Origin of the sequence: Glutamicibacter sp. NPDC127525 (genome assembly GCF_042672105.1) — a bacterium.
Lineage (GTDB): Bacteria > Actinomycetota > Actinomycetes > Actinomycetales > Micrococcaceae > Glutamicibacter.
Genome location: NZ_JBHXVN010000001.1, coordinates 458,562 through 516,232, shown reverse-complemented (window position 1 = coordinate 516,232; position 57,671 = coordinate 458,562). Strand labels below are relative to the sequence as shown.

Sequence of the window (57,671 nt, the reverse complement as noted above, 5' to 3'; positions counted from 1 at the left end):
GATACCCAAAGATTTGTCCTAGGAGAAAACCATGAACTTCAATCCGGAAGCCGTTAGCGGTCAGATGCCGTCGGCCCGCTACATCCTGCCACAGTTCGAAGAGCGCACCCCATACGGCTTCAAGCGCCAGGACCCATACGCAAAGCTATTCGAAGATCGCATCATCTTCCTCGGCGCCCAGGTTGATGACGCATCGGCCGATGACGTGATGGCCCAGCTGCTGGTCCTGGAATCCATGGACCCTGAGCGCGACGTCACCCTGTACATCAATTCGCCAGGTGGTTCCTTCACCGCGATGACTGCAATCTACGACACGATTCAGTTCATCCGCCCAGAGGTCCAGACCGTGTGCCTTGGCCAGGCGGCGTCCGCAGCAGCAGTACTGCTCGCAGCTGGTACCCCGGGCAAGCGTTTGGCCCTGCCTAACGCGCGCGTATTGATCCACCAGCCAGCAATGGGTGGCGGCGAACGCGGCACCGCGACTGACCTGCAGATCCAGGCCGAGGAAGTTATGCGCATGCGCAGCTGGCTGGAAGAGACCATTGCCTCCCACTCCGGCCAGGACGTTGAGAAGGTGCGCGGCGACGTGGAGCGTGACTTGTTCATGACTGCTAGCGAAGCCAAGGTGTACGGCATCGTAGACGAGGTATTGACTCCTCGTAAGCTGAACCGTGCTCAGCTGGGAAGCTAGCGCATACTTGGAATAATCCATGATGAATGGCGGTTTACCTAGTTGCTGGTCTGTCCAAAGGCAGACGGCACAACACAGGTAAACCGCCATATTCATCTAATTTGGGGGACTACTAGCCTAGAATTGAGTAAGTCCACAGCTACTCAAGTAAACGGGAGAATGGTGCGATGGGACGCATGGGTGAAGGCTCGGATCTGTTGAAATGCTCTTTCTGCGGGAAGAGCCAGAAGCAGGTTAAGAAGCTAATTGCAGGCCATGGTGTCTACATTTGTACTGAATGCATCGAACTCTGCAACGAAATCATCGCTGAAGAGTTCGCCGAAGAGCAGGTGCACGAAGAGTTCTCCTTGGCTAAGCCACGCGAGATCTTCAACTCGCTGCAGGAATACGTCATCGGCCAGGAGAACGCCAAGCGTGCTCTCTCGGTCGCTGTCTATAACCACTACAAGCGTATCCACGGCAACCAGGACCACGGTCCTGTTGCGGCGCTGACTAACGATGACCCGCTGGATGATGTGGAAGTCTCGAAGTCCAACATCATGCTTATTGGTCCTACCGGATGCGGTAAGACGTACCTGGCGCAGTCGCTGGCGAAGAAGCTGAATGTTCCTTTCGCTGTCGCCGACGCTACAAGCCTGACTGAAGCAGGCTACGTGGGTGAAGATGTGGAAAATATTCTTCTCAAGCTGCTTCAAGCTGCCGACTATGACGTCAAGAAGGCCGAGACCGGCATCATCTATATTGACGAGATCGACAAGATTTCCCGCAAGAGCGAGAACCCTTCGATCACCCGGGACGTTTCCGGTGAAGGCGTCCAGCAGGCGCTTCTGAAGATCCTTGAAGGCACTGTCGCTGCGGTGCCGCCCCAGGGTGGCCGCAAGCACCCTCACCAGGATTTCATTCAGCTCGACACCACCAATATCCTGTTCATCGTTGCTGGCGCCTTTGCCGGACTGGAAGAAATTATTTCTTCACGGGCAGGGCAGAAGGGCATCGGTTTTGGTGCTCCGCTGAAAGCGCTGAAGTCGGAGACCGCTTCCTACTCGGATGTTCGGCCGGAAGACTTGCTCAAGTTCGGCCTGATTCCAGAATTCATTGGTCGCCTGCCGGTGATCACCACGGTGGAGCATCTGGATAAGGACGCGCTAGTGCGCGTACTGACCGAACCAAAGAACGCACTTCTCAAGCAGTACCAGAAGATGTTCCAGATGGATGGCGTGGCTTTGAGCTTCGACCAGTCGGCACTGGAAGCAATCGCAGAACAGGCTATTGCGCGTGAGACCGGCGCGCGTGGTTTGCGGTCGATTCTTGAGGAAACCCTTGGCGGCGTAATGTTCGACCTTCCAAGCCGCGACGATGTTGCCGAGGTGGTCATTACTCGGGCAACCGTCATTGACCGTGAAGATCCCACGTTGCTCTCTCACGCGATGGTGGCCAAGCGCGATATGAAGTCCGCCTAGCCGTATTCAAAAATTCTCTTCGGAAGAAAGTTGGTAGTTCATGGCTGAACGTCAGCAAGTTGATTTTTGGTTCGATCCAATCTGCCCGTTCGCTTGGGCGACGAGCCGCTGGATCAAGGAAGTGGAGAAGGTCCGCGACATCGACGTGAATTGGAACGTCATGAGCCTCTCGATGCTTAACGAAGGCCGCGACCTTCCAGCTGACTACCGCGCCAAGATGGACATCTCATGGGGGCCGGTGCGGGTGGTCACGCGTGCTGCCCAGGAACACGGCGAGGGAGTCAAGGACAGCTTGTACACCGCCATGGGTGAACTGTTCCATTACGAGAAGATCGAAGATCGTGATGAAGTCATCGCCAAGGCGCTGCAGAAGGCGGGATTGGCAGCGGAACTCGCTGAAGCTGCGCATACCGATGCCAACGATGACGTGCTGCGCTCGAGCCACGAGGCAGGCATCAACTTGGTGGGGCAGGATGTAGGCACGCCAATCGTCGCCGTTGATGGCGTTGCTTTCTTCGGTCCGGTCATTACCCGTATTCCGACTGGGGAAGATGCAGGAAAGATGTTTGACGCTGCGGCGCAGCTCGCATCCTTCCCGTACTTCTTCGAAATGAAGCGCACTCGTACCGAAAGCCCGGTTTTCGACTAAGCGGGAATTTTCTGTTCCAAGGACGTTGTCTCATTGCGCGGCAGCGTCCTTGGTTTTTAATCAGTGAAGGCGCTTGGCATGGAGGGCCGGGTGTTCGCCCTCCGGTGCCACTAATCCACGGGACGATTGGCTATCCGCCGACGGAGGAAGGCGCGCCATCAAGGTGCCGATCCGCATGGGCCGGACCAGTATTCTGTGCATCCGCCATTCGTTGCATCGGTGCTTTACCTTCTCGTCGGATCGCGGAGCACGCGGTTCATATTGGCCAGGGACGGTTCCGCAGTCCAATTGGTGCGTCGTTCGAACTTCCGTTTCTTAGGCTCGGATGATGACTCATGAGTCCAGGGCAACAGCGCGCGGTGGGCGGACAGTTCATGCTGCCTTCGCAGAGTGCGCAGGAGCGTCAGCGGATCGCAAGGCAAGTCGTGGAGGTAGGCCGTCGGCATCGGCAACCGGCAATATCGGGTGTCGAATAAGTCCAATTTTAAAGCCTAATTAATGCATATTTTTTCGTACAGGGCAGACAACGCGGAGCCGGGAAAGTATCTGTTACCGAAGCTTCTATTTCATATATTCAGACACGCTGCTCTGGTCTCGCGCGGCAAGGCCGGACTCTGGGCGTGTGATTCGGCTCACTGGTATTTAGGGGCTGGTTTGAAATCACCAGAAATGCACGGGCTCATTCGAAGGGGAGTCGTGGCGCCGGGGAATCGATTGAAAGTATCTGTTTCAAAACTATTTCGCTTCACAACTTGGTGGCCGTTGCAGGTCGGTGACGCGGCGGGCGGAGGAAAATATTCCTGTAGAAAATGCTTGAAGTGTGTGTTTGACTGTTTCCCACGAGTGCAACAGCACCCCCATCGATAGTGGCAAAGAAGCCACTGGACAAGGAGTTAAATCGTGCAGATTCGTTCTCTAATTACGGATTCATCCAAGGGCAAGGGGCGCCGCAAGCTGGCAAGCGCCGCGGTTCTTGCAGGCGCGCTGATGCTCGGCGTGGCACCGATGGCCTCGGCAGCGCCGACGACCACTGGTGGCGACGTAGAGTCAATCACGATCTCGGAACAGAAGGCTGACGCAGCGGTATCCTACTGGACCGCGGATCGGATGAAAGCCGCAAAGAACGCAGATTCACTCGTAGCTGGCAAGTCGGGTTCGGCTGCCAAGGTTGAATCCGGCAAGCCGGCCAAGGTCGCCGGTCATGGCGCGCAGGCGGCAGCCGGAAAGCAGGCCCAAACGAAGGGTGGCAAGACTCGCGCTACCCAGGAAACACCGGTTTCGCACATCGGCAAGGTGTTCTTCACTCTCGGCGGATCAGACTACGTGTGCTCTGGCAACGCTGTCGTCTCCGCCAACGAGTCGACGGTCTCCACCGCTGGCCACTGCCTGAATGAAGGACCCGGTTCATTCGCAACCCGTTGGGTCTTCGTTCCAGCCTATGAAAACGGCAAAGCACCCTACGGTTCCTTCGCAGCGACCGAGCTGGTGGCACCGACTGAATGGTCAAATGGCGGGGACATCACCTATGACACAGGCTTCGCCGTGGTCAGCTCCAGCGGTGGTGCGTCCTTGACTGATGCCGTTGGCGCTTCGGGGGTCGCCTTCAACCAGGCGCGCGGAGAGTACTACACTGCTTACGGCTACCCAGCTGCTTCGCCATTCAACGGCGAGACCTTGCAATCGTGCAGCGGATACTCCAGCGACGATCCGTTTGGCCAGTCCCAGTCTCAGGGCATTCCATGCAACATGACCGGCGGCTCGTCCGGTGGCCCATGGTTCCTGGGGAGCGGATCGAACGGCTACCAGAACTCTGTGAACAGCTTCGGCTACAGCTCGGTGCGCGACACCATGTTCGGACCGTACTGGGGCTCGGTGATCCAGCAGGCATACCAGAGCGCGCAGAACTAAGCACTAATAGCCCAGCAGCTGGACATCGATGGGGATCCAGCTGCTGGCTGCAAGTAGATGGGAAGAGAAGATGGCCGACGGAAATTCGCCAGCTGCCGGGTCAGAAGGCCCGGTCCAGAAGCATCGTCTTGAGTCCAGCGCGGAAGACCAACTGGAACACTTCGCCGGCGAACGTCGACGCGCGGCTCGGCCCATGGAGAAAACCGTCCAGTCTCCACCCGAGACGGATGACCCCGATGCGGGGGAGGAGCAAGGGCAGAAATAGAAAAACCGGTTGCCATCCCGATGACGGGATGGCAACCGGTTTTTCTGGTTCAACTGCTATTCGGTTTCTTCAGCCGGAGCCAATTCAACGTTGGTGACAGTCATTTCACCGTCGGCTTCAACCAGGGTCAGCTCACGGGCGTTCGCCGCGGACTTCAAGTCCTCGAATCCTGCCTTGAGCTGCGCAACCTGAGACGCTGGAGCGTGGATCTCGCCCGAGAGCACTTCGGTACGCTGCTTGACCTTCGCATCGGACTTGGCCTTGCGGATGCCCGAGAGAGCGACGCCAACCAGTGGCAGTACCGCCGGGTCGGAGCCCTCTACTGCAGCGGACAAGTGCCCGGTGCTTGGCCACTGGGTCAGGTGCACCGACCCGGTGCGCCACCAACCCCAAACCTCTTCGGTAGCGAATGGCAGGAATGGCGCGAAGAGCCGCAGCACGGAATCAAGGGTGGTGGCCAGGGTAGCCAGAACCGATGCCTGCTCGGCTTCGCCGTGGCCGCCGTAGGCGCGGTCCTTGACCAATTCGACGTAGTCGTCGGTGAACGACCAGAAGAACGACTCGGTGATATCCAGCGCGCGAGCATAGTCGTAGTTGTCGAAAGCGCGCTGGGCGTCTTCGATAACGGTCGACAGGCGAGCGAGCAGCGAACGATCCAGCCCGTTGGTGACTACCGAAGCGTCATCGGTCAAGACGTTGGCGTCGGTCGCGCCCAAGTTCAGGACGAACTTCGAGGCGTTGAGGATCTTGATGGCCAGGCGGCGGCCGATCTTCATCTGGTTGATTTCATACGCGGTATCGGCACCCAGCTTGGCACTGGCCGCCCAGTAGCGTACAGCATCCGCGCCGAACTTATCCAGGACTTCGTTAGGTACAACCACGTTGCCCTTGGACTTGGACATCTTCTTGCGGTCCGGATCCAGGATCCAGCCCGAAATCGCAGCGTGCTTCCACGGAGCGTTGCCGTGCAGGGAATCTGCGCGAACCGCGGTGGAGAACAGCCAAGTACGGATGATGTCGTGGCCCTGCGGGCGCAGGTCGAAGGGGTAGACCTTCGAGAAGAACTCGTCGTCACGGCCCCAACGGCCAGCGATTTGCGGGGTCAGCGAGCTGGTTGCCCAGGTGTCCAGGACATCGGCATCGCCAATGAAGCCGTTAGCGGAGCCGCGCTGGTCCTCGGTGTAGCCGGTCGGCGCGTCCGCTGCCGGGTCAACCGGAAGCTGGTCGATGGTTGGCAACAGCGGCGCATCGTAGTTCGGTTCGCCGTGCTCGTTGACCTGGTACCACACTGGCACTGGTACGCCGAAGAAGCGCTGGCGGGAAACGAGCCAGTCGCCGTTCAGGCCCGAAACCCAGTTTTCGTAGCGCGAGCGCATGAACGACGGGTGGAAATCAATTTCCTGGCCGCGTGCGATCATCTGGTTGCGGCGTTCTTCATCACGGCCGCCGTTGCGGATGTACCACTGGCGCGAGGTCACGATTTCCAGCGGCTTGTCGCCCTTTTCGAAGAAGTTCACCGGACGGGAAATCTTCTTCGGCTCGCCATCAAGCAGGCCCGCGTCGGAAAGCATCTCGACGACGGTTTCCTTGGCGGAGAACACGGTCTTTGCCGAAATCTGGGCGTACGCTTCCTTGCCGGCCTCGGTGGTGATCCACTCGGGGGTGTCTGCAAGGATGCGGCCGTCGCGTCCAATGATCGGACGGGTTGGCAGCTGCAGTTCGCGCCACCAGGTCACGTCGGTCAAGTCGCCAAACGTGCACACCATGGCAATGCCAGAACCCTTGTCGGCCTGGGCCAATGGGTGCGGGTGGACGGTGACGGGAACTCCGAAGATCGGCGAGGTCACGGTCTTGCCGAACAAGTGCTGGTAGCGCTCGTCATCCGGGTGGGCCACTAGCGCGGCGCAAGCAGCGAGCAGTTCCGGGCGGGTGGTCTCGATGAAGACCTGCTCGCCGTTTTCAGCGTCGAATGCATAACGGTAGTAGGCGCCGGGCATTTCCCGGTCTTCGAGTTCGGCCTGGGCCACTGCGGTACGGAAGGTCACGTCCCACAGGGTTGGAGCTTCAGCCATGTAGGCGTCGCCCTTTGCCAGGTTGTCCAGGAAGGCGCGCTGCGAAGTTGCACGCGAATTGTCGTCGATCGTGCGGTAGGTCATGCGCCAGTCCACCGAAAGGCCCAGGGTGGTGAACAGCTGCTCGAAGACCTTTTCGTCTTCGACCGCCAGCTCTTCACAGATCTCGATGAAGTTCTTGCGGCTGATGACATCCCAGTCGCGCTGGTTCTTCGCAGGCTTTTCCGGTGGACGGTAGCCCTCGATGTAAGGCTTGGTCGGGTCGCAACGGACGCCGAAGTAGTTCTGCACGCGGCGCTCGGTAGGCAAGCCGTTGTCATCCCAACCAAGTGGGTAGAACACGTTCTTGCCGATCATGCGCTGGTAGCGAGCCAACACGTCGGTCTGCGTGTACGAGAACATGTGTCCTACGTGCAGCGAACCCGAAGCGGTTGGCGGGGGAGTGTCGATGGAGTACACGGCTTCGCGAGTCGTGTCCTCATTGAAGTGATAGGTGCCCTCGGTGCGCCACCGGGACGAAAGACGTTCTTCCAAGCCTTCCAAAGCGGGCTTGTCAGGAACGGAAACCGTTGCGGGCGTGTCTGTGCCCAAGTTTTCTTCTGCCATACGTCTATTCTTCCATGTTTTGCCCGGCGCACAGTCATTGTTGCCCATGGCTTGCACCACGCCGCTGTCCAGCCGGGACCAGCTGGATCAAAAGCCTGTGCCGGACCGGCGGCCCTTGGCTCAGCCGTCCTGCCGCGAACGCCGAATCGCCTTGTCGCCCGCACCAGCGGCACGGTGCACCCGGGCATAGCAGCGCCGTCTGGCGTTGGCGCATTCCTGCATGGCTCCGCTTACGCAAGATATTCCCTCCGATTGCATTCCTCCGGCAGCCGCGCCAGCTGCACGTTGCCGCCGCGCAGTAGGCGCAGGCGGGACAGCATCGGCCATGGCCCTGGCGGCACCGCCGACGCTCGCCGCCCTGGATTCCAGGCCCTGGCCCGGAAGAAAATCTTGCCGCATGAAATGTAAGAGAAATTCATGCCTTACCAACTGGTAATGATCTGGTTCTACAGTTGACGTATGACAATTACAGATAAGACTTCTTCCCGTTCGGCCGTTGTTACCGGAGCTTCCAGCGGAATTGGCCAGGCAACAGTCCGTGCGTTGCGCGCACAAGGATGGACCGTCTTCGCAGTAGCCCGCCGGGCCGACCGCTTGGAAAAGCTCGCCGCTGAATGCGGTGCGATCGCGGTGCCAGCAGATGTCAGCGTGCAGGCAGATGTCGACGCACTGGTAGAAACGGTCACCGCGCATGGCGGCGCAGATACGCTGGTCAATTGCGCCGGCGGTGCGCGTGGAACCGAAACCTGGGCCGACGCGGTCGATGAAAACTGGGACTTCATGTGGCAAGCCAATGTCATGGGAACCATGCGCTTGACCCGTGCACTGCTGCCCCAGCTTCGCGAGGCGCGAGGCACCGTCTTGAACGTTACCTCCACCGCCGCACTGGCCAGCTACGAAGGCGGCAGCGGCTACAACGCGGCAAAGGCCGCTGAACGTGCCATGACCCAGGCGCTTCGTCTTGAAGAAGTCGAGAACGGGCTGCGGGTAATCGAGATCCTGCCCGGCCTGGTGCAGACAGAAGAGTTCGCGCTCCGTCGTCTGGGAAGCCAGAGCGCCGCCGACAACGTCTACGCCGGTGTGGAGAGTCCCTTGACCGGTGAAGACGTTGCCGAAGTCATCCGCTATGCGGTCAGCGCCCCGGCCCACGTGAATCTGGATGAAATTGTCATCCGCCCGCAGGCGCAGGCCGCCAACCACAAGCTAGTGCGCAGCGCCAAATAGGCGCCCAACAACATCGGTGAGGATCAATTCATGAGTCAAGCGACCCAGCAGAAGATACATGTTGTCGCAACATCCCACGGCACGGACAACGCCAACGGGCAGCAACTAATCCATGATCTGCGTGCCGACCTGGAACGGCGGAGCGAAGAGCGATTCCCGGTGCAGCTTGTCTGGCACGAAGCCTATGTGGATGTCCAAGAGCCCCGGCTTGAAACGGTTATCGCCGGTTTGCCTGAAGGCGAGCCGGCAGTGGTCTTGCCGCTGCTGGTCTCCGACGGCGTTCATACGACGCACGACATTGCGCAGGCGGTCGCCTCGCGCGCGGGAACCTCCGCCGCCCTGCCATTGGGTCCGCTGCCGGAGCTGGCCCAAGTCCTGGCGCAACGCGCCGCAGGGCACCTGGCCAACGACCCGCTCGTTGTCTTGGCGGCGGCGGGCACGAGATTGGAAGTCGGCCAAAACCAGGTCAAGAATCTCGCCGAGCAGCTCGCTGTCCTATTGGAGCGCGAAGTGCAGGTGGGCTACTGCGCAGGGGCCCAGCCGCGGATCGCTGACGTCGTGGGAAATGCTGCCGCGCGTCCAGTGCTCGTGCTCAGCTCGCTGCTCGCCGACGGATTCTTCCAGCAGAAGCTGGCTAGCACGGGGGCAGGCGTGGTGACAAGCCCCCTGCTTCCTGACGTAATGATTGCTCAATGTTTCCTTGTGCGACTGCAAAAGGCGCTCGAAGAGGAGCTTTTCATGTCTCCAGATGACGAAGTCCTAACTCGTTAGGCAACGCGTAGCCATGTGACACCGGCAGGTTGCCGACCCTCTGGGGGCAGTTCCTACGCTGGTGGACATGACGCAGACAACCACACCAGTTCGCTCCACAAGAGAGGCAAAACCCAACGGCCAATGGAAAATCGACGGCCCTGCCCCGTTGAATGCCAACGAAGAGATGAAGGCCGCCGACAACGGCCTGAACGTGCGCCAGCGCATTGAGGAAATCTACTCGAAGCAGGGCTTCGATTCCATTGAACCCGAGGATCTGCACGGCCGCTTCCGCTGGTGGGGCCTCTACACCCAGCGTGCCCAGGGGATCCCCGGCGGCAAGACGGCGACGCTGAGCCCAGAAGAACTTGAAGACCGCTACTTCATGCTGCGCGTGCGCATCGACGGCGGCGCCCTGACCACCGAGCAGCTGCGCGTCATCGGCCAGATCTCCACCGACTTCGCCCGCGACACCGCCGACCTGACAGATCGCCAGAACGTCCAGCTGCACTGGATCGACGTCGTCGATGTCCCGGAGATCTGGCAGCGGCTGGAAGCCGTCGGCCTGCACACCACCGAGGCCTGCGGCGACGTGCCCCGTGTCATCCTCGGCTCTCCGGTGGCAGGCATCAGCAAGGACGAGATCATCGATCCCAGCCCGGTGATCGCCGAAATTTCCCGCCGCTACATCGGCAAGCCGGAATTCGCGAACCTCCCGCGCAAGTTCAAGACCGCCATCACCGGCCACCCAAGCCAGGATGTCGTCCACGAAATCAACGACATCGCCTTGATCGGCACCGTCCACCCGCAGCTCGGCCCCGGATACGACCTGTGGGTTGGCGGCGGGCTGTCGGCAAACCCCCGCCTGGGCGAACGCCTCGGCGCCTTCGTGACCGAAGAGCAGGCACCGGATGTCTGGGAGGGCGTAGTTTCCATCTTCCGTGACTACGGGTACCGCCGCTTGCGCAACCGCGCACGCCTGAAGTTCCTGCTGGCCGAATGGGGCACGGAAAAAATGCGCCAGGTGCTGCAAGATGAGTACCTGGGCTACGAGCTGCCCGACGGCCCGTTGCCGGAGCAGCCCACCGAAGCAGGAGACCACAGCGGGGTCAACGAGCAGAAGGACGGCAAGTTCTATATCGGATTGACCGCTCCGGCTGGCCGCGTATCCGGTACCGCGCTGACCGGCCTTGCCGATTTGGCCGAAGCCCATGGATCCACCCGGCTGCGCACCACCCCGCACCAGAAGATCATCGCCCTGGACATCGCCGAAGAGCAGGTGCAGGACTTCGTCGCTTCGGCCCGCGCCCTGGGCCTGGAGGCATTCCCCAGCTTGTTCAAGCGTTCGGCCATTGCCTGCACCGGTATCGAATTCTGCAAGCTGGCCATTGTGGACACCAAAGACACCATGATTGACGCGGTAGCAAAAATCGAGGATCGCCTGGCCGACCACGAGGGCAAGCTGCCTCGCCAGCTGTCTCTGCACGTCAATGGCTGCCCGAACTCCTGCGCCCGCATCCAAACAGCGGACCTCGGATTCAAGGGCCAGCTGATTACCAACGACCAGGGAGAACAGGTCTCCGGATTCCAGGTTCACCTCGGTGGCACCCTGGCCGGTTTCGAAAATGGCGAAGCCGCCCTGGGGCGCACGGTGCGCGGGCTCAAGGTCGCGGCTGATGAATTGCCCGAATACGTGGAGCGGGTAGTGAAGAACTACTCGGCCTCGGCTGCCGAAGGGGAATCCTTCGCTGCCTGGGCCCACCGAGCTGAAGAGGATGAGCTGAAATGAGCAAGCCGACCCCAGTACGTACCCGCAGCGAGGCCGAACTGCGGCGCATCGCCAAGCTGGGCGCCGCCGAGCTGGGCTGGGATGCCACAGCGGACCAGGTCGTCGCTTTCGCAGCTGAGCACCTCGACGCCGACGAGGTAGCGGTGGCCTGCTCGATGGCCGATGCCGTGCTGCCGCACCTGGTCTGCGCGCAGCTGCCCAAGGTCGATGTGCTGTTCCTGGAAACCGGATACCACTTTGCCGAAACCCACGGAACCCGCGACGAAGTGGCTCGCACGCTGGACGTGAACATCGTCGACGTGCTGCCTGCCTTGACCGTGGCCGAACAGGATGCGAAGTTCGGCAAGGACCTGTTCTCCCGGGATCCGGCCGCCTGCTGCCAGCTGCGCAAGATGGACCCGCTGGCCAGATCCCTGTCCGGATACAGCGCGTGGTTCACCGGGGTACGCCGTGACGAAGCTGAGACCCGCATCAACACGCCCCTGGTCGCTTTCGACGAGAAGCACGGACTGGTCAAATTCAATCCCGTGGCGCCCTGGAGCTTCGATCAGCTGATCGACTACGCCACCGGGCACCAAGTACCCGTGAACCTGCTGCTGTCCAACGGCTACCCGTCCATCGGATGCCAGCCTTGCACCCGGCCGGTAGCCGAGGGCGAGGACCCGCGGGCTGGCCGCTGGGCCGGGCTGAATAAAACCGAATGCGGAATCCACGTCTAAGGAGCGAATCATGACCATCACCGCTAACGCGCCCGCAGGCACCCAGCGCAGCGTCCTGGACGCCTTGGAAGCCGAATCAATCCACATCATCCGCGAAGTGCTCGCCGAATTCGACAAGCCCGGACTGCTGTTCTCCGGCGGCAAGGACTCCGTAGTCGTCCTGCACCTGCTGGCCAAGGCCGTCTCCCCGGGCCGCGTGCCCATCCCCGTCGTGCACATCGATACCGGCCACAACTTCGCCGAGGTGCTCAACTTCCGCGACGCGGTCGTGGAAAAGTACGGGCTGAACCTCGTCGTCGGCTCCGTGCAGGAGTACATCGACCGCGGAGAGCTGGCCGAGCTGCCCGACGGCACCCGCAACCGCCTGCAGACCCGGGTCCTGCTGGACACCATCGAATCCAACGGCTTCGACGTGGTCTTCGGCGGGGCGCGCCGCGATGAGGACAAGGCCCGCGCCAAGGAGCGCATCCTGTCCCTGCGCGACGAGTTCGGCGTCTGGGATCCGCGCAACCAGCGCCCGGAAATCTGGAGCCTGTACAACGGGCGGCACGAGCCGGATTGGCATGTGCGCGCCTTCCCGATCTCCAACTGGACCGAACGCGATATCTGGGCCTACATCCAGCGCGAGAACATCGAGCTGCCGCCGATCTACTTCGCGCACTGCCGCCAGGTCTTCGAACGCGACGGCATGTGGCGGGCACTGACCAGCGTCAGCCAGCCCAACGCCGATGAGCCGGTCGTCGTCAAGCAGGTGCGCTACCGCACCGTGGGCGACGCCAGCTGCACCGGTGCGGTGCTCTCCGCCGCCGACACCGTGGCGAAGGTGCTCGATGAATTGGCCGTCGCCACCATCACCGAACGCGGAGCCACCCGCGCCGACGACCGTATTTCCGCCGCGGGAATGGAAGACCGCAAGACCGAAGGGTACTTCTAAGATGACCACCACACTATTGCGCATCGCTACCGCCGGTTCGGTCGACGACGGCAAGTCCACTCTCGTGGGCCGCCTGCTCCATGACGCCAAGGCCATCCTCGCCGACTCGCTCGATGACCTGGCCCGTACCAGCGCCGAACGCGGCTTCGGCGGCAGCGCTGGAACCCTGGACCTCGCGCTGGTCACCGACGGGCTGCGCGCCGAACGCGAGCAGGGCATCACTATCGACGTGGCCTACCGCTACTTCTCCACCGACAAGCGGTCCTTCATCTTGGCCGATTGCCCCGGACACGTGCAGTACACCCGCAACACCGTCACCGGCGCGTCGACCGCAGACGCGGCGATCGTGCTGGTTGACGCGAGGCACGGCGTGCTGGAGCAGACCCGGCGCCACCTTGGCGTGCTCGCCTTGCTGCGGGTTCCGCAACTGGTCATCGCCGTGAACAAGATGGACCTGATCGACTGGGACGAAGCGGCCTTCAGCCAGATCGAGGCCGAAGTACTCGCGCTCGCCGGAGAACTCGGCCTGAAGTCAACCACCGTCATCCCGGTCTCCGCGCTTCAGGGAGATAACATAGTCGATCCTTCGGCTTCCGCGCACTGGTATGCCGGCCCGACCTTGCTCGGGCTGCTAGAGGACATCGAGCCGCGGCTCGGCGGGGGCACTGCCCGTCTGGATGTCCAGTACGTGATCCGCCCGCAGGGCGCCTTGGCTCCAGGCCTGGACCCGGACGCGTACCGCGACTACCGCGGATATGCCGGAACTCTGGTTGACGGCAGCTTGGCCGTGGGGGAGTCCGTGCAGGTGCTCTCCAACGGCCAGCCGGTGAGCAGCCGGATCAAGGCCATCAGCACCCCTGCTGGTACCGCGCACCGCGCCCAGGCCGGCGAAGCCATCGTTGTCGAGCTGGAGACCGACTTGGATATTGCCCGCGGCGACACCATCGTCGCCGGCGAACTGCCAACCGCGCACAGGGAGTTCCAGGCGAACATCTGCGTATTGGATCCAGTGAAGCTCACTAGCGGCCAACGGCTGTTGATCAAGCACGGTACCAAGGTCGCCGCAGCCAAGCTGTCAACCATCGACTACGTCATCAACGTGGCCGACTATTCGCAGCAGCCCGCCCACTCCTTGGAGCTCAACGACCTGGGCCGGATCACCTTGCGCAGCCAGGCAGCGTTGGCCATCGAGCAGTACGCCACCTCGCGCACTGGCGGAAGCTTCCTGCTAATCGATCCAGCTACGGGGCGCACCCTTGCGGCGGGGATCATCGAGGAAAATAATGAAGCAGCCTGATGTTGGCCAGCCAACAGGAAACCAAGGGCGGGTCCGGCTGACGGCTCATGGGCAGAAGACCGGCTTCCGAGGACGCTTCCTCGGGCTGGCGGCGGTCGGAGCATTGAGCGCAGTTGCTGTGGCGACGACGTTTCTTCCGGGACCAAATGAAGTACCAGCGCAGGCGGCGCATCACGGACCGGCAGATGAGCTGAAGATTGGCTATTTCGCCAACCTCACCCATGCTCCGGCCTTGATCGCCCAGTCCGAAGGTCTTCTCCAAGATCACCTTGAAGAAGACGGTACCAGTGTCCAAAGCCAGATATTCAACGCGGGACCGGCAGCCGTAGAAGCCTTGAACTCGGGGGCCATCGACGCCGCATATCTGGGGCCAAACCCGGCGTTGAACAGCTACCTGTCCAGCGATGGCGAGTCGTTGAACGTGGTGTCCGGCGTCGCCTACGGCGGAGCCAGCCTGGTTGTCGACAAGAAGATCACTAAGCCCGAGGAACTGGCCGGCAGCAATCTGGCCAGCCCGCAATTCGGCGGAACCCAGGATGTTGCCTTGCGCAGCTACCTGAAGGGCCTGGGCTTGAAACAGGACGCCACAGTGACCCCGAGCTCCAATGGAACCGTCGCACAGCTTTTCGGCCGCGGTGAAATTGACGGTGCTTGGCTTCCGGAGCCCTACGCTTCATTGCTAGTCGAGAAGAACGGGGGACACCGCTTGGTGAATGAAGCCGAGCTCTGGCCCGACGGCAAGTTCCCGACAACGGTTCTGGTGGTCTCCAAGGAATTCATGGCTCGCCATCCGCAAACCGTGCAGAAGCTGGTCGATGCAAATACCCAAGCCATCGATTGGCTCAATCATGCGGACGAAAAACAGAAGTTGGCGGCTGTGCAGAAAGCTTTGGTCGAAGCCAACGGAAGTTCCTTTGACGAATCAGTGATCGCTGAAGCCTTGAAGCAGGTGCACTTCAGCGAGGATCCCCTGCCTGAAACCTACCAGTCACTCGTGGACCACGCATTAGCCGTAGGAGTGGGGTCTGGCGGTAACGCAGACGGACTCGTGGATACGCGTTTTCTTGAACAGCAGGAGAAGTAATGGGAGTACGGCTGAATGAAGTTTCCCTGAGCTATCCAGGCACTGGCTTGGTCATAGATCGCCTCAGTGCAGAAATTGAAGACGGAGAGTTTATCGCTGTCTTGGGGGCCTCAGGCTGCGGCAAGTCGTCCTTGCTCAACATGATTGCTGGGTTACTGCCGCCCAGCTCCGGCTGGCTTGAAGTACCTGAAGACGGCGCGGCATTCATGTTCCAGGATGCCAACCTCCTGCCGTGGCTGACAGCCAGCGAGAACGTTGACCTGGCGCTCAAGCTCGCGGGGAAGCCAGCTCCGGAACGCCAGCAACGCGTCGAGGAACTGCTCAACCTCGTTCAGCTGGGGCATGCAAGCGGCAAGAAGCCGCATGAACTTTCTGGCGGCATGCGCCAACGCGTAGCTTTGGCCAGGGCTTTGGCTCAGGACCGCCAGGTTCTGTTGATGGATGAGCCATTTGCCGCCCTGGACGCCATCACGCGTGACATGCTCCATGAGCAGTTGCGGGCCTTGTGGAGGCAAACGGGCAAGACCATCATCTTCGTCACCCACAATGTGCGTGAGGCGATTCGCCTCTCCGGCCGCATTCTGGTGCTTTCTTCGCACCCCGGGCGCATCCTGGAGAATCGCCGGATCACCGGCGAACTCCGCAATAACCCGGCCCAGGCCGCCGCATTGGCCGATGAACTAACCACGATTCTCAGAAAGGAGCAGCGGAAACATGAGCTCACTGACAGAATCTCGAACTAGGTTCAAACCCGTGCGCGTTATCAAGCTACGCCCGAACAACCAGCTCGATTCATGGGTTGCCCCCTTGCTCACTGTGGTTGTGCTTCTGAGCCTGTGGCAAATTATTTCCTGGGCAAGCCCACTGCGTGAAGACCTTTTCCCCGGTCCACTGGCTGTCGCGGCTAAGCTTCCGCAACTGCTGGCAGATGGATCATTGGTTGCGGCCGTGGGCAATTCGTTGTTCCGCGCCGTGAGCGGATTTGCGATTGCCGTGATTATTTCCACCCCGCTGGCGTTGCTGCTGGCGCATCAGCCGCTGTTGCGCAAGGGGGTGGGGCCACTGGTATCGGCCATGCAGGTATTGCCCTCTATTGCGTGGGTTCCCGCAGCCATCATTCTTTTTGGCCTGAGCGATGCGACCATCTACACGGTTCTGCTGCTCGGCGCGATTCCATCCATCATCAATGGCCTGCTCGCCGGGATCGACATGATTCCAGCGCAGTACAAGTCCTTGTCCAAGGTGCTCGGTGCCTCCAAATGGGAGCATGTGCTGCACATTGAGCTGCCAGCTGCCATGCCAGGGTATGTAGCCGGACTGCGTCAGGGCTGGGCTTTCGCTTGGCGTTCGTTGATGGCTGCCGAATTGATTGCCGTGGGCGGTTCGCTGGCCCTAGGCGTCGGTTCACTGCTGCAACGGGGCCGCGATCTGGCAGACCTGCCATTGGTCATGCTGGTGATCTTGACCATCCTGCTGGTGGGTGTGCTGATCGAATTGGTATTTTTCGCTCCGATTGAACGCAAGCTGTTGCGCGATCGAGGAATGACCCGAACGGGAGAAAACAATGGCTAAAGGGCATATCACCCTGATTGGCGGTGGACCGGGGGATCCCGAGCTGATTACCATCGCCGGCTATAAGGCCCTGCTTGCCGCGGAAGTGGTTTTGGCCGACAAGCTGGGACCTACCGCGTTGCTGGCAGAACTTTCCGATGATGTGGTTGTCATCGATGTGGGCAAGTCACCAGGCTGCCACGTCAAAACCCAGGATGAAACCAATGAATTACTGGTCAAGTACGCTTTAGAAGGTAAGCGGGTAGTTCGCCTCAAAGGTGGCGACCCGTTTGTACTTGGACGCGGCGGCGAAGAACTGCTCCACGCCGCGAAATACGGGATCCCTACGCGTGTGATTCCCGGCATTACCAGTGCAGTCTCCGTGCCCATGGCCGCTGGCATTCCCGTCACGCACCGGGGAATTGCGGCCGGTTTTACCGTAGTCAGTGGACACAGCGAACTCGCGGACGTGCCGATCCGCTCCGATCACACCCTTGCGGTGCTGATGGGAGTATCGAATTTGCCACAAATTGTTGAGACATTGCTTACCCGTGGTTTACCGTCAAGTACACCGATTGCGATAGTTGAGCGAGGTTACTCACAGACGCAGCGCACAACTATCGGTACGCTAGAAGGGATAGTAAAGCGCGCCCGCAAGGCCGCAGTGGCGAATCCGGCCGTTATCGTTATTGGTGACGTCGTTCGGCTAGCCCCGGAAGCCTCCGACCAACTGGTAGACCTCCTGCCGCTAGAGAATGCCGATGCCACCGCGCCGGCCTCATTCGTTGACTAAGAAAGAGAAGTTGTTTGATGAGTGAAATTATCGTCCCTGAGCACCTCCATTCCCGGGCGCTGCGTGTTGCCATCGTTGGTGCCGGTCCGGCCGGCATCTACGCCGCTGACCTGCTCAACAAGAGCCAGCCGGTCGCATCGGGAGAACTGAAGCTGCACGTTGATCTCTTTGACGAGCTTCCTACGCCATTCGGTCTGATCCGTTACGGAGTTTCCCCGGATCACCCGCGTATCAAGGGCATCATCAACGCCCTGCACAAGGTGCTGGACAACGACTGGATCGACTTCTACGGCAACGTCGGCTTGGGCCGCGACATCTCGCTGGAAGACCTGCATACCCGTTACGACGCAGTGATCATCTCCACCGGCGCCCAGAAGGACGCTGACCTGAACATCCCAGGTGTCGATCTTGAAGGGTCCTTCGGCGGCGCCGACTTCGTGTCCTGGTATGACGCACACCCAGATGTTGACAAGAATTGGGACCTGTCCGCCAAGGAAGTTGCTGTCATCGGCAACGGCAACGTTGCCCTGGACGTGGCCCGCATCCTTTCCAAGCATGCTGACCAGCTGCTGGAAACCGAAATCCCTGAGCACATCTACGAGCAGCTGAATGACTCGGCCGTCACCGACGTGCATGTCTTCGGCCGCCGTGGCCCGGCCCAGGTGAAGTTCACCCCGCTGGAACTGCGCGAACTCTCGCACTCCAAGGACGTTGACATCGTCCTGTATCCAGAGGACTTCGAGTTCGACAAGGCTTCGGATGAAGCCATGAAGACCAATAACCAGACCAAGACCATGGTCTCCACCCTGACCAACTGGCTGATCGAGCAGGAAGAGCGTGAAGAAGCTCCAAGCGCCTCGCGCCGCCTGCACCTGCACTTCCTGCAGTCGCCAGTCGAGGTATTGGGCGAAGATGGCAAGGTCACCGGCTTGAAGGTGGAGCGCAACGAGCTCGACGGAAATGGCGGCGCACGCGGCACCGGCGAATTCGTCGAGTACCCGCTGCAGGCCATCTACCGTGCCGTCGGCTACTTCGGTTCGGCAGTCGACGACATTGAATACGACGGGGCCAAGGGCGTTTTGCCCAACGTGGAAGGCCGCGTGCTGAACGCGTCCGGCGCTCACGTTCCCGGCCTGTATGCCACTGGCTGGATCAAGCGTGGCCCGATTGGGCTGATTGGCCACACCAAGGGCGACGCCCTGGAGACCATTACCCACTTGCTTGAAGACCTCACTAAGCTGGCGCAGCCGGATTCTTCCCAGAAGATCTCGGAACTGCTCGAAAGCCGCGGCGTGAACTTCTCCAACTGGGATGGCTGGAAGAACTTGGACGCGCACGAGAAGGAACTGGGCGCCGCAGCCGGCACCGTTTCGACTCGCTTCGGCGAGATCACTCGCGACCGCGTCAAGGTCGTAGAGCGCGAAGCGATGATGGAATTCTCTTCGGCAAAAAAATTGGTTGAGAGCCTGTAAGTTTCACCCCGGGCTCTAGCAACTATGGGCGATGTCCCTCGGCAAATCATTGCTGGGGGACATCGCCCATTGCTGTACCTGGCGCGGGTGTCAGCGGAGTAGGGTGTTCCAGAGATAATCTTCGCCGACAACAGGGATGCAGTAGTCGCGTGCTTTCTTGGCTTTGCCGGAGAGCGAGTCAGGATCCGCGGCCACCAGCAAGGCTACTTTCTTGGTGATCGCGCGATGAGGGGTGAACCCTGCGGACGCAAGCTGAGCTTCAATCTCCGAACGCGGACGAGTCATATCGCCGGTGAGCACCACCATGGCGCCGAGATCGATCTGATGATTGCCCTGAGGCTCGCGGATGGGTTCGTGATCTTCGGAAGCCACCGGCGCCACCTTGGCTACCTCGATTAGCTGCGGCGGAAGTCCTAGCATTCCGATGACTTTCGCCAGATCGGCTATTTCGTCTTCGGTCAGTACGCCATCGGACCAAGCCGTTGCGACAAGCTGTTGGAAGTACAGTTCGTGCAATCTCAGCGCTTGGTGCTTATCCAAACCAATTTCAGTGGCGGCCTGGAGCAGCTGGGCTTCTTCATGGGCTGATACGTAGCGGTCCATCAAAGCTAAATCCAGTACGGCCAAGTAGTTCTCCTCCGTAGCCGTGCCCGAAAATTCCGGCAACCGGGTCGCAAGCTTTTCCAGAAAATGCCCGGCAGATTCAGCTCTGTACTGGGACCGCTTAACTGGAACGACGCGCGAGCGCGGCGTGGAATCAAACCACCGCCCTGTCGAGGCTAAACGCAGTCGTCCGTCCCATTCTGGTTCATCGGGATCCAGTTCCATGTAGCGCGAAAGCAATGTCGCTGTGGCCGTCGCATCTCCCACTGCGCTGTGAGCCTGTTGCAACTCGATGCCAAAGGAATCGCAGCAGTCTTGAAGCGAGCGGCCTGCGCCTTGCAGGTAGCGGTGGGACATTCGCATGGTGCACATTCCTTGCGCCAGGAAGGTCTCGGGCACCGGCAGGCCGCACTTGCGGAATTCAGCCTCAAGGAATCTGGAATCGAAGGAAAGGTTGTGTGCCACGAGCACTGTGCCCGATAGCCTCCAATGCAGTTCTTCTGCCAGGTCCTTGAAGCTGGGCGCATCGAGCACGTCGCGGCTCTGGATGCCATGGATTGATTGCTTGCCAAGATCGCGTTGCGGGTTGATCAGTGTTTCCCACGAGTCGACAATCGTGCCCTGCCGATTCATGGTGACTATCGCAATTTCGGCGATGCGGTCGTTCCCTCCGGGGAACAGGCCGGTGGTTTCGGTATCCACGATGGAAAAGAATTCGTCGCTCATGACCGCTCCTGGGAGAAAGATTGTTAGCTCAATCTATAGCAGCAGCGGATCATTTTATCCTTAGCCAAGTGGCCAATCTTGGGGTCCTGGCAGTGGGGGCCAGAAGCGCGAGCGAACTGGGCCCAGACGATCTTCGTCTGGGCCGAGTTTCAGTTCCGCTGTGGTACTTGGCTGGTCTAGCCGGCCAGCTCAACCTTTTGGGTTGGCTTCTGGGCGCCGACACTGCGGCGCAGCATGATGAACAGCAAGATCATGCCTGCGGTGATCGACATGTGGCCAAGACCCGCGATGCCCGAGATCATCTTGGACGACTCAACGCCTAGTACGGTCATGATGCCGTGGGTGAGCTGCATGCCCGCGGTTAGGATCACGCCCGCGTTGTAGGTGCCCATGAACCACGCGAAGAGCTTGCGGTGCTGGCTCAGGCCGAAGGCCTTTTCCAGAAGGAGCACCAGCAGCAAGATGATGAAGCCCAGCACCAGCAGGTGGGTGTGGACTACGGAGAGCTGGGTCCACTGGCCTTCAGCGAAGCCGTTCATCTTGGTGAATTCACGGTAGAAAAGACCGGAAGCTACACCGAGGACCATGTAGGCGAAGGAGAAATTCACGAGCTTACGCATTGATTTTGTTTTCTTTCTGAACGGTTGGTTCTGCAGTTGCTTCTGCAGCGGAGGAAGTTGTGCCGAAGAGTGGATGCTTGCCTGAGTCCAGGACTGCGAACAGCGCCGGGAGCAGCAGGGTGCGAACGACGAAGGTGTCCAGCAGGACGCCGAGTCCGACGATCAGGCCGAGCTGGCCTAATACCGTGAGCGGCAGTGTTGCCAGTGCCGCGAAGACACCTGCCAGCACGAGCCCGGCACTGGTGATCACCGAACCGGTGCGGCTTGCGGCCAGTACCACTGCGTCGCCCAGCGCCAGCACCTGCGAGTCTTGGCGAACTCGCTGGGTCAAGAAGATGGTGTAGTCCACGCCCAAGGCGACCAAGAAGACGAAGGCCAGCAGCGGCACCTGGACATCCAAGGCGTTGGCCTCGAAGACCACCGAGGAAACCAGGGAACCCAAGCCGACGGCGGCGGCCGCGCTGAGCAAATTCACCAGACCCAAGGCAAGTGCGGTTCGCCAGGAACGGGTCAGCCAGCCGAGCATCACGAAGCAGATGACCATGATCAGCGGGGCAATCACGAACAGGTCGCGCAGGTGCATCTGGTGCGAATCAAGCTGTTCGGCGCTCTGCCCGCCAATGAGCACCTGCCCGGTGCTGCCGGTTGCCGCAGCACCGCGCAGGTCCGCTATCAGGTCCTGCGCCATGGCCGAGCTGGGATCGACAGCCGAGATGACAGAGAACTGCTGCCATGGCGTGGTGCCGAGCTGGGAGGATTCGCCAACACGCTTGACGTTGTCGACTCCGGAGAATTCATCTCGCAGGACCTGGACATCGGTTCCCTGCGCCAACACGGTGATCGGCTGGGTTTCACCTGCGGGGAAGTGCTCAGCCAGGGTCTGCATGGCACTGGAAGACTCGGTGGCGGTACGGAACTGCTGGGTCTGGTCCAGGCCGATACGGGTGCCGGTCAACGCTCCAGCCAGCACCATGAGCAAGACCGCCAATGCTGCCAAGTTCAGGCCCGGACGGGTCATCACAGCACGAGCAGCACGTCCGAAGAAGTTTTCTTTCTTGCTTTCCTGTCCCGGACGGGGGACCAGCGGCCAGAACGCCTTGCGCCCGGCAAAGGCCAGGATCGGTGGCAGCGCAAAGAGCACGAAGAACGCAGCGATCAGCAAGCCAGCGGCGCAGACGATGCCCAGCCCGCGGGTATCTTCCATGACGGCCAGTCCCAAGGTCAGCAGGGCCAGCACTACGGTGAGGTTGGAGGTCAGGATCGCTTCGAAGCTGGCCGCCCACGCCTTGGACAGCGCCTGGCGGTGATCAGCATTCTTCTGCAGTTCATCGCGGTAACGGGAGATCAGCAGCAAGGCGTAGTTGGTACCGGCGCCGAAGACCAACACGCTGAGCACGCCGGAGTCGAAGTGCAGATTGAAGGCGTTGCCCAGCAGGTTCGCCACCAGGGAGGCGCTGCGATCGGCGAGGGCAACAACGACCAGCGGGATCAGCCAGAGTACCGGCGAACGGTAGGTGAGGATCAGCAAGACTGCCACGATGCCCACCGTGACGGCCAGCAGGGTGAAGTCCGCCCCGGCGAAGGCATTGGTGATATCTACTGCGAAGGCGGTAGAACCAGTGACCTGCACGGCCAGCCCCTGAATGGGATGGGCCTGGATCCAGTTGCGGACCTCATCCAGCTTCTGGCGGTCGGCCGTATCGGAGACCGTATCCCAGGTGAGCGGAACCATGGCTGCCTGCTGGTCTTCGCTGGCCATGGTGCGGCCGGCGGACACCTCCGCGTCGTGGGCTAGCGCCGCGGTCTGCTCATCAAGGGCAGCGGTGTCGGCATTGCTCAACGCATGGCCATCGGTGCGGTTGGCCACCAGCAAAGCCGAGCTCTGGGAATCGCTGGTGTTGGCATCCAGGATTTCGGCGACCTGTGCCGATTCGGAGCCTTCGACCAGGGAGCTGGCCGCACGGGTTGGGGCTTGGATGCTGCTCAGCGCACCAAAGAGAACGAGAACTACTGCAAAGATGCCGGCGGCCCAAATGCGGGCTCCGCGGCGGTTGGTCAGCGAATCGCCGATCCGGGGGATAACTGGAACTTTCATAGTTCCAGTTAACGAGATTTCGCAGGTCAGGCCATCGTGGAAAGGGGTGAATAAAACTTCAACCGAAAGGTTGAGACGCACCCCGGCGTGTCACCGGGATTCTGTTGATCAGCTACAGCAGTCCGTGGTCTTTGGCCTTGTTGATCGCGTCGGTACGCGTAGTTGCTTGGAGCTTGTCGAAAATGTGGACCAGGTGGGTTTTGACCGTCGCCTCCGAGACGAACAGGGCCTTGGCGATCTGCTTGTTGCCGGCACCGGTAGACAGTTGGACCAATACGTCCTTTTCGCGCTTGGTGAGCTCGATTTTGGGACGGCGCATGCCCTCGACAACGCGCTGGGTCATCTCCGGGGCCAGGACCATGTGCCCGGCGGAGGCTTGGCGGATGGATTCGACGATGGTCTGGGCACTGACATCCTTGAGCAGGTAGCCGGCAGCTCCAGCTTCGATGCAAGTGAGCAGCTCTGAGTCCTTGTCGAAGGTGGTCAGGATCAGCACATAAGGCGGTTTGGCCAGTTGGCGGATCGCCGCGGTGGTTTGTGCGCCATTCATCCCGGCACCCAAGCGCAAGTCGCAGAGCACCACATCGACGGTGCTGGCCTTGACGAATTCCACCGCTTCCTCGCCGCTGGAAACCTCGCCAATGACAACGATGTCGTCGTAGTTCTCGAACAGCGCGCGCAGGCCGGTCCGCACGATGGGGTGGTCGTCGACCAGCAGGATCCGGATCATGAGTTGTCCTTTGCTAAGCGAAGCGGAAGGTGGGCGCACAGGGCGGTGCCTTCACCGGGTGAGCTCTCGACATCCAAACCGCCGCCGAGTTCGCGCAGGCGCTGGTTCATTGCGGTCAGGCCGAAGCCTCCGGTGTGCGTACTGGTTTGCACGCGACCAGTATTGGGAACGAAGCCGATGCCGTCATCGACAATATCCAAACGTACCTCGTCGCCGCTGGACCCCAGGCTGAGCGCCACCGTGGAGGCCTGGGCATGGCGCAGCACGTTGGACAGGGCGGATTGGGTGGTGCGCAGCAGCGCGATCTGCACATTCGGATCCAAAGTGGGCAGCCCCGGTTCGATATCCAATCGGGTCTCCAACTTCGAATCGGCCTTGAAATTCTCCAAGACGCGGCCCAAGGCTCCGGCGAGCGCCTGGGAATCGAGTTCTGCCGGAGCCAGGGCGGCGATGATGCGACGCAAATCGGTCAGCGCCTGCCCGGAAAGCTCATCGATGCGGCTCAGGGCCGCCGAGGCAGCTTCGGGATCCCTGGACGCTTCGGCCGCCTTGGCATGCAATCCGATGGAGGAGAGCTGCTGGGCGACGGTGTCGTGGATTTCGCGGGCCAGACGGGTGCGTTCGGTGGCGATGCCAGCCTCATGCTGGGAGCGGGCCAATTCTCCTTGCAGGTCTGCCATTTCCTGCTGGGCTCGCACCAGGGAATCCACCAGGGAAGTACGTGCTTCCGCGTCGCGTTCCATCTGCAGGTATCCGCGGGAGATGCCCCAGGCGAATAGCCCGCCAACCAAGGGGCCGGCAATGGCGGCAATGCTGAGCTCGGCATTGTGCAGGTAGGGAGCGAGCAAAGTAAAGGCGTAGACGACCACTGACCACAATATTGAGGGAAGAAATGGCAGCTGGTGGCCCAGGAGAAGCCAAAGGCTGAAGGCCAACCACATGAATTCAGCGGAAACGAAGAGGCTTGCAATCCAGATCCCTAGCAGCAGCGCCAACCACCACGCGGGCTTGGCGAAGACTCCTTTCTTGGCACGGGAAACGAAGCCGAGGCTGTACCAAGTGGCGAAGAGTACCGAGACGAGGATCGCGGGCAGGACATTTCCTTGCGCTGAAATCTGTCGCAGCAACGCGATGGCAAGCAGGATTGCCGTCACCAGGTGCTGCCCCCAGCGCAGCACCACTGGCGAGGCCAACGAGTGCTGCTGATTCTGGGTGTCCAACCACTGCGGCTCGGAAGTACTCATGAATGCCAGCCTACTAAAGGCTGCTGCCGGTTATTGATCGGCAAGTATTACCAGTTGAGCTGTCGCTCTGGTCATGGCCACGTATCTGCGCACGGCTCCGCTTAATCCGGTGCCGAAGGAGCGTGGCTGGCAGACGAGCACCAGATCGAATTCCAGGCCCTTGGCGTTCTCTGGCGAAAGAAAGCGGACCCTGCCAGAGTTGTGGAAGCCAGAGGCCCCGATAACTGCCGCCGTGCCCTCGGCATTTTCGCCTAGCCAATCATCGAGTATTAATTCCAGTTCGGTCAGGCGGGCATAACGCACCGGTGCACCATCCGTGCGCAATGATCGCGGCACGTTCGCCTCGGGCATCTGTGCCTGGATCTGTTCTGCGGCTGCTTCCATGATCTGTGCCGTGCTGCGGTAGTTGACCCGCAAGCGGGATACGGAGATGCCGCGAATGCCAATCCTGGCCAAACGCTGTTCCCATGTCGTGTTGAAGCCGTGAACGGCCTGGGCCCTATCGCCCACAATCGTCAGGCTCCCTGATGGGCAACGGCGTTGGATCATTGCCCATTGCGCATCGGTCAGGTCCTGGGCTTCATCGATGATGACATGCGAAAAGGGTCCGTCGTAATTGAGCGAGGCCAAATTGTTCTCCGGAGCTCCGGCGAGAAGCTGCTCCTGGAGATCGTGGTGGATGAGCTGGGATGCCAGATCCTCGTTGTCGTCAACCGAGTCCATCAGATCATCAACGACGTTTTTCCATCGAGTACGCTCGGCGTGCACTCTGAACTGTTCATCACGACGTTTCGCTTCGCTGTGCGGGTCGCCAATGAGAAAGCGCGCAAGGTCAATCAGCGGAATATCCGACGTGGTCCATCGGCCAGAAGCCGAACTTGCCAGTAGCTTTTCGATCTCTTCGTTGCCAAGGTCTCTGCCGCTGTAGCGGAGCAGCTCCGGGGTTGAATAGAGCGCCCGCAGCAGCTTGCATGGATCCAGGACAGGCCAGTGCTCATCGAGCAACCCATTCAGTGCTGGATTTCTCTCCCACTCCGAGCGCGGCAGTGGCTTCGTGTCTTCGCCAATGAGGGCTTGGGGGAGCAATTGATCAATGAGGGCATCACGCAATTCGATGCGTGCTTCATTGTGCGGCGTTGCTTCGCCAATCATGGTGACCGCAGTGCGCCACAGCTGCGTTGTCAGAGTGGCTTGAGCTTCCCCAAAGTCGATTTGAAGGTCAGCCGAGGGGGCTCTTCAAAGACCTGCACGGCCCTCTTGACTGCATCCAGCATTGCCAGGCTGGATTTAATGCGGTGGACTCCGTGATCCGGTTCCGAGGGCAAATCATCGCCAATCGAAACTATGTTCGAAAGTGTTGAAATGAGCACCTCGTCCTCGCCGAGATTCGGAAGAATGTCAGCGACATAGGAGCTATAGGCCTCGTGCGGGCTTACCACCAAAACCTTGCCACCCTGGCGTTGAAGCCGTGGGTCCGCATGCAGCAAATAGGCGGCTCGATGCAGGGCGACCACCGTCTTGCCGGTACCCGGCCCTCCGTCAACTACCAGCGCGCCTTGCGAGCTTCTCCGGATGATCGCGTCCTGGTCCGACTGGATGGTTGCGAGCACGTCCTGCATTTTTGGTGAACGCTTGCTGCCAAGGGAAGCGAGAAATGAAGAGTGGTCATCCAGGCGGGCATGGGAAGCCAGCTGGGAGGAATCAAACACTTCATCCCATTAGTCGCAGATGCGTTGCCGGCGCCAACGGTAGCGGCGTCTCATGGCCAACCCATGGTCCTTCTCATGGGTAGCGGCGAAGAATGGTTCTGCTGCAGGGGCTCGCCAATCAAGCAGCAGTTGCTTGCCCTGGTCGTCGCTCAAGCCACTGCGGCCAATGTAGAGGCGCTCGCCGGTCCCGGCTGTTTCCATGAAGCCCAAGCAGGCGTAGGGACCCATGCGGTCCAGCTGGCGCAGCCGCTGGGCTAATTCGCTGAGTTCAACATCGCGTTCAAGGGATTGCTGCAGCACGCCGGCCTGGTCTTGTCCTCGTCGGGCGATGCGCTCCAAAATTTCGGATCGAAGCTGCCCAACCCGGTTGGCAATTTCGCAGAGCCGTTGCTGGTCCTCGCCAATCTCGGCCGAGTTCTCCGGTACTGGACTGTGTTCGATGGCATCGAAATAGCTGGTGTTTGCGATTTTGGCAGGCACGCGGGCTCCTTGGTCTAGCTAGTTCTCGTGGGGAAGATATTGATTATGGACCCTCTGCGGGGCCTTGCGGCAAGGCCCCCTGGGCGCGCTATCCTGAAAATGCAGGGAATGGCGTTTTCGGTTTTCCAGCTGCGTACTGTGAGCCTGCGCTCACTTGCATTTCGAAGGCTGCCGGGAATTTTCAGCTGGGGCATCACGCGGTAGGATATAAGGACTGCGACTTTGATCCGGCTATCACCGGTGAGTCTTCGGAAGAACCGCGAGCATCATGAACGCCAAGTAGAACCGAACGGGACCAGCCCGTCACAGCTGAAGATAAGCGATTCCCCATCATTGCGGCGGGGGATAAGCGGGGTGGTACCGCGGCATTCGTGCCGTCCTCGTAGGCAAGGATTTATCGACCCTACGCTTGAAGGACGGCCCATTCGATGAGCTTCTACCCGAAGGTCACTACAGACCCAACCGGTTCGACCCCGGCTTCACCGCGATTCCCAGATCTTGAGAAGCGCGTCCTCGAATACTGGAAGAACGACGACACTTTCCAGGCCTCCATTGACCAGCGCGAGGGCGAAGAATTCGTCTTCTACGATGGCCCTCCCTTCGCTAACGGCCTGCCGCACTACGGCCACCTGCTCACCGGCTACGTCAAGGACCTGGTAGCGCGCTACCAGACCCAGCGCGGCAAGCGCGTGGAGCGCCGCTTCGGCTGGGACACCCACGGCCTGCCAGCCGAGCTGGAAGCCATGAAGCAGCTGGGCATGACCGACAAGAAGCAGATCGAAGCCATGGGCATCGACAAGTTCAACGACGCCTGCCGCACCTCGGTGATGAAGTATGCCGATGAGTGGAAGCAGTACGTGAACCGCCAGGCTCGCTGGGTCGACTTCGAAAACGACTACAAGACCCTGAACGTCGAGTTCATGGAATCGGTCATCTGGGCTTTCAAGCAGCTTTCGGACAAGGATCTGACCTACAAGGGCTTCCGCGTGCTTCCGTACTGCTGGAAGGACGAGACCCCGCTGTCCAACCACGAGCTGCGCATGGACGACGACGTCTACAAGAACCGCCAGGACCAGACCGTCACCGTGGGCTTCACCATCCTTGCCGGTGAAACCGAAGCCTCCAAGGCACTTGCCGGCGTGCAGGCCCTGGCGTGGACCACCACCCCGTGGACCCTGCCAACCAACGCCGCACTGGCCGTGCACCCGGCGATCGACTACGTCGTGGTTCCTGCAGGCGAGGCCGGCGTGAAGGCTTCGGCCGCCGCCGGGCCATTCCTGCTGGCCCGCGACCTGCTGGGCTCCTACGCCAAGGACCTGGGCTACAAGGATGCCAAGGAAGCCGCTGCGGCCATCACCTCCAGCTACACCGGTGAGCAGCTTGCCGGCGTGCGCTACCAGCCGCTGTGGGACACGTACACCGACACCGAGAAGTACGGCACCGAAAACGCCTGGCAGATTCTCACCGCCGACTACGTCACTGTGGCCGACGGCACCGGCATCGTGCACCAGGCTCCGGCCTACGGCGAGGATGACCAGAAGGTCTGCGAAGAGCACGGCATCCCGGTGATCCTCTCGGTAGACGAGGGCGCCAAGTTCCTTCCTGTCTTCGGCAACGGCCCGCTGGCCGAGATCGCCGGTGTGCAGGTCTTCGACGCCAACAAGAGCATCACCAATGTGCTCAAGGACGAGGCCAAGCTGGTCAAGCAGGCCTCCTACGAGCACTCCTACCCGCATTGCTGGCGCTGCCGCACCCCGCTGATCTACCGCGCGATCTCCTCGTGGTACGTCGAGGTCTCCAAGTTCAAGGACCGCATGGTCGAGCTGAACGAGCAGATCAACTGGATCCCGGGCAATGTCAAGCACGGCCAGTTCGGCAAGTGGCTGGAAAACGCCCGCGACTGGTCCATCTCGCGCAACCGCTACTGGGGTTCGCCGATCCCGGTGTGGGAATGCACCGGTGCCGAATGCGAGCACCGCGAAGTCTTCGGCTCGCTGCAGGAAATGCAGGACTTCTTCGGCCGCATGCCGGTCAACCACGAAGGCCAGCCTGACCTGCACCGCCCATTCATCGACGAGCTGACCAAGGCCCATGAGGGCTGCGCCGAATCCGGCACCCTCAAGCGCGTGGAAGACGTGCTCGATGTCTGGTTCGACTCCGGCTCGATGCCGTACGCCCAGGTGCACTACCCGTTCAACAACCAGGAATGGTTCGATTCCGGCCACCACCCGGCGGACTTCATCGTCGAGTACATCGGACAGACCCGCGGCTGGTTCTACACCATGCACGTGCTCTCCACCGCGCTCTTCGACCGCCCGGCCTACACCAACGTAATCTCCCACGGCATCGTGCTGGGCTCGGACGGGCAGAAGATGTCCAAGTCCCTGCGCAACTACCCGGATGTCACCGAGGTCCTGGACCGCGACGGCTCCGATGCCATGCGCTGGTTCCTGATGGCCTCGCCGATCCTGCGCGGCGGCAACCTGGTCGTGACCGAACAGGGCATCCGCGATGGCGTGCGCCAGGTGCTGCTGCCGCTGTGGAACGTCTGGCACTTCTTCAACCTCTACACCAACTCCGCCAACAACGGGGCCGGCTACGAGGCCAAGCGCTCGATGGACTCCACCGACCCGCTGGACCAGTACATGCTGGCCGCCACGGGCCAGCTGGTGCGCGAAGTCACCGAGGCACTGGATTCCTACGAGGTCTCCGATGCTACCGAGGCCGTGCGCCAGTACATGGACACCCTGACCAACTGGTACGTGCGCCGTAGCCGCCAGCGTTTCTTCGATGAAGACACCCAGGCCTTCGACACCCTGTACACCGCGCTGGAAACCCTGGTGAAGGTCACTGCTTCGCTGCTGCCGCTGGCCAGCGAAGAGATCTTCCGCGGGCTGACCGGCGAACGTTCGGTGCACCTGGAGGACTGGCCAGAAGCCAGCGAATTCCCAACCGACGCCGCGTTGCTGGAAACCATGGAAACCACCCGCAAGATCTGCTCCGTGGGCTCCTCGCTGCGCAAGGCCAAGAACCTGCGCGTGCGCCTGCCGCTGGCCGAGCTGAAGGTCGTGCTCACCGGCGCTGCCCGCCTGGAAGGCACCTACGCGTCGATCATCAAGGACGAGCTGAACCTGAAGGCCGTCACCTTGATCGATGCCGAAGGCGTCGACGCCGCCAGCTACGGCATCAGCCAGCAGCTGGTAGTGAACGCCCGTGCGGCCGGTCCGCGCCTGGGCAAGAACGTGCAGCAGGCGATCAAGGGCGCCAAGTCCGGGGACTGGTCGGTCACCGACGGGGTGGTCACCGCGGGAGGACTGGAACTGGCCGAAGGCGAGTACACCCTGGACACCGTGGTGGATGCAGCAGGCGAAATTGCCGCGGCAGTCATCGACGGCGGCTTCCTGGTGCTGGATACCGAGGTCACCGAGGCACTGGCTGCCGAGGGCACCGCACGCGACATGATCCGCTCCATCCAGTCCGCCCGCAAGGACGCGGACCTGCAGGTATCGGATCGCATCCACACCGTGGTCACCGCCAACACGGCCGCCATAGCGGCACTGGAAGCGAACCGCGAGCTGGTGGCAGGTGAAACCCTGACCGCGCAGCTGGAACTTGTCGCCGATGATTCGGTAGATGGCGAGCAGGTCACCGTGGCCAAGCTGGATTCTGGCAAAGTCGAGGCCAACTAGTGAGCGAATTGGACCGCGTCTACGCGCAACTTCTCTCCCGTGCGCCGGAAAACAAGATGGAACCGCGCATGGATCCGATGTTCCGCGCGATGGAGATCCTCGGCGAGCCGAACAAGGCTTGCCCGGTCATCCACATCACCGGCACCAACGGCAAGACCTCGACCGCACGCATGATCGAGTCGCTCTTGATGGCGCACGACTTGCGCACCGGCCGCTACTCCTCGCCGCACCTGATCTCGGTCACCGAGCGCATCGCCATTGACGGTGCCCCGGTAGACGACGGGACCTTCGTGCGCGTGTGGGATGAAATCAGCCCGTTCCTTCAGATCGTGGACACCGAGCTCGTCGAGCGCGGCGAAAACAAGCTGACCTACTTCGAAGCTGTCACCATCCTGGCCTTCGCGGTTTTCGCCGAGGTTCCGGTGGATGTCGTGGTGCTCGAAGTCGGCCTGGGCGGCATCACCGACGCCACCAACGTGGCAGATGCCGACGTTTCGGTGATCACCCCGATCTCCTTGGACCACACCGATCTGCTGGGGGATACCCCGGGCGAGATTGCCGAAGAAAAGGTCGGCATCCTCAAGCCCGGCGGCTACCTGGTCTCTTCGGTGCAACCGGTGGATGCCGCCGACGTGCTGCTGGCTCGCGCCCGCGAGCTTGAGGTGCCGGCAGCTTTCGACAGCCTGGACTTCAAGCTCCTGGAACGCCAGCATGGCGTGGGTGGGCAGCTGCTGTCCATCCAGGGCCAAGCGGCGCGCTACGACGAGATCTTCCTGCCATTGTTCGGTGCCCACCAGGCGCAGAACGCCACCGTGGCCTTGGCTGCGGTGGAGGCCTTCCTGGGCGGCGGCCAGCGCGAGCTGAATGCCGATCTGGTCCGCGACGGCTTCGCGGCCGCCACCAGCCCGGGCCGCCTGGAACTGGTCCGCGCGGCACCGAGCATCCTGGTGGATGCCGGCCACAACCCGGATGGCATACGCGTCACCGCAGAGGCGATCAAGGAATCCTTCGGCTTCACCCGCCTGGTGCTGATGGTTGGCATCTTGCAGGAGAAGGACGCCGAAGCAATGCTTTACACCATGCGCGAGCAGTACGGTGACATGGTTGAGGACATTTGCATCACCCAGTCGTCCTCGCCGCGGGCCATCCCGGCCGGCGAACTGTCCACCATGGCGATCGACGCTGGCTGGCCGGAAGAGGACATCCACGTCACCGAGGACCTGGAAGATGCCATCGAATGGTCGGTGGGCCGCGCCGAGGCAGGCAACGACTTGTCCGGCGGCGTGCTGGTGACCGGTTCGATTACGCTGGTGGGCGAGATTTCACTGTTGCTCAAGGGAGGCGAATCCTGATGGCTAAACTCACCCGTGCCCAGCGCGAGTGGCGTCCTGGGATGAAGAAGAAGCAGCGCTCCACGAAAATGATGTTCGCATCAACAGTGCTGGTCTGCGAGGCGCTGCTGGCGGTATTCGTCACCCTCGCGGCCTTCGGGCTCAAGCGTGGCGGAGAACCGGTGGTCGTGCTCAGCCTCGGCGCTGCCGTGGCGCTGCTGTGCATCTTCAACTGCGCGCTGCTGGGCAAGAAGATCGGCTACATCATCGGCTGGATCCTGCAGGTAGTGTTCTTCCTGTGCGGCTTCATCCTGCCGGACATGTTCTACCTCGCAGCGGCCTTCGCCCTGTGCTGGTGGTATGCGCTGAACAAGGGCGGCGAAATCGACGCAGTGAACAAGCGCCGCGCCGCCGCCCAAGAAGCCTGGGAAAAAGCGAACCCCGAGCAAGCCTGAGAACCTAAGAAGTACATCAACGATACGAAGAGGTAGTCACATGACTGAACGTACCCTGATCCTGGTCAAGCCAGATGGCGTCAAGCGCGGTCTGACCGGACAGATCCTTGGCCGCATTGAAGCCAAGGGCTACACCATTGCCAAGCTGCAGCAGCTGGAAGCTACTCGCGAGCTGCTCGCCGAGCACTATGCAGAGCACGAAGGCAAGCCATTCTACGAACCGCTGGTTGAGTTCATGCTCTCCGGTCCGGTGGTGGCGATCGTGGCTGAAGGCCAGGGCGTTATCCCCGGCTTCCGTTCGCTGGCTGGCACCACCGACCCGACCACCGCGGCTCCAGGCACCATCCGTGGCGACTTCGGCCGCGACTGGGGCCTGAAGGTCCAGCAGAACCTGGTCCACGGTTCGGACTCCGTCGAGTCCGCCGAGTGCGAGATCGGCATCTGGTTCGGCAAGTAGATCGAAACGCGAAAATCCCGGCAGTTGGAAACTGCCGGGATTTTTCATGCCTGGAAGCGGGTCCTAGAACCAGTCATCCAAACTGTCCTGGGCGAGCATAGCTCCTTGCGGGCTAGCTGCCTGCTGCACCGAACTTCCGAGCGCCTGTGCGGTCGAGTCCAGCGGCAGCTGCTCTGCAGCGCCGATCCTGACCACCTGGTGGTGGTCGGTGATAGGGCCGACTATGTGCGAAAGATACTTATCTGCTCCGTCATTGCTGAATTCCAGCACGTGGATACCTCCCAGTCTTCAGTGCGCGTTAGCACATTGATTGCGGGCGAAGCGTGGCGCGGGTTTTCCCTGTTGGGGAAAACGAAGACATGCAGCAAAACTTCTCAAGGCGATTGCGCATCCCGCGTCGCTCCACTTCCATCACTTCAGTCACATTAAACACACAAACCACATCCACGGCAACGCGGGATCGGGTCCACCGGTCTTGTCCCCAGCGCGAAAACCCCGGGAAGCCGGGGCTGGATGAGGGCAGGAACTCTTTGAGAATTAATTGGAAATAATTCGATCAAGAGCATTTAAGTGGCAAAAGGAAGGGCGCCCCTGACGTGCAGGAGCGCCCCAGCCGCAACAGCTACTCGGAATCCTTGAGGGATTCCTGGTGCTGTTCCTTCGCTTCGAGTTTGTCGAAAGCTGCTTGCTCTTCGCTGATCTCGACTTCAGACTTGATGTCCTCGCTGGCTTCAGCCACCGCATCGGATTTGTCGCGCCCGGTCCATACCTTGATCACCGCCCATGAAGCGGCCACCAGTGGCACCGCCAGGACGGCGCCAACGATGCCCGCCAGGACGGTGCCTGCGGTCAGTGCCATCAGCACGACCAGTGCATGCAGGCTCAGGGCGTTGGCCATGACGACCGGCTGCAGGAAGTTGCCCTCCAGCTGGTTCACCAGGATCACGGCAGCCAGCACGATCAGCGCCACCACAGGTCCGTTGGTAACCAATGCAATCAGCGTGGCCAAGATGCCGGCAACGGTCGCACCTACCATCGGCACGAAGGAGCCGAGGAAGACGATGACGCCTAGCGGGATGGCCAGTGGAACCTGCACGATCAGCAGCGTCGCGGTGATGCCCAAAGCATCCACTGCGGCCACGGTGGCAGTACCGCGGATGTAGCCGCCGAAGGTGCGCAGCGCGCGGTCGCCGGAAAGAATCCACTTGTTGCGGTAGTGGCGTGGAGTCCACGACACGGCAAAGGCCCAGATCTTGTCGCCGTCCTTCAGGAAGAAGAACAGGATCACCAGCAGCAGGACCAAGCCGGTCACGAAGCTGCCTGCTGCGCTCAGCGTGTTCAAAGCGCCGGTGCCGAACTGGGAACTGGTCAAGAAGCCGGTTACCGTTTCGACAACATTATCGATCTGGCTCTGGTCGACGCTGAAAGGCATCGTGCCGATGAAGCCCTGAACCATGTCATTGAGCTGGTTGAAACCTTCAACAGCTTGGTCAACGAGCTTTGGCCATTCCTTGATGACCGAGAAGACCAGGCCGGTGCCAATGCCTCCGAGGACCAATAGGGATCCGAGGAAAACGATCCATGCTGCCAGCATCGGGGAAACAAACTTGCGCAGCTTGACCACCAGGGGCCACAACGCACAGGAAATGATGACTGCCAGCAACGTCGGGATCACGATCATGGTCAAGCGGAGCATGCCGATGATGAGGAATGTTGCCAGCGCGCCAACTACCAGCAGCTGGGCGCTTCGAATGCCTAGGCGTCCTAGCAAGTCGGTCCACAGGCTGGTGACCGTGAAATCTGGTTTGGCGTCCCTGGCCGGAACACGGTGGTGCTCGGCAGGTGTCGGCTTGTCGTCCTGAGGTTGCTTTTTCAACAACGCGGCGGGCCTGACCTTACGGAAAAAAGCCATAGTCGCTCCTTGTAGCTGGTTCTGATAGCTCTAACAATAGGCTAACGACTTGACAAGGTCCCAAGGCAACACCGAAATGTTGATTTTTTGGCGTTCGCACTGGCCACTAACCCGTTTTCGTGCCCGAAGGCTTTGATTCGTGCACCCACGGGCTGATTTCCCCGGCATTCCTGCGGCGGGAATGGCTCTGCGGCGACGGTGGCTGCAATGATGCCCGGCTTTTCGCAAATCCGTTCTTGAGGTGCAATGTCGCGGTATGCGCCGGTCCATTGTCATCGTGCGGCAGGTCACATAAGGTGAGGTGTGGCTGGTGCCATTTGGATTAGTCAATCGGAATGCACCACGGGCCATTCGAGCACTCGCACGGTACAAGGAGCAAAGCTTTGCCAGATCCCAGGAAATCATCATTGTCCAAGCGATCCATCGCGCTGGGTGCGGCGGTCTTCGCCGTCGTTGCGCCGCTGGGGTTAGCGGCGCCGGCCAACGCCGATGCCAATTTCCCGTCGCCTAACGGAGAAACAAATATTTCGAGCATTCTCAGCTACGAAGACACAGTCAAGGAATTGCAGAAGATCGAATCCAATTCCCGGTTCGACGTTGATGCGTTCACGCTCCAAGAGGCAGGAACGCAGGTCAGCGAGTCAGAACAGGGCAGGGATCTGTATGTGGCAACTGCGGGGCACGGCCCTGAGGACGTTTGGCTGCAGGGGCGCATCCACGGCAATGAGCCCTATGGAACCGACTCGCTCCTGACGCTGCTCAAGGAGCTTGGCGCCAACGGATCGGCAGACTACGACCTGCTCCGTGACAAGTACACCTTCCACTTCATCCCGATGTACAACCCCGACGGTTCGGAGGAGAATGTTCGGCAGACAATTTTGTGGGATCAGGAAACGAATGCTCCGCAGCTTGATGCCAAGGGCAACCAGCAAAGAGTCGACCTGAACCGCGATTGGACGCTGGAGGGCTTCGTTGCCAACGAATCGCTGGCGTATTACGAGTACTGGACAATGGTGGATCCCGCGTTCGGCGTCGATGTGCATCACCAGGGCCTGAAGAAGGAGTGGGGTACAGGCGATGACGTGACTTTGTCGCTCGGTATCTCCCTCGCGCCAGGCGGCCCGACCTTGCCTGGAATCGAGAATGGCGCTTATGACGTGCTTACTCGCCAGATGCAAGTGCATGTGTATGACGAGCTGTCGAAGTACGGCGCGTTCAACATCGACCGCTACCAGGTGGGCGACGGAATGGAAATCGACATCAAGGGCGGCGTCGTCTCTGCAATGATGCTGGGCTTGAACTACCGGGGGCTCAATGCCGACGGGCATCGGAACCCGGTGGTCTTCTTTGAAACCAGTGGAAATAGCAGTGACGGAAGCCTCGGGCAGAAGTCCCGCGGCAAGTTGATTCGCCAAAATGTTCTTGCGCTCAAGGAATTGCTGCTCGGAATGGCATCGGGCGAAGTCCAGCAAGAAGATCCAGAACGCTGGGAAGAAATCCCTCACCAGCCTGTAACGGGCTATCAGACCGATTATGCGGGTCTGGTCCAGAAGTGAACTGACGCAGCAGAGCTGGGGCCGCGCAGTGCGCGGCCCCAGCTCTGTTGAGGTCTCGTTCTCTGCCTGTGCGGACTACCTGGCGTTGAAGTACTCCTTGGCCAGCAGGCCCATGATGATCTTGTCGTGGAACGACCCATCGTGGAATCCAGCCTGGCGCACTCGGCCCTCTTCGCGGAATCCTGCGCGGTTGAAGGTGCGCAGTGCGCGCTCGTTGTACGCCCAGGCGTTCAAGCCGATGCGGTTCAAGCCCATCTCGCGGAAGCCGTAGTCGATGATCATCTTGGTGGCCATGGTGCCATAGCCTTGGCCCACATTTGAACCACCGATCATGATCATCAATTCGGCGGAACGGGCCGGCGCGTTGTAGTCGTACAAAGCGGTGTGCCCGATCAGCGTGTCGTCGGGAAGCGTGATGGAAAGTCCCACGCCGTCGGTAGTGCCACGGTTGACGCTGCGCGACTTGAAGAGTTCTGCGGCTTCGGTGATCGGGTGGGGAAGTACCAGGTTGCCCTGCAGGGCCATGAATTCTGGGCTATTCCACCATTGGGTGAGGAACGCAAGATCTTCCTCTTGTAGTTCACGGAGCCGAAGGTGTTCGGAAATCAGCAGGTTGATTCCGTAGTCCTGGGCATTTTCTGTGTTCCATATGTCACTTGCCATGCTTCTAATCTACCGGGTCTAGCTGGACAGTATCCGGAAGATCGTTGACGGCGAACCCTTTCCGGCCTTGCCGATGGACGTTTTGACGCGGATCGAAGGCCGAAGCGGGATGTCTTGGCGCCGGTGGCGCGCCGGGGTGCAACAAGCAGTGGCACAAGGCCGGCCGACCTGGTTGGCGGCGGGGTGGGGGAGCGCCAGGAACAGCACTGCGGGGCCGCTACCGAAGTAGCGGCCCCGCAGGTGGGCATGGAAGCCGGGCTCTAGCCGAAGAAGGCGAGCGGGAAACGCAGGACGACCGATGCGGCAACGAGCGCCCAGATGACGGCAGTAATGATCCAGCTCCACTCGGCGAAGAACTTCTTCACGCCGGCGCCAGCAGGAATCACGCCGGTAAGCACATTGCGTGCGGTTGTGAACACGAACAAGGGAATCGTCATGGCCCACACGACCATGCAGTAAGGGCACAGGGCATTGATTTCATACAGGGCCTGGGACCAGAACCAGATCACCAAGCCCATAGCGGCGGTGATGCCCAGCTGGAAGCACAGCCAGAACCAGCGCTTCAGGTTTGTTGCGCCGGCCAGCAGGGCGAAGCCGATGGCGATAACAACAGCGAAGCAAACGATCCCGAAGAAGGGATTGGGGAATCCGAAGATTCCTGCCTGCTCGGATTTCATCACGGTGCCACAGGAGATCCAGGGATTGACGTCGCAACTGGTGATGTAGTCGGGGTTCTTGTACAACTCCAAGCGTTCCAGGACCAGGATTCCGGCGGCGAGCCAAGAGATCAATCCCGTAACGATGATGAACAGCCCGAAGCCGCGTTCCTTAGCCCACCAGGGCAACACGCCCGAGCCGTGGCTATTTTCTTGTGATGAAACCATGTTTTGACTATTCCATAAGTTCATAGGAAAGCGGGTTATTCCGCCAAGGCCTTTTTCATACTAGGAAGCATTTCTGTGCATCTGGTGAGAAGCAATGAACAAGGCGTGAACGAAATATGAGAGAATGGGAATGGTTGTTCGCGGATCCACAGTCTGCTTTCAACCCGACGACAGACTTTTGAAACAACAGATCGACAGGCGATGCATCGCTTCGGTTGAGTGCCCAATATGTGCGCCTCCCGGGGGAATACCGCGGATCGTAGGGCTGCAAAGGAAAGCAGCCGGTTTTCTTAGGCCACGTTGATCCGCAGGATTTGCGCCTGGTTCAGAAATTTGGACCAGCGTCGAACCCGCGGAAAATAGCGAGCTTTTGTGTCCGGACTACTGGAAGATAAGTAGGCCAAGCGACACGTGATGATTGTAGTTTCAGCAACGGCGCCGTCTGTGGAGGATGCCCGAGCGGGACATAGTAGGAGTACGCGAATTTAAATGAGCGCAGCAAATCAACGAAAGGGCGGAACGCAAGGTAATAAGCGGGGCAACCGTTCAACACGAGCCCGCCGTACCAGTGTTTCAACCACACCCGCGCGACCACTGCGTCGCGCCATGACCTTGGCCGAACTCAATGCCGCTGCCGGCGTCGAGGAAAGCCCATACCGCTGGCGGGCCACCCGCCGCACCCAGATTTCCACCCCTGATTCCACCAAGCGGGCCAGCCGCCAGGCCGAACGCCGGGCGCAGGCAGTGCGCAATACCGCGAATGACGAGGCCGTAGAGCTCGCCGCGGCCAAGCAGGAAGACGTCCAGGACAAGCAGGAAGACGTCCAGGAGCAGAGCGCTGAAATCGCTGCCCCGGCCGAGCAGGAAGTTGCACCGGTTGAGGAAGCGAACGACGTTGACCAGACCGGCATGCTGCTGGCCGAACACGGCAGCACCATGATCTTGAATCCTTTCGCCGTGCCGGAAACAGCTCAGGCTGTTCTGGCCCAGGCTGTTGCGAAGAAGCAGGAACCTGCTCGCCGCGCAGCTGCCGCAGATCCCGAGGCAGACGCCGATGCCGACGACGTGACTTCGCGCCGCCGCCGCCGCCGTCGCCGCGGGGAAGTGGATCTGGAACTTGAGGGCGGCTCGCAGGATGATCCGCCGAACACCGTTACCCGTGTGCGCGCCCCGCGTGGCAGTATCGAAAGCCACAGCTCGGTCAACGACAAGGTCGCTTCGGTGCGCGGTTCCACCCGATTGGAAGCCAAGCGCCAGCGCCGCCGCGAATCACGCGAAACCGGTCGCCGCCGCCAGGTGATCACCGAGGCCGAGTTCCTGGCCCGCCGCGAATCCGTCGAGCGCAAGATGATCGTGCGCCAGCGCGAGGACCGCATCCAGATCGGCGTACTGGAAGATGGAGTGCTTGCAGAGCACTTCGTCTCCAAGACCCAGCAGGATTCGCTGATCGGCAACGTGTACGTCGGCAAGGTGCAGAATGTGCTGCCATCCATGGAAGCTGCTTTCGTGGATATCGGCCGCGGCCGCAACGCCGTGCTGTACGCAGGCGAAGTGAACTGGGACGTAGCCGCTCTCGAAGGCGCGCCGCGCCGCATTGAGAACGCCTTGAAGGCTGGCGACTCGGTCCTGGTGCAGGTCACCAAGGACCCGGTAGGCCACAAGGGCGCCCGGCTGACCAGCCAGATCTCCCTGCCTGGCCGCTACCTGGTCTACGTGCCAGGTGGTTCGATGACCGGCATCTCGCGCAAGCTCCCTGATGTCGAACGCCAGCGCCTGAAGAAGATCCTGAAGGACCACCTGCCGGAAAACGCGGGCGTCATCGTGCGCACCGCCGCCGAAGGCGCTTCCGAGGAAGAACTGACCAACGATATCAACCGGCTGCGTGCGCAGTGGGAAGGCATCGAAGAGCAGGCCAACTCCACCAAGACCCTGGCTCCGGAACTGCTGTACTCGGAACCCGATCTGACCATCAAGGTGGTCCGCGACGTCTTCAACGAGGACTTCACCAAGCTGATCGTCTCCGGTGACCACGCCTGGGACACCATCGAGGCCTACGTCATGTACGTGGCGCCGGATCTGATGGGCCGCCTGGAGAAGTGGGAAGCCGAAGAGGACATCTTCGCCAACTTCCGTGTGGACGAGCAGATCGCCAAGGCGCTGGACCGCAAGGTCTTCCTGCCTTCGGGTGGTTCGCTGGTCATCGACCGCACCGAAGCGATGACCGTCATCGACGTGAACACCGGCAAATTCACCGGTTCGGGCGGCAACCTCGAAGAGACCGTGACCAAGAACAACCTGGAAGCGGCCGAAGAAGTGGTCCGCCAGCTGCGCCTGCGTGACATCGGCGGCATCATCGTCATCGACTTCATCGACATGGTCCTGGAATCCAACCGCGATCTGGTGCTGCGCCGCCTGGTGGAGTGCCTGGGCCGCGACCGGACCAAGCACCAGGTTGCTGAAGTGACCTCGCTGGGTCTGGTCCAGATGACGCGCAAGCGCATGGGCACCGGCCTGCTCGAAGTCTTCGGTGAAGAGTGCGAGCACTGTGCAGGTGCTGGCTTCATCACCCACGAAGAGCCAGTTGAATCGCGCAAGACCTTCAACTCGCAGGGCGAAGCGCACAGCAAGAAGTTCAACGACAAGCCAAGCCGCAACTCCCGCCGCCGTCGTGGCGGCGAGAAGGACGAGCAGAAGCCAGTTGAGAAGCAGGAGCCGGCAGCAGGGGAGAAGGACGAAGCCACGCGCAACGCCCTGGCCAGCATTGCCGCCGCTTCGCACCTGGATGCCGCTGCTGAAAACGCAGTGAGCATCGAGGGCGAACAGATTCCTGTGGCCAAGTCCGCGGCGTCTGCGCAGGGCACCGAGGCCTCGGTTACCCTGGAAGCGCTGGAAGCAGCGTTGCCGGGCCAGGATGAGTCCAGCGACGAGCAGGACGGCAGCCGCAAGCCGCGCCGCCGTTCACGCTCCCGTGGACGCGGACGCAACCAGTCCGAGGAAAACGCTTCGGGCAACGAGGAAGCTCAGGCCAACCAGGAACAGCAGGCTGCTCCTGAACCTGTTGCCGCCTCGACGTCCCAGGAGCAGCCGCGCAAGCGCTCACGCCGTGCTTCGCGTCCGCAGGAAGCGGCACAGCAGGACCAGCCGGTGCTCACCGGCCTGGCCATGCCTGCTGCCAGCGCGCCTGCTGAGTCCAGCAGCCCCGCGGCTTCCGTCCCAGTTGCCGCCACCGCGGCAGCCCCACAGAATTCCACGAAGCCAAAGCGTCGCAGTCGTCGGGCCACCTCGGTCCAGGGCGATGCGACTGCAGAGGTTCTCGTGGCAGAGGTATCCGCCGCTACCGGTTCGGTAGTTCAGATGGATGCCTCCGGTTCGCAGAAAGATAAGCCAGCTGAGCCTGCCGGGCAACCGGTAATGCTCGGTGTGGGTGTTCCAGTACGCGAACTGAAATAGATGAACTTGATCACGCTTCCCTCGCTGGGGCAGTTTGTATTTGCTCCAGCGGTGTGGACTAGCGTAATCTAGTTGATCGGTGCTAAACGCCAAGATCACGGACTTTTGGTCCGCTCGGCGTCAAGGCACAAGCGCATGAGATCCCCGGGATCGCATCCACTTTGTGGGTGTTCGGGTCGATATCTGCGCCGGTAAGACAATAAACGTCGAGTAGAAGTGAGTACCCACGTGGTGTACGCAATTGTCCGCGCAGGCGGCCACCAGGAGAAGGTTTCCGTTGGAGACCTCATCACCGTTGACCGTCTTCAGGCTGCCCCAGGCAGCTCCATCGAGCTTCCAGCTTTGCTGTTGGTAGATGGCGAGAAGGTAACTTCCGCAGCTGCCGATCTGGCTAAGGTCACGGTCACCGCTGAGGTTGTAGAAAACCTTCGCGGCGAGAAGATCGTAATCCAGAAGTACAAGAACAAGACCGGTTACAAGAAGCGCCAGGGCTTCCGTGCCGCTCTGACCAAGGTCAAGGTCACCTCGATCGCCTAATTCAGGCAATCGTAGAATCCATTTTTGTAGCGAAAGAGGCTAAAAGGCATGGCACATAAGAAAGGTGCGAGTTCCACTCGCAACGGTCGCGATTCCAACGCACAGTACCTAGGCGTAAAGCGCTATGGTGGACAGGAAGTCAAGGCAGGCGAAATCATCGTTCGCCAGCGTGGCACCCACTTCCACCCAGGCGCCGGCGTAGGCCGTGGCAAGGATGACACCCTGTTCGCATTGGCTGCTGGCGCAGTCGAGTTCGGCACCCGTCGTGGTCGCCGCGTGGTGAACATTGTGGCTGCTGCCTAATTCAGGCAACAGGCAAATTTTTAGTACACAAGGGGTGGGCCGATTTCGGTCCGCCCCTTGCGTGCATAGTTAGACTTTTAAGCGAGTAACCCTCGCAACCCCGTACTAGGAGAAGATGGCCCCGTGGCTGCATTCGTTGATCGCGTAACCCTTCATGTCACCGCAGGTAATGGTGGCCACGGTTGTGTGTCCATCAAGCGTGAGAAATTCAAGCCGCTTGGCGGTCCCGACGGCGGCAACGGCGGCAAGGGCGGAGACATCATCCTGCGCGTCGACCCCCAGGTCACCACGCTGCTGGACTTCCACCACCTGCCGCACCGCAAGGCCGGCAACGGCGAGCCGGGCAAGGGCGGTCTGCACCCGGGCAAGAGCGGCGAGGACCTGGTCCTGGGCGTACCTGCCGGCACCGTCATCAAGACCAAGGACGGCGACATCCTCGGCGACCTGGTCAAGCCGGGCGATGAATACATCGCCGCAATAGGCGGCATGGGCGGCCTGGGCAATGCGTCCATCGCCTCGGACAAGCGCAAGGCCCCGGGCTTCGCGTTGCTGGGCATTCCCGGAACCGGCCAGGATATTGTCCTGGAACTGAAGTCCATGGCGGATATCGCGCTGGTGGGCTACCCATCGGCCGGCAAATCCTCGCTGATCGCCGCCGTGTCCGCGGCACGCCCGAAGATCGCCGACTACCCGTTCACCACCCTGGTGCCCAACCTGGGTGTCGTCGAAGCAGGCGAAACCCGCTTCACCGTCGCCGACGTGCCTGGCCTGATCCCTGGAGCCTCCGAAGGCAAAGGGCTGGGCCACGAGTTCCTGCGCCACGTTGAGCGCTGTGCCGCCATCGTGCACGTGCTGGACTGCGCCTCGCTGGAAGCGGACCGCGACCCAATCAGCGACCTGGACATCATCGAAGCAGAGCTGGCTAACTACGAAGCCGACTCCACCTTCGCCGGTACCGACGGCACCATCGTGCCGCTGATCGAGCGCCCGAAGCTGATCGCACTTAATAAGGTTGACATGCCAGACGGTGCCGACATGGCTGAATTCGTGCGCCCTGAGTTGGAAAAACGCGGTTACCGCGTCTTCGAGATCTCCGCGCTCTCGCGTAACGGATTGCGTGATCTGTCCTTCGCTATGGCTGAATTGGTAGAGCAGGCACGCGCTGAACAGGTTGTTGAAGCCCCAGTAGTCGAGGTGCCTGTGATTCGTCCACGTACCACCAAGCGTGCCGAGTTCACCATCCGCCGCGAGGAGCAGAACTTTGAGCCCATGTGGCGAGTTATCGGTGAAAAGCCGGAACGCTGGATTATGCAGACCGATTTCCGCAACGATGAAGCTGTCGGCTACCTGGCTGACCGCCTGGCCAAGCTGGGTGTCGAAAACCAGCTGTTCAAGGCCGGCGCCAAGCCAGGGGACGCGGTAATCATCGGCGCCGAGGACAACGCAGTGGTCTTCGATTGGGAGCCAACTATGGCAGCCGGCGCCGAACTGCTCGGCGGCAGCCGACGCGGCGAGGACATCCGCCTCGAGGATCGCGGCGATCGCAAGACCCGCGAGGAAAAGCGTGCCGAGCACGAAGAGCGCCGGGCGGCCAAGGCATCGGCTCGCGCCGAGCTGGAAGCCGAACGCAAGGCCGGCGTCTGGACCGAATCGGTTGACTCCAAGTACGGACGAAAGACTGCGGAACCAAAGGCAACCCAGGAGGAAAATTAAAGTATGAGTGAAAGTGCCACCAAAACAATTTCAGCCATTACCTCGCCCCACCAACTGCCTCAAGCCAAGCGCTTAGTGGTCAAAGTTGGATCCAGCTCGCTGACCACGGTCAGCGGCGGGATATCCCACGAGCGGTTGAAGTTCCTGGTGGACACTCTCGCTGAAACTGTCAACAACGGTACCGAGGTCATTCTTGTATCCTCAGGTGCCATTGCCGCCGGTCTGGCCCCGCTCGGGTTGGCCAAGCGTCCCAAGGACCTTGCCACCCAGCAGGCCGCGGCGGCCGTTGGCCAGGGTCTGCTGCTGGCGCAGTACACCCAGCTTTTCGATGAGTACGACCAGCGCGTAGGCCAGGTGCTGCTCACCGCCGACGACCTGATGCGCCGCTCTTCCTACACCAACGCGCTGCGCTCCCTGGTTCGCTTGCTGAACCTGGGCGTGCTGCCCATCGTGAACGAAAATGACGCGGTCGCCACCCGCGAAATCCGCTTCGGCGACAACGACCGCCTCGCCTCGCTGGTGGCCCACCTGGTCAAGGCCGACGCGCTGCTGCTCTTCTCCGACGTGGACTCGGTCTACGACGCGCACCCTGATGACGGTGGCAGCCGCATCACCACCATCGAGCACCCCGACGAACTCGAAGCGGTGGACCTGGGCACCCCGGGGGCAGCCGGAGTCGGCACCGGCGGCATGATCACCAAGGTCGATGCCGCGACCCTGAGCTCCTCGGCGGGCATTCCCACCCTGGTGACCAGCACCGACAATGCCGCCAAGGCGCTGCGCGGACAGGATGTAGGCACCTGGTTCGCCGCCCGCAACTCCCGCCGTTCGGCCCGCGACGTCTGGCTGGCCTATCTGGCTTCCATCGAAGGCAAGCTGATCCTGGATCCCGGCGCAGTCAAGGCCATCGAAAAGGGAACCAACTCGCTGCTGGCAGCCGGCATTACCGCCGTCCGCGGGGAATTCGAGGCTGGTGACGCCGTAGAGATCTGCGACGCGGAAGGAACCCCCTTCGCTCGCGGGCTGGTGAACTTCAGCTCCCATGAACTGCCCGAGATGCTCGGACACAACACCACGGATCTGGTTGAGGAGCTGGGCGAAGGTTACGACAGATCAGTAGTGCATGTTGACGACCTAGCTTTGATCGAACCCATTTTCTAGAATGAGGAGCATGAGTATGGATGCCGTAAACACCGAAGAAACGACCACCGACGTCACCACCTCGGTCCACCAGCTGGCCGACCGTGCACGCCGCGCCGCACGGATCCTCAAGCGCGCCAACCGCGACTGGAAGGACCGCGCCCTCGCGGCCATGGCTTCGCGCATCGACCAGAATCGTGCGATGATCCTGCGCGCCAACGAGAAGGACCTGGCTGCCGGCCGCGCCAATGGCACCTCCGAGGCCCTGCTGGACCGGTTGAAGCTCGATGGCAAGCGCATCGACGGCCTGATTTCCGCGCTGCATGAACTCGCTGGCCTGCCCGACCCGGTCGGTCGCGTGGTGCGCGGGGAAACCCTGCCCAACGGCCTGCGCATGCGCCAGGTCAACGTCCCGCTGGGCGTCATCGGCACCATCTACGAAGCGCGTCCGAACGTCACCGTGGACATCGCCGGCCTGGCGCTCAAGAGCGGCAACTCGGTGCTGCTGCGTGGCGGTTCGGCGGCGCTGAACTCCAACCAGGCGCTGGTCGCGGTGATCCGCGACGCGCTGGAGTCCGTCTCCCTGCCCCGCGACATCGTGATCTCGGTCGACGAATTCGGCCGCGCCGGTGCCGACGCCATGATGGGCGCGCGCGGAAAGATCGACGTGCTCATCCCGCGTGGCGGCCGCGAGCTGATCCAGCGCGTGGTCACCACCGCCAAGGTCCCGGTAATCGAAACCGGCGAAGGCAATGTGCACATCTTCCTCGACGCGAGCGCCGACGAGGAAATGGCCGTCGATATCCTGCTCAACGCGAAAACCCACCGCCCCAGCGTCTGCAACACCGTGGAGACCCTGCTGGTCCACAAGGATGCCGCTGTGGCCCCGGCAGTGCTGCAGGCCCTGGCCGCAGCCGGCGTGAGATTGCACACGGACGACCGAGCCGCCGCGCTGGTTCCGCAGCTGCCGACCATCCCGGCGGGGGAGGATGACTGGCGCAACGAGTACCTGGACTTGGATATCGCGGTGAAGGTCGTCGATGGCATGGACCAGGCCCTGGAGCACATCCGCGCCTACTCCACCGGCCATACCGAGGCGATCATCACCTCCACGCTGGCTGCTTCCGAGCAGTTCGTGGCGGAGATCGACTCGGCTGCGGTGATTGTCAACGCCTCGACCCGGTTCACCGACGGCGGGCAGCTGGGCCTGGGCGCAGAAGTAGGCATCTCGACCCAGAAGATGCACGCTCGCGGCCCGATGGGCCTGGCCGAACTGACCACGACCAAGTGGATCGTCCAGGGCGACGGGCACATTCGCAAATAGTTTCTGACCGCCCTTTTCGGTACGATGTAGAAGAAACGTACCGTTACTTTTCGAGCTACTGATCCAGCCGCCCAGGTTGCTGGCTTAGCGAACTCGTGAAAACGACTGGAGAATTATCTTGAACGCGCTGATTTTGGCTTCGGAAGCCGCTTCCACCGGCATGGATCCTCACACTTTCGCTGTGATCGTCGGTGGGGGCATCTTCGCAGCACTGATGGTCCTGCTGCTGATTACCGTTTCCTACACCAACGTAGGCAACCGCCACGAGGCAAAGCCTGAACCAGAGGACACCCACCGCCAGTTCAAGACTCACGTACCACATAGCCACTAGTCTTGGCAGAGCAAAAGCCTCAAGACCGCCCATTGCGCCTCGGCGTGATGGGCGGTACTTTTGACCCCATCCACAATGGCCACTTGGTCGCTGCCAGCGAGGTAGCCGCCGAGTACGGCCTGGATGAGGTCGTTTTCGTGCCCACCGGCCAGCCTTGGCAGAAGGCCGATCGCCAGGTCACCAGCGCTGAGCACCGCTACCTGATGACCGTGATCGCCACCGCGTCGAACCCGCGCTTCACCGTAAGCCGGGTCGACGTCGACCGCGAAGGCGCCACCTACACGCGTGACACCTTGCTCGATCTGCGCGCCTTGCGCCCGGATGCGGAGCTCTTCTTCATTACCGGTGCCGACGCGATGAGCCAGATCATGAGCTGGCGCGACATCGACCAGGTCTTCGACCTCGCCCACTTCGTTGGCGTGAGCCGCCCTGGCTATGTCATCGCGGATGTGGGTCGCGACAATGTCTCGCAATTGGAAATTCCGGCACTGGCAATTTCCTCTACCGATTGCCGGGAGCGTGTCGCCGCCGACAAGCCGGTTTGGTATCTTGTGCCGGACGGTGTGGTGCAGTACATTGCAAAATATGGGCTGTATACCGAGTCGTAACCTCACATAAGGTGGGGTAGCACGGCATAATCTCTAGGTAAGGGTGACGGTATTTGTCTATGCGGTCGGGAGAAGTATCAGGATGAGCGATAACTCGCAGCCGGTTTCAAGCAGGCGAGCTCTGCGCGAAAAACGACGTGCTGAGATGGAAGCTTTGCTGGCCAACAGCAAGGCCGAGCAGGCAGCCAAGGAGCACGCGTCGAAAAGCGCGGAAAAGGCCGAGGATTCGGCGAAGCCAGCGAAATCTGACGCGACCCCAAAGGCCAAGCCGGCACCCAAGGCAGAGCCAGCAAAACCAGCTCCAGCCAAGCCGCAGCCGGCCAAGCCTGCACCCAAGCCAGAGCCGGCAAAACCAGCTCCAGCCAAGCCGCAGCCGGCCAAGCCAGCCGCCAAGACCGCAGGTGCCAAGCCAGAAGCGGCCAAGCCGGCTGGAGCCCCAGCCAAGGCTCCCAGCGCAAAGCCTGCAGCTGAGCCAGCTAGCGCACCACAGTCCGAAGAGTCCCTGGGTGAACGGGCGTCGTTGCGCCGTGCCCGTGACCGCGAGGCCTTGCGCGAGCGTCGTCGACTGGAAGAAGAGGTCGGCGCGCTGACCACTAATATTCCAACGGTCGCCCCCGCGGAGGAACCTAAGCCGCTGACCCGCCGTCAACTGCGCCTCCAGGCGCTGGCAGACCAGGGCAAGGCCGAGCCGAAGGCCCCGGCCGCCAAGAAGCCTGCGCCCAAGGAAGACGACCCGGAGACTACGGTCATGAGCGTCGAGCAGGCGCTAGCCGCCCGCCGTGCCCACGCGCCGAAGACCCCGGTCGATCCAAACCTGCTGGGGGAGGACGATTCCGAGATCGATCTCGAAGTGCTCGCCCACCAGCGTGAAATGGCAGCCCGCGCGGCCATCATTTCCCGCCGTGCCGCGGAACGTGAACGCCTGCGCATCCAGAATGCCAACCAGGGCAAGGACGACAAGGCCTCCGATCCTTTCACCGGCGCCATGGGCAACATTCGCGAGGTCGAGGACCGCATCGCCAAAACCGGCGTGCAAGGGCCCAAGACCCAGAGTGTTTCGCTGGACTTCAACGCCGGCGGCAAGCTCAGCTCCAAGAAGGACGAAGCGGCACCAGCAGCCAAGAAGCCTATGGCCAAGCCGGCGCCCAAACCCGCAGCGAAGGCCCCCGCCAAGCCTGCGGCCAAGGCACCGGCCAAGCCTGCAGCCAAGCCAGTTGCAAAACCAGCCGCTAAGCCTGCGCCAAAGGCGCCGGCGGATCAGAAGGCTGAAACCCATACGGCCCAACCGGCCCCGGACGTTGACATGCCACGCATCGATGCGGTCAATGCACAGGGATTGCAGCCACTTGACGTGCAGGCGCACGGCCTCCGCCGCGCCAATAACATGCTGATCGCGATGATCGTCGCCCTCAGCGTGGGCGGTGCAGCATTGATTGCTGGCTTGATCATGTTGCTTGGCAACTAGTTTTCGTAGGACAATTAGGTTCTCGATCTACACCTCTATAAGGAGGCACTCCACTCTATGGGAGCACACGCCGAATCAATTGCCCTCGTGAAAGTTGCCGCGCACGCGGCTTCCGAGAAGATGGCAGAAAACATGGTCGCGCTGGACGTTGCCGACCGCTTGGGCGTCACCGACGCTTTCTTGATTGTCTCTGGTGGATCAGAACCTCAGGTGAACGCAATCGTCGATGAAATCGTCGCTGAGGTGCTCGACGAGTACAGCATGCGTCCGATTCGCCGTGAAGGCTTCGGCCAGGGACGCTGGGTCCTGCTGGACTACGGCGACGTAGTCGTCCACGTTCAGCACCAGGAAGACCGCATCTTCTACGCGCTCGAACGCCTGTGGGCCGACTGCCCAGTCATCGAGCTGCCTGAGGAACTTTCTGAAAACCAGAAGTAACCCTCAATTTGCATCCTGATCAGGTAGTCATCTATGATTATGGAGTTGCCTGATCAGGGCAGCAATCCTTTTGGGGGTATGGCGCAGTTGGTAGCGCGTCTGCATGGCATGCAGAAGGTCAGGGGTTCGAATCCCCTTACCTCCACAAATTAAAATCCTGAAATTTCGGTTTGTCCGAGATTTCAGGATTTTTTGTTTTCCACAAACCGTGTTGCCCACCGCCGGTGCCCGCGATGCCCACGGCATGCTGTATCCCATGAGCACAGTGACGGCACAAGCACTATCGAATCTGGTCGAGGCGGGCAAGCTAATCGCCTTGGCTACTTCGATCCTGTCCGGCGACGTACCGGCCGGCCACGCTGCGATATTCGCGCTGTATGTCGAGGAAATCAACCAAAAGCTCAGTCGGGCACAGATCCACGCAGCTCATGCCCTACGCCGCACCGGTGCACACAAACTTGATCAGGCCTCCTTCCAAGCGGTCAGCGATGCTGGTGTCGATCCCACGCTGGAACAACTTGAAGCCGCCGAAGGACATGCCACTACCGGGCGCACCCATTTCAAAGACGCCAAAGGCATGATGACCGACTGGCTGAATATTCCGCGCGGCACTGCAGGAACTCGGCTAGTCCAAGCCGACTGCCTGCTAGGTGGTGTCGATCAAGCAGGGCAACCGGTAGAGCCGTGGCTCCCGGAGCTAGCCGCGCAATTCGAAGCCCCGAATGTGGACCCGCGATTGGTAGCTTCTACGGCCTTGAAGCTGCATTCGGCACGTAATGATTTCGGCGACGATGAAACCGGCCAGGCGGAGAAAGCGCGATTGGAAGCAGAATCAGTCGCTTTCCTGCGCTCAGAACCCAAATCGGCTCGTAAGCACATCAATGACTTGGTGGCTCAGGTGAAAGCCGGCAAACGCCCGCTGAAAGCTCTGCTGGAGCGCATTGGCATCTTCAAGAAGGGCATGCGCCAGGGCCTGATCGAGTATACGCTTCGTGTGTTGCCCTCCCAGGCGGCGTATATCGAGGCCTACTTCGCGCAACTGGACAATCCTGCCACCGTGGCCGGGAACAGGGACGGCTTGAAAGACGCCGAGGCTCAATTCACGGGTCAGCAGGACTCCGGTTGGGACGATGCGGAGTCCAAACCGGACTGGGCAAAAGACGATCCGGTGGCGGACGAAGAAACCGAAGACGATAGTCCGCCGGCAGACAACAACGAACAAGTTTCGGAGACCTCGGATGACGAGGAAGAATGTTGCCGGCCGGGGGATCCTGAAGAACGTAATACTGAATCAGCTACCAATGGTGCAGTCACTCCATGGGAGGATTTGAAGCCCGAGCGACGCCGTTTAGTTGGATTCATGGCAATGCTGATGAGTGACAGGACGAGCACCAGTGACCCGCCGGGTCAACGTGCTGGGTTGGTCGCACCGCAGGTGAGCATCATTCTGAATTGGGACAAGATGCAAGAGCAAGCACAAGACTTCGCGGTCACCAGCAGTGGGATGTCCTTGTCTGCTGGTGAAGTCAGAACTGCGCTGTGCAATGCCGGAGTGTATCCGGTAGTGCTCAATGGCCAGAGCCTGCCCCTCGATTTAGGCCGGACGCAACGACTGTATTCGAAGTCCCAGCGCCGTGCGATCCGAGCCGCCTACCGGGGCTGTTCCTATCCTGGATGCAGCATGCCCGTAGAACGGTGCGAAATTGATCATCTGGACGCGTGGGAAAAGGGTGGACGAACGGATATCAAGTCTGCCGGGTTGAATTGCCTGATACACCACACTGCCCGGCATTGCGGGTTGTTCCACGCGGTGAAGATTCCGGAGAGCAGGCCGATGGTATTGCTTTCACCAGAATTGGATCCGGAACAGAAATTGCGGATCAATACGTATTTCATGACTCCCGCAGAGGCATTGGAAGCTGAAGCGTTGGCGGATGAAACGACAGCGAAGTGGCGCGCGGGGGAGCTGGACGTAGAAATCGTCGAACCTTGAGATCCCCCTAGCAAGATTCAGCCGCCGACGAGCGGAGGACCGTTTCAGCGCCGATATTCTCGCCGGAGTTGCGATACTTGAATGAACGAAGATCATTCAGGAGCAATATGTCACGTGTTCAACGCCGGGCTGCGAATTCCCGACCATTTTTCGGTACCCAGAATTCGTCGCATACCTCGATGGCTGTTCGCTATATTGATGATGGCAACGTGGAATCCGCTCCGGAAGGCACGAGCGCGGCCGATGCGCTGGCGTTCGGCCAGACTGGTGATCAGCGCATTGCTTTGTCCTTGTATCCCACACCAGATGAAGCTGACATCCACGATCTCACCGAGGCGTGGGAACTGCATCCAGTGCTAGCCGAAGACCTCGTGCACGCCCGCCAGCGGCCTAAACTCGAACGCTACGGCGAGGTGCTCCTGCTGGTAGTTCGCTCAGCGTTGTACCTCGATGAATCCGAAGAAGTCGAGCTGTCCGAGTTCCACATCCTGATGCGCAAAGGCGCTGTGGCGGTGCTCTGCCAGGACCACCGGTGGATCGACGGCACAGACGGCGAGGAATTCGTCGAGTCAATCAGGAACGGCAAGCTTCGCAAGGACCAGATGCTGCTCAAAGACCCGGAGCTGCTCCGGTTGGGCGCCGAAGCAGTGCTGTACCGGATACTTGATGCGATTGTTGATGGATACGCCCCCGTGCTCCACGGCCTGGGGATCGACAAGGAGCAGATCGAACGGCAAGTCTTCAGTGGCGATGCCGCAGTCACCGAACGCATTTATCGCCTCAGCCAAGAAGTGATCGACATGCAGCATGCGACCGCGTCATTGCTGGAGGTCGTGCAATCGCTCGACGACGGGTTCAAGAAGTACCCGGTGCCCGCTGAGCTGGAAACCTACCTGCAGGATGTCACTGACCACCTCACCCGCGCGCATACCCAAGCCGTGGAATACCGGGATGCGCTATCGCAGATCTTGAGCGTCAATTCCACCCTCGTAGCCCAGCGCCAAAACGAGGACATGAAGAAGATTTCCGGTTGGGCAGCGATCCTCTTCGCCCCGACCTTGATTGCAGCGATTTACGGGATGAACTTCGAGAACATGCCAGAACTGCATTGGACCTTCGGCTACCCGATTGCGGCCGGCCTCATGCTGGGATTTGCTGCCGCACTATATGGTGTATTCAAATGGCGCAAGTGGTTCTGAGCGGAAAGATTCCAGGGGAGACATTGACGGCGAAAATCGACTTCAAGAAGTCGCTGGACAGCTATCGGTCCGTGGCCGGGCAGTTCCGTGTCCTGCAGCTGCCAGCGATGCACTACCTGATGTTCGATGGATCAGGTGACCCGAATACCAGCAACTTGTACCAGCAAGCCCTGCAAACCTTGTATCCGGTGGCCTACAAACTCAAATTCGCGAGCAAGGCGCAGGGCAAGGACTATGTCGTCCCGCCGCTGGAAGGCTTGTGGTGGGCCGAGGACATGGCGGTCTTTACCGAACGGAGAGACAAGGAACAGTGGAGCTGGACCATGATGCTGATGGTCCCGGCGTGGATCAACGAGGACGACTACGCGACGGCTCTGGAAACCGCCCAGGCGAAGAAGCCGTCGCCTTGCCCTGGGCGCATCCGGTTCCAGTCGCTTGCTGAAGGCCAATGCGTGCAGACGCTGCACATTGGCCCCTACGATGCAGAAGCCGAAATCCTGGCCGCGATGCACCACGAATTCATACCCGGCCAGGGACTGCGCATGACTGGCAAGCACCACGAGATCTACCTCGGCGACCCTCGTAGGGTGGCACCGGAAAAGCTTCGCACGATCCTGCGCCAACCCGTTGAGCCCAACTAGCGAGAGGAAAATAGATGGAACTGGCACCCCAGAGCACAGTTGCCCAAGTGCAACAGGCACTGGCCGAGCTCGAAGACCCCAAGTACCGCGCGGTCAATGAGAAGCACGGCGATGATTTCGGCGTGAATCTAGGCAAGCTCCGCGCCTTGGCCAAGTCGTTGAAGAGCAACCAGGAGCTTGCCGAGGAACTCTGGGCCACCGGCGAAACCGCAACCCGGCTGGTCGCGCTGCTGATCGCCAAACCACGGAGCTTTACCTTGGAACAGCTGCAGGTGTGGAGCCAAGGCGCCAGCACTCCCAAGGTCCAAGCATGGTTCCTGAGCTACATCGTCAAGAAATCCAAGCTGCTCGAGGAGCTCCGCCTGCTGCTCATGAGCCAGAGCGACCCGGTACAGCTGGCTGCCGGCTGGGAGCTGACTGCCCACCAGGTAGTCAAGGCCCCGGAACTGCTGGACCTGGAACAGCTGCTTGACACGATCGAAGCCCGAATGAGCGCCGCACCGGATCGCCTGCAGTGGGCGATGAATACGACCCTGGCGCACATCGGCATCGAGCATGAGCATTTGCGCCGACGTGCCCTGGCCATCGGCGAGACCTTGCAGGTGCTGGCGGACTACCCGACCTCCGCCGGGTGCATTTCACCATTCGCTCCCATCTGGATCACCGAAATGGCCAAAAGAAAAGCCTAGGTCCAGCAATCGCTGGACCTAGGCTTCCGGGAGCTAGGCGTCCGCCGGTTCCTCGCGCTTATCGCGCAGCGCGATCTTGGAGATCACCCAGATCACGGCGGTCAGCCCGCCGGTGAGCAGCAGCTGGGTGCGCGCCGCGGGATCAGTCATCGCGATGGCGACAATCGCCGCAAGGACGATGATCGTAGCGATCGACAGGCCCGGGAAACCCCACAGCCGCAACGGCAGATGCCCGCCATCGCGGTCCGCGCGGCGACGCAGGATCAGCTGCGTCACGGCAATGAACGCCCAGATGAAGATGATGGTCGAACCCACCACGTTCAGCAAGATCGGCATCACAGCCTCGGGCCAGATCCAGTTCAGGCCCACGGCCAGGAAGGAGAAGGCCACGGAGGCGATCACGGCCTTCGACGGCACGCCCTTGCCGGTCACGTGGGTGACGGCGCTCGGGGCGAGCTTGCGCTGGCCCAGCGAGTACAGCATGCGCGAGGAACCGTAGATATTCGCGTTCATCGCCGAAAGCAAGGCGACCACGACCACGGCGTTCATCAAGAAGCCCACGCCTGGAATGTGCATGACATCCAGTGCAGCCGCAAATGGGCCGTCCACGATCGCCGGATCATTCCAGGGCACCAGGGCGACAATGACCAGGATCGAGCCGAGGTAGAAGAACAGGATACGCATCATCACGGACTTGACCACGCGCTTGATGTTGCCGGCCGGGTCCTTGGACTCGGCGGCCGCGATGGACACCACCTCGGTACCGCCGAAGGAGAAGATGACGATCAGGACTGCGGCGGCGATGCCGGCCATGCCACCGGGGGCGAAGCCGCCATGGGCGGCCAGATTGGCGAAGCCAACTGGTTCCGGCGTCGGGATCACCCGGGTCAGCACCAAGGCGCCGAAGACCAGGAACGCGATGATCGCAGCCACCTTGATCACGGCAAACCAGTATTCGAAACGGCCGTAATTCCTTACGCCGAGCAGATTCGCTCCGGTCAGGACCACCACGAAGCCGAGCACCCATGCCCACTGCGGGAAGGCCGGAACCCAGCCGGCGGTAATAGCCGCGGCCCCGGTAGCCTCGGCAGCGATCACCACGACCAGCTGGATCCAGTAGAGCCAGCCCAGGGTAGACCCTGCGCTGCGCCCCATGGCTTGGCCAGCGAAGGTGGAGAACGCGCCGGAGGACGGATTGGCGGCTACCATCTCCGCGAGCATGGCCATGATCACGATGATCACGGTTCCAGCGATCAGGTAGGAGACCAGCACTGCCGGACCAGCAATGGAAATGGCCTGGCCGGAGCCGACGAACAGGCCAGCGCCGATCGCGCCGCCCAGGCCCATCATGGAGATCTGGCGCCGGGTCAGCCCGGTATGCAGCTGCTCGGGGGCTTTGACTGCGCTCACGCGGTGGCCTCCTGGACGGACAGGGCCGCGAGCACGCGATCGACGTCGTGTGCGGTACCGGAGGAAATCCTCAACCCGTCTCCGGGGAAGGCGCGAACCACTACACCGCCGGCGGCGAGCTTGGCTTCAAGCTGTTCGGTTGACTCTCCGGCATCCACCCAGACGAAGTTCGCCTGCGACTTCACGACCGGGTACCCGGCAGCGGCCAGGCCCTCGTACATCCGCTCGCGCTGGGTGACGACTTCCTCGATGCGCAGCGACAGCTCGCCGATGGCGGCCAGCGAGGCCACCGCCGCGCGCTGTGCCAAGTCGGAGACGCCAAATGGCACGGCCACCTTGCGCAGGTTCCCGGCAACTTCCAGCGGGCTGATGGCGTACCCGACGCGCAGGCCAGCCAGGCCGTAGGCCTTGGAGAAGGTGTGCAGCACGGCCACATGCGGGTACTTGCGGAACAGCTCGATGCCATCGGCCCGCAAGGCCGAGCGGTCGAAGTGCACGTAGGCTTCGTCGACGACGACCAGCACGTTGCGCGGCACGGCATTGATGAACTCATCCAGCGCGCGGGCCTCCACCACCGTGCCGGTCGGGTTGTTCGGGTTGCAGATGAAGACCAATCGGGTCTTATCGGTGATCGCGGCCAGCATGGCGGGCAGATCATGGCGGCTATCGGCATCCAGGGGCACCTCGACCGGGGTGGCGCCGGCGATCCGCACCAGCGAAGGATACGCCTCGAAGGAGCGCCACGCGTAGATGACTTCGTCGCCCTCGGCGGCAACCGCATGGATGATCTGGGCCGCGACCTCGACCGAGCCCGCGCCCAGGGTGATGTGCTCCGCCGGGACGCCGAACTGCGAGCTGAGGGCGCCGGTCAATTCGGGCGCCGCGATGCTCGGGTAGCGGTGGATCGTGGCCAGGCCCTCCTGGATGCTGGACAGCACCGAGGGCAGCGGGCTATGCGGGGATTCGTTGGATGAGAGCTTGGAGGCTCCAGCGGCTGCGGGCTTGCCCTGCTTGTAAGCGGGCACTTCCTGCAAGGAGGGGCGCTGGTGAAGGGTCATGAGTTTCCTCTCTGACTGCCAGAGCTGCACGAGGTTGGCAATCGTTCGTATGACAAAGCCGTGGTGCGTGGTCAGCGGTGGCCCTGCTCATATCCTCGCGTGTCGCGATTCACAAGCATCGACTGTAGGTTGAATGAATCTGCCGGCGCAATCGCAAACCCTGTTTCTATGCAGGCTGCATAGCAATCGCCGCCAATCAACCCATTTTACTAGTCAATCTGCCCAGTGTTTTCCACTTCTGCCTCGGCCCTAGCGCACGCTGCGACCAGTGGCAGTGTCCTTCCCTGGAAATGCTCGTGCAGGGCGAAGGAGGATGAGGTCCTTGCCACACCCGGCACCTTGTTGATGCGGTTGAAAATCGCCTGCAGGTCCTCGGGGGTCCGGGCCACAACGCGCAGCTGCAAGTCCGAACTGCCGGTCACGGTGTACATGTCGAGGATTTCCGGGATGGATTCCTCCAATGCGCTCGCGACCGGATCGTGCCCGTAGCGCTGGATGATCTCCACCTGGCAGAACGCGACCAGCGTGTACCCGAACCCCGCAGGCTTGACCCGCGGGACGATGCCCTGGATGACGCCGGCCTCGTGGAGCCGGGCCAGCCGGCTGCTGATCGTGCCGCGGGCAACACCCAAGCGCCGGGCGCACTCCATCACCGGAAGCATCGGCGATTCGGTGAGCAGTTCGATCAAATCCGCGTCCAGGCGGTCAATGCGCACGGTCGTCCTTTCGACGAGTCGGTCCAATGATCCAAGGCTAGCGGTGTTTGCTGGGCGCGCTCGATGAAAATGAGCCAAGTGTAATCCGCGCCACAGGCTAGGCTGTTGCCATACTGATCCTCAAGGAGTTCACTGATGGGCAAGACACCTCTCCAGTCGGTAGCCGGTTTGCACGTCCTTGTCACCGGGGCCGCGCAGGGCATGGGTTTGCTTTTCGCCAGGCAGGCTTGCCTCGAGG

51 protein-coding genes and 1 tRNA gene (1 of these 52 only partly in view) are annotated in these 57,671 nt (G+C 61.1%); 36 read left to right on the top strand and 16 right to left on the bottom strand.

Annotation, left to right across the window (positions count from 1 at the left end; genetic code table 11):
* Positions 1 to 31 precede the first annotated feature (31 nt).
* The 4 genes from ACFVHU_RS02345 (at position 32) to ACFVHU_RS02330 (ending at position 4,708) form a co-directional block, all read left to right on the top strand.
* Positions 32 to 691: an ATP-dependent Clp protease proteolytic subunit gene (locus ACFVHU_RS02345; RefSeq protein ID WP_105658463.1), complete on the top strand. Its 660-nt coding sequence runs from the start codon at positions 32 to 34 to the stop codon at positions 689 to 691.
* A 167-nt stretch (positions 692 to 858) separates the two neighbouring features.
* A complete protein-coding gene (gene clpX, locus ACFVHU_RS02340) occupies positions 859 to 2,151 on the top strand; it encodes an ATP-dependent Clp protease ATP-binding subunit ClpX (protein WP_105658464.1) in 1,293 nt (430 codons plus the stop codon).
* A 40-nt stretch (positions 2,152 to 2,191) separates the two neighbouring features.
* Positions 2,192 to 2,800 carry a DsbA family protein gene (locus tag ACFVHU_RS02335; protein ID WP_388022229.1) on the top strand — a complete coding sequence of 203 codons (609 nt, stop codon included), beginning with the start codon at positions 2,192 to 2,194 and terminating at the stop codon, positions 2,798 to 2,800.
* A gap of 900 nt (positions 2,801 to 3,700) precedes the next feature.
* Positions 3,701 to 4,708, top strand: a complete 1,008-nt coding sequence (locus tag ACFVHU_RS02330; protein WP_388022226.1) for a trypsin-like serine peptidase — start codon at positions 3,701 to 3,703, stop codon at positions 4,706 to 4,708.
* 321 nt (positions 4,709 to 5,029) lie between these two features.
* On the opposite strand, the gene valS is transcribed toward ACFVHU_RS02330, so the two are convergent.
* Positions 5,030 to 7,651 carry a valine--tRNA ligase gene (gene valS / locus ACFVHU_RS02325; RefSeq protein ID WP_105658467.1) on the bottom strand — a complete coding sequence of 874 codons (2,622 nt, stop codon included), beginning with the start codon at positions 7,649 to 7,651 and terminating at the stop codon, positions 5,030 to 5,032.
* A 459-nt stretch (positions 7,652 to 8,110) separates the two neighbouring features.
* On the opposite strand from valS, the gene ACFVHU_RS02320 reads away from it, so the two are divergent.
* The 11 genes from ACFVHU_RS02320 to ACFVHU_RS02270 all read left to right on the top strand — a co-directional run bounded on the left by ACFVHU_RS02320 (position 8,111) and on the right by ACFVHU_RS02270 (position 19,264).
* Positions 8,111 to 8,875: an SDR family oxidoreductase gene (locus ACFVHU_RS02320; RefSeq protein ID WP_388022223.1), complete on the top strand. Its 765-nt coding sequence runs from the start codon at positions 8,111 to 8,113 to the stop codon at positions 8,873 to 8,875.
* Positions 8,876 to 8,905: 30 nt separating this feature from the next.
* Positions 8,906 to 9,646 carry a sirohydrochlorin chelatase gene (locus ACFVHU_RS02315; protein ID WP_105658469.1) on the top strand — a complete coding sequence of 247 codons (741 nt, stop codon included), beginning with the start codon at positions 8,906 to 8,908 and terminating at the stop codon, positions 9,644 to 9,646.
* A gap of 67 nt (positions 9,647 to 9,713) precedes the next feature.
* Positions 9,714 to 11,414 carry a nitrite/sulfite reductase gene (locus ACFVHU_RS02310; RefSeq protein ID WP_388022219.1) on the top strand — a complete coding sequence of 567 codons (1,701 nt, stop codon included), beginning with the start codon at positions 9,714 to 9,716 and terminating at the stop codon, positions 11,412 to 11,414.
* Positions 11,411 to 12,133 carry a phosphoadenylyl-sulfate reductase gene (locus tag ACFVHU_RS02305; RefSeq protein WP_105658471.1) on the top strand — a complete coding sequence of 241 codons (723 nt, stop codon included), beginning with the start codon at positions 11,411 to 11,413 and terminating at the stop codon, positions 12,131 to 12,133. Before ACFVHU_RS02310 ends, ACFVHU_RS02305 begins: the two co-directional genes overlap by 4 nt.
* Positions 12,134 to 12,143: 10 nt before the next feature.
* Positions 12,144 to 13,067: a sulfate adenylyltransferase subunit CysD gene (cysD, locus tag ACFVHU_RS02300; RefSeq protein ID WP_105658472.1), complete on the top strand. Its 924-nt coding sequence runs from the start codon at positions 12,144 to 12,146 to the stop codon at positions 13,065 to 13,067.
* Position 13,068: 1 nt separating this feature from the next.
* Positions 13,069 to 14,364 (top strand): sulfate adenylyltransferase subunit 1, encoded by a 1,296-nt coding sequence (locus ACFVHU_RS02295; RefSeq protein ID WP_105658473.1) that lies wholly within the window; start codon positions 13,069 to 13,071, stop codon positions 14,362 to 14,364.
* Positions 14,351 to 15,448, top strand: a complete 1,098-nt coding sequence (locus ACFVHU_RS02290) for an ABC transporter substrate-binding protein (RefSeq protein ID WP_388022215.1) — start codon at positions 14,351 to 14,353, stop codon at positions 15,446 to 15,448. Before ACFVHU_RS02295 ends, ACFVHU_RS02290 begins: the two co-directional genes overlap by 14 nt.
* Positions 15,448 to 16,191 (top strand): ABC transporter ATP-binding protein, encoded by a 744-nt coding sequence (locus ACFVHU_RS02285; RefSeq protein WP_388022213.1) that lies wholly within the window; start codon positions 15,448 to 15,450, stop codon positions 16,189 to 16,191. The genes ACFVHU_RS02290 and ACFVHU_RS02285 overlap by 1 nt, the downstream gene beginning before the upstream one ends.
* Positions 16,163 to 17,020 carry an ABC transporter permease gene (locus tag ACFVHU_RS02280; RefSeq protein WP_105658476.1) on the top strand — a complete coding sequence of 286 codons (858 nt, stop codon included), beginning with the start codon at positions 16,163 to 16,165 and terminating at the stop codon, positions 17,018 to 17,020. Before ACFVHU_RS02285 ends, ACFVHU_RS02280 begins: the two co-directional genes overlap by 29 nt.
* Positions 17,013 to 17,792, top strand: coding sequence for a uroporphyrinogen-III C-methyltransferase (gene cobA / locus ACFVHU_RS02275; RefSeq protein ID WP_105661435.1), 780 nt, complete (start codon positions 17,013 to 17,015; stop codon positions 17,790 to 17,792). The genes ACFVHU_RS02280 and cobA overlap by 8 nt, the downstream gene beginning before the upstream one ends.
* A gap of 17 nt (positions 17,793 to 17,809) precedes the next feature.
* Entirely contained in the window at positions 17,810 to 19,264 is a 1,455-nt protein-coding gene (locus ACFVHU_RS02270) for an FAD-dependent oxidoreductase (protein ID WP_332594712.1), read from the top strand.
* Positions 19,265 to 19,354: 90 nt separating this feature from the next.
* Here ACFVHU_RS02270 and ACFVHU_RS02265 read toward each other — a convergent pair whose 3' ends face one another.
* From ACFVHU_RS02265 to ACFVHU_RS02230, 8 genes are all read right to left on the bottom strand, one after another.
* Complete coding sequence (locus ACFVHU_RS02265; RefSeq protein WP_388022210.1) at positions 19,355 to 20,593, bottom strand: exonuclease domain-containing protein; 1,239 nt, start codon at positions 20,591 to 20,593, stop codon at positions 19,355 to 19,357.
* A 176-nt stretch (positions 20,594 to 20,769) separates the two neighbouring features.
* Positions 20,770 to 21,213, bottom strand: coding sequence for a DUF2871 domain-containing protein (locus tag ACFVHU_RS02260; protein ID WP_388022208.1), 444 nt, complete (start codon positions 21,211 to 21,213; stop codon positions 20,770 to 20,772).
* Positions 21,206 to 23,308, bottom strand: coding sequence for an MMPL family transporter (locus ACFVHU_RS02255; RefSeq protein WP_388022206.1), 2,103 nt, complete (start codon positions 23,306 to 23,308; stop codon positions 21,206 to 21,208). The genes ACFVHU_RS02260 and ACFVHU_RS02255 overlap by 8 nt, the downstream gene beginning before the upstream one ends.
* 112 nt (positions 23,309 to 23,420) lie before the next feature.
* On the bottom strand, positions 23,421 to 24,038 hold the full coding sequence (locus ACFVHU_RS02250) for a response regulator (RefSeq protein ID WP_388022204.1): 618 nt from the start codon (positions 24,036 to 24,038) through the stop codon (positions 23,421 to 23,423).
* Positions 24,035 to 25,282 (bottom strand): sensor histidine kinase, encoded by a 1,248-nt coding sequence (locus tag ACFVHU_RS02245; protein ID WP_388022202.1) that lies wholly within the window; start codon positions 25,280 to 25,282, stop codon positions 24,035 to 24,037. Before ACFVHU_RS02245 ends, ACFVHU_RS02250 begins: the two co-directional genes overlap by 4 nt.
* Before the next feature lie 30 nt (positions 25,283 to 25,312).
* A complete protein-coding gene (locus ACFVHU_RS02240; protein WP_332498956.1) occupies positions 25,313 to 26,434 on the bottom strand; it encodes a UvrD-helicase domain-containing protein in 1,122 nt (373 codons plus the stop codon).
* A 29-nt stretch (positions 26,435 to 26,463) separates the two neighbouring features.
* Positions 26,464 to 26,991 (bottom strand): hypothetical protein, encoded by a 528-nt coding sequence (locus ACFVHU_RS02235; RefSeq protein ID WP_332728608.1) that lies wholly within the window; start codon positions 26,989 to 26,991, stop codon positions 26,464 to 26,466.
* 9 nt (positions 26,992 to 27,000) lie between these two features.
* Positions 27,001 to 27,471, bottom strand: coding sequence for a hypothetical protein (locus ACFVHU_RS02230; RefSeq protein ID WP_388022200.1), 471 nt, complete (start codon positions 27,469 to 27,471; stop codon positions 27,001 to 27,003).
* Positions 27,472 to 27,899: 428 nt separating this feature from the next.
* Here ACFVHU_RS02230 and ileS point away from each other — a divergent pair, with 428 nt between their 5' ends.
* The 4 genes from ileS to ndk are packed head-to-tail and all read left to right on the top strand — an operon-like array spanning position 27,900 to position 33,403.
* Positions 27,900 to 31,160, top strand: a complete 3,261-nt coding sequence (gene ileS, locus ACFVHU_RS02225) for an isoleucine--tRNA ligase (protein WP_332498953.1) — start codon at positions 27,900 to 27,902, stop codon at positions 31,158 to 31,160.
* 56 nt (positions 31,161 to 31,216) lie between these two features.
* The gene (locus ACFVHU_RS02220) at positions 31,217 to 32,512 is read left to right on the top strand and encodes a bifunctional folylpolyglutamate synthase/dihydrofolate synthase (RefSeq protein WP_388022955.1); all 1,296 of its coding nucleotides are present in this window, start codon (positions 31,217 to 31,219) and stop codon (positions 32,510 to 32,512) included.
* On the top strand, positions 32,512 to 32,946 hold the full coding sequence (locus tag ACFVHU_RS02215; protein WP_105658487.1) for a DUF4233 domain-containing protein: 435 nt from the start codon (positions 32,512 to 32,514) through the stop codon (positions 32,944 to 32,946). Before ACFVHU_RS02220 ends, ACFVHU_RS02215 begins: the two co-directional genes overlap by 1 nt.
* 40 nt (positions 32,947 to 32,986) lie before the next feature.
* A complete protein-coding gene (ndk, locus tag ACFVHU_RS02210; RefSeq protein ID WP_388022197.1) occupies positions 32,987 to 33,403 on the top strand; it encodes a nucleoside-diphosphate kinase in 417 nt (138 codons plus the stop codon).
* Positions 33,404 to 33,466: 63 nt separating this feature from the next.
* On the opposite strand, the gene ACFVHU_RS02205 is transcribed toward ndk, so the two are convergent.
* Together ACFVHU_RS02205 and ACFVHU_RS02200 are read right to left on the bottom strand one after the other, a co-directional pair.
* Positions 33,467 to 33,673 carry a hypothetical protein gene (locus ACFVHU_RS02205; protein WP_105661425.1) on the bottom strand — a complete coding sequence of 69 codons (207 nt, stop codon included), beginning with the start codon at positions 33,671 to 33,673 and terminating at the stop codon, positions 33,467 to 33,469.
* 352 nt (positions 33,674 to 34,025) lie between these two features.
* Positions 34,026 to 35,315, bottom strand: coding sequence for an AI-2E family transporter (locus ACFVHU_RS02200; protein ID WP_105658490.1), 1,290 nt, complete (start codon positions 35,313 to 35,315; stop codon positions 34,026 to 34,028).
* Between the two features lie 407 nt (positions 35,316 to 35,722).
* Between ACFVHU_RS02200 and ACFVHU_RS02195 the strand changes: the two genes are divergently transcribed.
* Entirely contained in the window at positions 35,723 to 36,871 is a 1,149-nt protein-coding gene (locus ACFVHU_RS02195) for a M14 family zinc carboxypeptidase (protein WP_133833266.1), read from the top strand.
* A gap of 75 nt (positions 36,872 to 36,946) precedes the next feature.
* On the opposite strand, the gene ACFVHU_RS02190 is transcribed toward ACFVHU_RS02195, so the two are convergent.
* Entirely contained in the window at positions 36,947 to 37,534 is a 588-nt protein-coding gene (locus tag ACFVHU_RS02190) for a GNAT family N-acetyltransferase (RefSeq protein WP_133833267.1), read from the bottom strand.
* Positions 37,535 to 37,794: 260 nt separating this feature from the next.
* Positions 37,795 to 38,418, bottom strand: coding sequence for a vitamin K epoxide reductase family protein (locus ACFVHU_RS02185; RefSeq protein WP_105658493.1), 624 nt, complete (start codon positions 38,416 to 38,418; stop codon positions 37,795 to 37,797).
* Between the two features lie 606 nt (positions 38,419 to 39,024).
* Between ACFVHU_RS02185 and ACFVHU_RS02180 the strand changes: the two genes are divergently transcribed.
* From ACFVHU_RS02180 to ACFVHU_RS02110, 15 genes are all read left to right on the top strand, one after another.
* The gene (locus ACFVHU_RS02180; protein WP_332595297.1) at positions 39,025 to 41,868 is read left to right on the top strand and encodes an Rne/Rng family ribonuclease; all 2,844 of its coding nucleotides are present in this window, start codon (positions 39,025 to 39,027) and stop codon (positions 41,866 to 41,868) included.
* Between the two features lie 228 nt (positions 41,869 to 42,096).
* Complete coding sequence (rplU, locus tag ACFVHU_RS02175; protein ID WP_013349163.1) at positions 42,097 to 42,405, top strand: 50S ribosomal protein L21; 309 nt, start codon at positions 42,097 to 42,099, stop codon at positions 42,403 to 42,405.
* A gap of 48 nt (positions 42,406 to 42,453) precedes the next feature.
* Entirely contained in the window at positions 42,454 to 42,708 is a 255-nt protein-coding gene (gene rpmA / locus ACFVHU_RS02170; protein ID WP_013349162.1) for a 50S ribosomal protein L27, read from the top strand.
* 123 nt (positions 42,709 to 42,831) lie between these two features.
* Positions 42,832 to 44,421 (top strand): GTPase ObgE, encoded by a 1,590-nt coding sequence (gene obgE, locus ACFVHU_RS02165; RefSeq protein ID WP_105658495.1) that lies wholly within the window; start codon positions 42,832 to 42,834, stop codon positions 44,419 to 44,421.
* Positions 44,422 to 44,424: 3 nt separating this feature from the next.
* Positions 44,425 to 45,582 (top strand): glutamate 5-kinase, encoded by a 1,158-nt coding sequence (gene proB, locus ACFVHU_RS02160; protein WP_388022193.1) that lies wholly within the window; start codon positions 44,425 to 44,427, stop codon positions 45,580 to 45,582.
* A gap of 16 nt (positions 45,583 to 45,598) precedes the next feature.
* Positions 45,599 to 46,885 (top strand): glutamate-5-semialdehyde dehydrogenase, encoded by a 1,287-nt coding sequence (locus ACFVHU_RS02155; protein WP_105658497.1) that lies wholly within the window; start codon positions 45,599 to 45,601, stop codon positions 46,883 to 46,885.
* Between the two features lie 118 nt (positions 46,886 to 47,003).
* On the top strand, positions 47,004 to 47,216 hold the full coding sequence (locus tag ACFVHU_RS02150; protein ID WP_105658498.1) for a hypothetical protein: 213 nt from the start codon (positions 47,004 to 47,006) through the stop codon (positions 47,214 to 47,216).
* A gap of 2 nt (positions 47,217 to 47,218) precedes the next feature.
* A complete protein-coding gene (nadD, locus tag ACFVHU_RS02145) occupies positions 47,219 to 47,824 on the top strand; it encodes a nicotinate-nucleotide adenylyltransferase (protein ID WP_105658499.1) in 606 nt (201 codons plus the stop codon).
* Positions 47,825 to 47,906: 82 nt separating this feature from the next.
* Positions 47,907 to 49,289 carry a hypothetical protein gene (locus ACFVHU_RS02140; protein WP_146112903.1) on the top strand — a complete coding sequence of 461 codons (1,383 nt, stop codon included), beginning with the start codon at positions 47,907 to 47,909 and terminating at the stop codon, positions 49,287 to 49,289.
* A 57-nt stretch (positions 49,290 to 49,346) separates the two neighbouring features.
* Positions 49,347 to 49,727 carry a ribosome silencing factor gene (rsfS, locus tag ACFVHU_RS02135; protein ID WP_105658500.1) on the top strand — a complete coding sequence of 127 codons (381 nt, stop codon included), beginning with the start codon at positions 49,347 to 49,349 and terminating at the stop codon, positions 49,725 to 49,727.
* 72 nt (positions 49,728 to 49,799) lie between these two features.
* A tRNA-Ala gene (locus tag ACFVHU_RS02130) sits at positions 49,800 to 49,872 on the top strand.
* Between the two features lie 111 nt (positions 49,873 to 49,983).
* Positions 49,984 to 51,720 (top strand): HNH endonuclease signature motif containing protein, encoded by a 1,737-nt coding sequence (locus ACFVHU_RS02125; RefSeq protein WP_105661571.1) that lies wholly within the window; start codon positions 49,984 to 49,986, stop codon positions 51,718 to 51,720.
* Between the two features lie 179 nt (positions 51,721 to 51,899).
* Positions 51,900 to 52,919: a magnesium and cobalt transport protein CorA gene (locus ACFVHU_RS02120; protein ID WP_388022189.1), complete on the top strand. Its 1,020-nt coding sequence runs from the start codon at positions 51,900 to 51,902 to the stop codon at positions 52,917 to 52,919.
* Positions 52,901 to 53,560: a GyrI-like domain-containing protein gene (locus tag ACFVHU_RS02115; RefSeq protein ID WP_388022187.1), complete on the top strand. Its 660-nt coding sequence runs from the start codon at positions 52,901 to 52,903 to the stop codon at positions 53,558 to 53,560. The genes ACFVHU_RS02120 and ACFVHU_RS02115 overlap by 19 nt, the downstream gene beginning before the upstream one ends.
* Positions 53,561 to 53,574: 14 nt before the next feature.
* Positions 53,575 to 54,249, top strand: a complete 675-nt coding sequence (locus ACFVHU_RS02110) for a DNA alkylation repair protein (RefSeq protein ID WP_105658503.1) — start codon at positions 53,575 to 53,577, stop codon at positions 54,247 to 54,249.
* 33 nt (positions 54,250 to 54,282) lie between these two features.
* Here the strand turns inward: ACFVHU_RS02110 and ACFVHU_RS02105 are convergent, their stop codons facing one another.
* The 3 genes from ACFVHU_RS02105 to ACFVHU_RS02095 all read right to left on the bottom strand — a co-directional run bounded on the left by ACFVHU_RS02105 (position 54,283) and on the right by ACFVHU_RS02095 (position 57,460).
* Positions 54,283 to 55,659 (bottom strand): amino acid permease, encoded by a 1,377-nt coding sequence (locus ACFVHU_RS02105; protein WP_105658504.1) that lies wholly within the window; start codon positions 55,657 to 55,659, stop codon positions 54,283 to 54,285.
* On the bottom strand, positions 55,656 to 56,717 hold the full coding sequence (gene hisC, locus ACFVHU_RS02100) for a histidinol-phosphate transaminase (protein WP_388022184.1): 1,062 nt from the start codon (positions 56,715 to 56,717) through the stop codon (positions 55,656 to 55,658). Before hisC ends, ACFVHU_RS02105 begins: the two co-directional genes overlap by 4 nt.
* Positions 56,718 to 56,926: 209 nt before the next feature.
* The gene (locus ACFVHU_RS02095) at positions 56,927 to 57,460 is read right to left on the bottom strand and encodes an Lrp/AsnC family transcriptional regulator (RefSeq protein WP_286172087.1); all 534 of its coding nucleotides are present in this window, start codon (positions 57,458 to 57,460) and stop codon (positions 56,927 to 56,929) included.
* A 108-nt stretch (positions 57,461 to 57,568) separates the two neighbouring features.
* Between ACFVHU_RS02095 and ACFVHU_RS02090 the strand changes: the two genes are divergently transcribed.
* On the top strand, positions 57,569 to 57,671 hold the 5' end (the start) of the coding sequence (locus ACFVHU_RS02090; RefSeq protein ID WP_388022181.1) for an SDR family NAD(P)-dependent oxidoreductase. 506 nt of this gene lie beyond the right edge of the window; the window shows 103 of its 609 coding nt (coding positions 1-103); the start codon lies at positions 57,569 to 57,571; its stop codon lies off the right edge, out of view.

Bases quoted from the DNA above. Each gene is read 5' to 3' on its own strand.
- ileS (WP_332498953.1), top strand. From the start codon at position 27,900: ATGAGCTTCTACCCGAAGGTCACTACAGACCCAACCGGTTCGACCCCG.
- rpmA (WP_013349162.1), top strand. From the start codon at position 42,454: ATGGCACATAAGAAAGGTGCGAGTTCCACTCGCAACGGTCGCGATTCC.
- ACFVHU_RS02185 (WP_105658493.1), bottom strand. From the start codon at position 38,418: ATGGTTTCATCACAAGAAAATAGCCACGGCTCGGGCGTGTTGCCCTGG.
- ACFVHU_RS02260 (WP_388022208.1), bottom strand. From the start codon at position 21,213: ATGCGTAAGCTCGTGAATTTCTCCTTCGCCTACATGGTCCTCGGTGTA.
- ACFVHU_RS02180 (WP_332595297.1), top strand. From the start codon at position 39,025: ATGACCTTGGCCGAACTCAATGCCGCTGCCGGCGTCGAGGAAAGCCCA.
- ACFVHU_RS02335 (WP_388022229.1), top strand. From the start codon at position 2,192: ATGGCTGAACGTCAGCAAGTTGATTTTTGGTTCGATCCAATCTGCCCG.
- hisC (WP_388022184.1), bottom strand. From the start codon at position 56,717: ATGACCCTTCACCAGCGCCCCTCCTTGCAGGAAGTGCCCGCTTACAAG.
- ACFVHU_RS02345 (WP_105658463.1), top strand. From the start codon at position 32: ATGAACTTCAATCCGGAAGCCGTTAGCGGTCAGATGCCGTCGGCCCGC.
- ACFVHU_RS02315 (WP_105658469.1), top strand. From the start codon at position 8,906: ATGAGTCAAGCGACCCAGCAGAAGATACATGTTGTCGCAACATCCCAC.
- ACFVHU_RS02265 (WP_388022210.1), bottom strand. From the start codon at position 20,593: ATGAGCGACGAATTCTTTTCCATCGTGGATACCGAAACCACCGGCCTG.
- rsfS (WP_105658500.1), top strand. From the start codon at position 49,347: ATGGGAGCACACGCCGAATCAATTGCCCTCGTGAAAGTTGCCGCGCAC.
- ACFVHU_RS02280 (WP_105658476.1), top strand. From the start codon at position 16,163: ATGAGCTCACTGACAGAATCTCGAACTAGGTTCAAACCCGTGCGCGTT.
- ACFVHU_RS02250 (WP_388022204.1), bottom strand. From the start codon at position 24,038: ATGATCCGGATCCTGCTGGTCGACGACCACCCCATCGTGCGGACCGGC.
- ACFVHU_RS02255 (WP_388022206.1), bottom strand. From the start codon at position 23,308: ATGAAAGTTCCAGTTATCCCCCGGATCGGCGATTCGCTGACCAACCGC.
- clpX (WP_105658464.1), top strand. From the start codon at position 859: ATGGGACGCATGGGTGAAGGCTCGGATCTGTTGAAATGCTCTTTCTGC.
- cysD (WP_105658472.1), top strand. From the start codon at position 12,144: ATGACCATCACCGCTAACGCGCCCGCAGGCACCCAGCGCAGCGTCCTG.
- ACFVHU_RS02295 (WP_105658473.1), top strand. From the start codon at position 13,069: ATGACCACCACACTATTGCGCATCGCTACCGCCGGTTCGGTCGACGAC.
- ACFVHU_RS02125 (WP_105661571.1), top strand. From the start codon at position 49,984: ATGAGCACAGTGACGGCACAAGCACTATCGAATCTGGTCGAGGCGGGC.
- ACFVHU_RS02220 (WP_388022955.1), top strand. From the start codon at position 31,217: ATGGAACCGCGCATGGATCCGATGTTCCGCGCGATGGAGATCCTCGGC.
- ACFVHU_RS02310 (WP_388022219.1), top strand. From the start codon at position 9,714: ATGACGCAGACAACCACACCAGTTCGCTCCACAAGAGAGGCAAAACCC.
- ACFVHU_RS02110 (WP_105658503.1), top strand. From the start codon at position 53,575: ATGGAACTGGCACCCCAGAGCACAGTTGCCCAAGTGCAACAGGCACTG.
- proB (WP_388022193.1), top strand. From the start codon at position 44,425: ATGAGTGAAAGTGCCACCAAAACAATTTCAGCCATTACCTCGCCCCAC.
- ACFVHU_RS02120 (WP_388022189.1), top strand. From the start codon at position 51,900: ATGGCTGTTCGCTATATTGATGATGGCAACGTGGAATCCGCTCCGGAA.
- ACFVHU_RS02320 (WP_388022223.1), top strand. From the start codon at position 8,111: ATGACAATTACAGATAAGACTTCTTCCCGTTCGGCCGTTGTTACCGGA.
- ACFVHU_RS02240 (WP_332498956.1), bottom strand. From the start codon at position 26,434: ATGATTGGCGAAGCAACGCCGCACAATGAAGCACGCATCGAATTGCGT.
- ACFVHU_RS02270 (WP_332594712.1), top strand. From the start codon at position 17,810: ATGAGTGAAATTATCGTCCCTGAGCACCTCCATTCCCGGGCGCTGCGT.
- ACFVHU_RS02190 (WP_133833267.1), bottom strand. From the start codon at position 37,534: ATGGCAAGTGACATATGGAACACAGAAAATGCCCAGGACTACGGAATC.
- ACFVHU_RS02285 (WP_388022213.1), top strand. From the start codon at position 15,448: ATGGGAGTACGGCTGAATGAAGTTTCCCTGAGCTATCCAGGCACTGGC.
- ACFVHU_RS02155 (WP_105658497.1), top strand. From the start codon at position 45,599: ATGGATGCCGTAAACACCGAAGAAACGACCACCGACGTCACCACCTCG.
- ndk (WP_388022197.1), top strand. From the start codon at position 32,987: ATGACTGAACGTACCCTGATCCTGGTCAAGCCAGATGGCGTCAAGCGC.
- ACFVHU_RS02305 (WP_105658471.1), top strand. From the start codon at position 11,411: ATGAGCAAGCCGACCCCAGTACGTACCCGCAGCGAGGCCGAACTGCGG.
- valS (WP_105658467.1), bottom strand. From the start codon at position 7,651: ATGGCAGAAGAAAACTTGGGCACAGACACGCCCGCAACGGTTTCCGTT.
- ACFVHU_RS02200 (WP_105658490.1), bottom strand. From the start codon at position 35,315: ATGGCTTTTTTCCGTAAGGTCAGGCCCGCCGCGTTGTTGAAAAAGCAA.
- ACFVHU_RS02140 (WP_146112903.1), top strand. From the start codon at position 47,907: ATGAGCGATAACTCGCAGCCGGTTTCAAGCAGGCGAGCTCTGCGCGAA.
- ACFVHU_RS02245 (WP_388022202.1), bottom strand. From the start codon at position 25,282: ATGAGTACTTCCGAGCCGCAGTGGTTGGACACCCAGAATCAGCAGCAC.
- ACFVHU_RS02290 (WP_388022215.1), top strand. From the start codon at position 14,351: ATGAAGCAGCCTGATGTTGGCCAGCCAACAGGAAACCAAGGGCGGGTC.
- cobA (WP_105661435.1), top strand. From the start codon at position 17,013: ATGGCTAAAGGGCATATCACCCTGATTGGCGGTGGACCGGGGGATCCC.
- ACFVHU_RS02215 (WP_105658487.1), top strand. From the start codon at position 32,512: ATGGCTAAACTCACCCGTGCCCAGCGCGAGTGGCGTCCTGGGATGAAG.
- ACFVHU_RS02115 (WP_388022187.1), top strand. From the start codon at position 52,901: ATGGCGCAAGTGGTTCTGAGCGGAAAGATTCCAGGGGAGACATTGACG.